Source organism: Nocardiopsis sp. ATB16-24 (assembly GCF_030271535.1).
In the GTDB taxonomy this organism is placed as follows: domain Bacteria; phylum Actinomycetota; class Actinomycetes; order Streptosporangiales; family Streptosporangiaceae; genus Nocardiopsis.
The window spans coordinates 1-57,671 of record NZ_JASCXJ010000016.1 but is presented as its reverse complement, the minus strand read 5'-3'; the positions used below and the strand labels follow the sequence as shown (position 1 = coordinate 57,671).

Sequence of the window (57,671 nt, the reverse complement as noted above, 5' to 3'; positions counted from 1 at the left end):
GGTCGTCGCACCGCCCTTGTCGGGGGCGGTGACACAGCAGAACAGCAGGGTGCCGGGGAAGTCGAGGGTGTAGCTGTTCTCGTTGTGCAGGCGGATCGGCTGGATCGCGGGCAGGTCGGTGGAGGAGAACACCCCGTCGCCGAAGTCGGTACGCGGGGTCGCCTTCTCCTTGTAGGCCGCGGGCCGGGGCAGCAGGACGTCGCGTACGCGGCCGAAGGCGGAGGCGTCTTCGACGGGCAGGCCCCTGACCAGGACGCTCCCGGCCTCGGTGAGCTCCTTGGTGATGGCGGCGCGTTCCTGCTCCAGGCGTCGCACGGCCTCGTCCATGTCCCGCACACCGGGGATCTCGATGATCGAAGGTTTGCCCGCCTCACGGCGTAGGGCGACCTTTTCGATGAGTGACATTTTCTTTCCCTTTCACGAACGGGATCCCCGCCCGTTTTCCGTGGACCTTCTCTTCTTGAGGAGTGCTCAGGAGACGTGCATTGTCGAGACTGAATCCGCTACCGAAGCGACGATCCGCATGAAGGCGTCCATGTTCTCTTCGCTCTCGTCGAAGTAGAAATGTCCGCCGGCCAGGGTCTCGATCCGGGCCTGTCCCGTGGTGACCTCGCGCCATTCCACGAGGTCGCCCACCGGGACGATGGGGTCGGACTCGCCTCCGACGATCGTCACGGGGCTGCTCAGACTTCCCTTGGCGTCCTGCCTCCGGTAGACGTCGTCGATCGCGAAGTCGGCTCTGATCGAGGGGAGGACGATCTCCCTCATCTCGGGCTCGTCGAGGATCTCGTGTTCGGTACCGCCGCGGGCCTTGATCGCCTCGACCAACTCCTCGTCCGTCAGCGACTCGGGCAGGACCGGACTGGGATTGGGCAGGAAGGGCGCCCGGCAGGCCGATCCGATGAGGGCCAGGGGCGGCCTGCCCGCCGCCGTGAGCCCTCGTGCGACCTCATAGGCCACGAGGGTGCCCATGCTGTGGCCGAGTACCACCAGGTCGCGCTGATCGGCGATGAGCAGCTCCACGATCGGCGCGACCAGGTCGTCGACGCTCTCGGGCAGGTCCTCGACGAAGCGCGAACCACGCCCCGGGTACTGGGCCACGAGAAGCCCCACGTCCGCCGGAAGGCGCCCCTCCCACTGGGCGTAGTAGTGGGCGTTGCCGCCGGCATGGGGCAGGATCAGCAGGGAGAGGCCGCCGGGAGCGGAACCGCGCCTCAGTTCCCAGAGGATCTCACTTCCTGCGAGGTCGTTTCCGGATACCATCATTCCATCCCGTTCCAAGTCGTCTTCGAGGCCGAAATGAATTTCCCGATGTATTTCTCTCTCGGGATCTTCCTGTGTTGCACCGATCTCATGGGAGAAATTACTCCGTTCTCCTCGGGGGGTCGGGCAGGAGATGACGGCAGAGATGCGGCAGTTCTCGGATTTCACGCGGTTCCTCCGCCGGCCGTACGGGTCCTGGAACACAGAAGCGGCCGACCCCCTCGTCAGGGGTCGGCCGCAAGGGAGGGGCGGGATCAGCCGCCGATCTCCACTCCTGCCCGGGTCCGGCGTCGCAGCGCCGGCCTGGCAACGGCGACGGGCGTCGTTTCGAGACGCTCGGCCAGGAAGGCCACCGTGGGAGCCCGGAAGACGTCCTCCAGGGTCATCTTCGCGTCCATGGCGGAGTGGACACGGGCGATGAGCTTGGTCGCCAACAGGGAATGCCCACCCAGATCGAAGAACGAGTCATCGATCCCCACCGACTCCAACCCCAACACCTCGGCGAACAACCCGCACAGGATCTCCTCCCGCGCATCCCGCGGACCACGCCCCGAGGACACCACCGAAAAATCAGGCTCGGGCAACGCACGCCGATCCAACTTGCCGTTGGCCGTCAACGGCAACTCCTCCAACACCACCACCGCCGACGGCACCATGTACTCCGGCAACGACGTGGCAAGACCCGCCCGCAACACGACGGCGTCCAACACCACACCCGCCTCCGGCACCACATAACCGACCAGGGACAGGACGTCGTCAGGGTCTCGGCGAGGCACCACCACGGCCTGGGCCACACCCGCGAGCCCCATCAGCGCGGCCTCGACCTCCCCCGGTTCCACCCGGAAACCACGCACCTTCACCTGGTCGTCGGCCCGGCCCAGGTACTCCAGCACCCCGCCGGAGGTCCACCGCACCAGGTCGCCCGTGCGGTACATCCGCCCGCCCGGCGTACCGAAGGGGTCGGGCACGAACCTCTCGGCCGTCAGATCGGGACGTCGAAGGTACCCCTGCGCCAGCGTGCACCCGGCGATGTACAGCTCACCCGGCACACCGGTGGGGACCGGGTCCAACCACCTGTCGAGCACGTACACACGTGATCCGCCGACAGGGCTTCCGACCGGTACCGATCTCTCTCCCCCGTCGATCGATCCGACCTCATGGGTGGTGGTGAAGCCCATGTTCTCCGCCGGGCCATAACCGTTGACCACCCGCACACCCGGATGCTCGGCCAACGCCTTGGCCACATGCGCCACCGACGCCGCCTCACCAGCGGTCATCGCCACACGCACCACATCGAACACCTCAGGACGCTCGTCCAACATCACGTTGAACAACCCCGCCGACATCTGAAGATCGGTCACCCCATGCCGCACCACCAGATCCGCGATCGCATCGAACCGCGGACGCTGCCCCGGCTGCAACACACACCGACCACCGAACAACAACGCACCGAACAACTCCAGAGCGAACGCGTCCCACGACACCGGCGAACACTGCAACCACACCTGATCAGCGTCGAAGTCCAGATAGTCCTGATCCACGAACGTCCCCACCAGGCCCCGGTGTGCCGTCACCACCCCCTTCGGAGTACCCGACGAACCCGACGTGAACATCACGCACGCCACGCTCTCCGGCGACACCTCCAGGCCGAGATCGCCCTCATCGTGGCCGGAGATACACCCGGCTTCGGAGTCGACCAACACCGTGTGCACCCCCGAGAGCGCGGGTGTGCCGTTCGAGCCGGATTCGGACACCACCACGCCGACGCCGGCGGAGGCGATCACCGACGCCACACGGGCCGCCGGGAACTCCACGTCCAGCAGGGTGTAACCGGCACCGGCCTTGAGCACCGCCAGTACCGCCACCACCATCTCCGGACCACGCGGCAGGTACACGCCCACCATCGCCCCCGGTTCCACACCGTGTTCGCGCAGGTGGCGGGCGAGCCGGTTGGCCCTGGCGTTCACCTCCCCGTAGGTGAGCCGCTCCTCCCCGAACACCAACGCCACCGCGTCAGGGGACTGCGCCACCCGCTCCTCGAACACCTCGTGCACGACCCCATCCACGTCGGACCGTTCGGCGGCGCCGCCGAACTCCTCCAGCACACGCCGACGCTCCCGCCGCGACAACACGTCGATCCGACCCACCGACACCCGCGGATCAGCCGCCACCGCCGCCAACACCCGCTCCCAGCGCTCCACCAACGCCCGCGCCGTCTCCCGATCGAACAGATCGGTGGCGAACTCCAGCAGCCCCGACACACCTTCCGCCCTCTCGCTCAGGGAGAAGGTGAGGTCGAACTTGGAGACCTTCCATGCGAAGGACTCCCGTTCCACCTCAAGCCCCGGAAGGGAGAGGTCGGCGGCCTCGTTGTTCTGGAGGACCAACATCACCTGGAACAGTGGATGGTGGCCCATCGAGCGGGCCGGGGCGACCGCCTCGACCACCCGCTCGAAGGGCACGTCCGCGTGCTCGAAGGCGGCCAGGTCGGCCTCGCGCACCCGCTCCAACAACTCCGCGAACGACGGATCCCCCGACACGTCCGTCCGCAGCACCAGGGTGTTGACGAAGAACCCGACCAGATCGTCCAACGCCGGATCCGTCCGCCCCGCCACCGGAGTCCCGATCGGCACGTCCTCCCCCGCACCGGAACGACTCAGCGCGACCGCCAACGCCGCCTGGAAGACCATGAACAGGGTGACACCGTGACCCCGCGCCACCTCGGACAGGGAACGATGCAGATCGGCGTCCAGGTCGAACGCCAGGCTCTCGCCTCGGTTGGAGGCCACCGCCGGGCGGGGCCGGTCGGTCGGCAGCTCCAACGCCTGGGGGGAGCCGTCCAGCGTCTCGCGCCAGAAGTCGAGCTGTCGGGCCGCGAGACCCTGGGGGTCCTCCTCGTCCATCAACCCGTTCTGCCACAGGGTGTAGTCGGTGTATTGGATCGGCAACGGTTCCCACCCGGGGATCCGTCCCTCGCACCGCGCACCGTAGGCCTCGGCCAGGTCACGCAACAGCACACCCTCGGACCACCCATCGGTCGCGATGTGATGCATCAGCACCACCAGCACCGACTCCTCCTCCGAGACACGCAGCAGGTCCGCGCGCACCGGCAGGTCCATCGTCAGATCGAAGGCCCGTTCCAGAAGGGCGTCGACGCGTCGCGGGGTCTGGCTCCGCGGACACGTGTGGACATCGAGGAGCGGGCGTTCGCGGGCCTCCTCCTCGGTGAACACCCTCTGGCGGGGCTCGTCCCCCGAGAAGGGGAACACCGTCCGCAGCACCTCGTGCCGGGCGACCACGTCGCCCAGGGCCGAACGCAGCGCGTCCTCGTCCACCCGGCCACGCAGACGCAGTACGAGTGGCACGTTGTAGGAGGTGCTCGCCCCCTTCAGGCGGTTGAGGAACCACAGTCGGCGTTGGGCGAAGGACAACGGAAGCACCTCGGGACGCTCCCCGGCCACCACGGGTGGACGCACCCGACCACCCCCGGCCGCGTCGACCGCCTCGGCCACCCCCACCACCGTCGGAGAGGCGAACAACGCACGCAACTCCACCTCCGCACCCAACACCGCACGAATACGGGCGATGAGCTTGGTCGCCAACAGGGAATGCCCACCCAGATCGAAGAACGAGTCATCGATCCCCACCGACTCCAACCCCAACACCTCGGCGAACAACCCGCACAGGATCTCCTCCCGCGCATCCCGCGGACCACGACCCGAGGACACCACCGAAAAATCAGGCTCGGGCAACGCACGCCGATCCAACTTGCCGTTGGCCGTCAACGGCAACTCCTCCAACACCACCACCGCCGACGGCACCATGTACTCCGGCAACGACGTGGCAAGACCCGCCCGCAACACGACGGCGTCCAGCACCACACCGTCCTTGTGCGCGGGCGTCGTGTAGGCCACCAGGCGCTTGTCCCCCGGACGGTCCTCACGGACCACCACCGCGCATCGGCCGACCCCGGGCAGGGCGGCCAGGGCGGCCTCGACCTCTCCCGGTTCCACCCGGAAACCACGGACCTTCACCTGGTCGTCGGCCCGGCCCAGGTACTCCAGCACCCCGTCGGAGGTCCACCGCACCAGGTCGCCCGTGCGGTACATCCGTCCGCCCGGCGTACCGAAGGGGTCGGGCACGAACCGCTCGGCCGTCAGATCGGGCCGGCCCACGTAACCCAGGGCCAGCCCCTCGCCGCCCACGTACAGCTCTCCCGTCACGCCCACGGGCACCGGACGCATACGCCCGTCCAGGACGTAGGTCCTCCCTCCGGGGATCGGCCGCCCGATCGGGATGGAGACCTGTCCCTCCTCCACCGCACGGACCTCGTGGAAGGTGGTGAAGCCCATGTTCTCCGCCGGGCCATAACCGTTGACCACTCGCACACCCGGATGCTCGGCCAACGCCTTGGCCACATGCGCCACCGACGCCGCCTCACCAGCGGTCATCGCCACACGCACCACATCGAACACCTCAGGACGCTCGTCCAACATCACGTTGAACAACCCCGCCGACATCTGAAGATCGGTCACCCCATGCCGCACCACCAGATCCGCGATCGCATCGAACCGCGGACGCTGCCCCGGCTGCAACACACACCGACCACCGAACAACAACGCACCGAACAACTCCAGAGCGAACGCGTCCCACGACACCGGCGAACACTGCAACCACACCTGATCAGCACCGAAATCGGCGTAGTCCTGGCCCAGGAACGTCCCCACCAGAGCCCGATGCGGCGCCATCACGCCCTTGGGCGTACCGGTCGACCCCGACGTGAACATCACACACGCGACATCGGCGGCGGACACCTCGATCCCCAGGTCGGCCGTGTCCAGAGCGGCGATCAGCGCACGATCCTCGTCGATCCGCACACTTTCCGCTCTTGAGGTGACGGGTCCCTCCTCCCCCTCGGAGATCACCTTCTCCACACCGGCCGCGTCCACCACCGACGCCAGCCGTTCGGCCGGGAACTCCACGTCCAGCAGGGTGTAACCGGCACCGGCCTTGAGCACCGCCAGTACCGCCACCACCATCTCCGGACCGCGCGGCAGGTACACGCCCGCGACGTCACCCCGTCGCAGGCCTCTGTTCCTGAGGTGGCGGGCGAGCCGGTTGGCCCTGGCGTTCACCTCCCCGTAGGTGAGCCGCTCCTCCCCGAACACCAACGCCACCGCGTCAGGGGACTGCGCCACCCGCTCCTCGAACACCTCGTGCACGGCCCGATCCGCGATGCCGCTACGCTCCCCCTCCCCGGGCAACTCCTCCAGCACACGTCGACGCTCCTGCCGCGACAACACGTCGATCCGACCCACCGACACCCGCGGGTCAGCCGCCACCGCCGCCAACACCCGCTCCCAGCGTTCCACCAACGCCCGCGCCGTCTCCCGGTCGAACAGATCGGTGGCGAATTCCAGGTCTCCCGTGATGCCGGCCGGTCCCGAGGCGTCGATCTCCTCGCTGAGGGAGAGGGTGAGGTCGAACTTGGACGCTCCCGTGGAGCACAGTTCCAGGGTGGTGTCCAGACCGGGCAGTTCCAGGGTCGCCTCCCTGTTGTTCTGGAGGACCAACATCACCTGGAACAGCGGGTGGTGTGCGGCTGAGCGTGCGGGGGCCAGGGCCTCCACCACCTTGTCGAAGGGCACGTCCTGGTGGTCGAAGGCGGCCAGGTCGGCCTCGCGCACCCGCTCCAACAACTCCGCGAACGACGGATCCCCCGACACGTCCGTGCGCAACACCAGGGTGTTGACGAAGAACCCCACCAGATCGTCCAACGCCGGATCCGTCCGCCCCGCCACCGGAGTCCCGATCGGCACGTCCTCCCCCGCACCGGAACGACTCAACGCGACCGCCAACGCCGCCTGGAAGACCATGAACAGGGTGACACCGTGACCCCGCGCCACCTCGGACAGGGAACGATGCAGATCGGCGTCCAGGGTGAGGGGCACCGTCTCCCCCCGGTGGTCGGCGACGGTCGGACGGGGCCGGTCCAGCGGCAGGTCGAGGACCTCCGGAGCACCGTCCAGCGCCTCACGCCAGAAGTCGAGCTGTCGGGCCGCGAGACCCTCGGGGTCCTCCTCGTCCATCAGCCCGTTCTGCCACAGGGTGTAGTCGGCGTACTGGATCGCGAGTTCCGGCCGTCCGTTCCATTCCGGCTCCCGGTTTCGGACCCGATCCGTGTAGGCGGACGCCAGATCGTCCATCAGCGGACCCATCGACCATCCGTCACCGGCGATGTGGTGCAGCAACACCACCAGCACCGACTCCTCCTCGGAGGTCCTCAGGAGCCACGCGCGGAACGGGATCCGTGCCTCGATGTCGAAGGCGTGGCGGACCACCTCGTGGACCAGCCGGTCCACCTCCGAGGTCGTGGTCTCCTCCACCTCCAGGACGGGCCCGCTCTCCTCGGGGTCCAGGATCCTCTGGTAGGGCTCGCCCTCCTCGGAGGGGAAGACCGTCCGCAACGCCTCGTGCCGGGCGACCACGTCGCCCAGGGCCGAACGCAGCGCGTCCTCCTCCACCCGGCCACGCAGACGCAGCACCACCGGGATGTTGTAGGTCGGGCTCGGCCCCTCCATCCGGTTGAGGAACCACAGGCGCCGCTGGGCGAAGGACAACGGCACCCGCCGGGGTCGCTCCACCGCCACCGGCGGCCTTCGGACCGCTCCGGGGAGCGCGGCTCCGACCATCGCGCCGATGGCCGCGACCGTGGGCGAGCGGAACAGGTCCCGAACGTTCAGCTCCACCCCCAGCAGCGCACGCACCCGGCCGATGAGACGGCTCAGAAGCAGGGAGTGTCCGCCCAGGTCGAAGAAGGAGTCGTCGATGCCGACGGCGTCCACACCGAGGAGTTCGCGGAAGACACCGCAGAGGATCTCCTCCTGCGGTGTGCGCGGTCCTCGTCCGGTGGCCGCGGCTCCGTAGTCGGGAGCGGGCAGGGCCCGTCGGTCCAGTTTGCCGTTGGCGTTGAGCGGTAGTGCGTCCAGCACGACCACGACCGAAGGCAGCATGTAGTCCGGCAGCGAGGTGGCGAGGGCCGCCCGCAACGCGACGGCGTCCAGCGTCGCACCGCTCTCGTTCGAGGGAGCCGTGTAGGCCACCAGGCGTTTGTCCCCCGGGCGGTCCTCACGGACCACCACCGCGCACTGGCCGACCCCGGGCAGGGCGGCCAGGGCGGCCTCGACCTCCCCCGGTTCGATCCGGAAACCACGGATCTTGACCTGGTCGTCCACCCGGCCCAGGAACTCCAGCACCCCGTCGGAGGTCCACCGGACCAGGTCCCCGGTCCGGTACATACGTTCCCCCCGACCGTGGAAGGGGTCCGTGACGAACCGCTCGGCCGTCAGATCGGGACGGCCCACGTAACCCAGGGCCAGCCCCTCGCCGCCCACGTACAACTCTCCCGGCACGCCCACGGGCACCGGACGCATACGCCCGTCCAGGACGTAGCATCTGCGGTTGACGAGGGGCGCCCCGACCGGAACCGTGCCGCCCTCGATACGGGTCACCCTGTGGGAGTTGGTGAAGACCATGCTCTCCACCGGCCCGTAGCCGTGCTGTAGCCGGACGTCGGGGAACGCCTCCAGGAAACGTCTCATGTGCTCCACCGAGGGGGCCTCGCCTCCGGTGGCCACCTGCCCCACCCCGGAGAACACCTCAGGGCACTCGTCGAGCAGGAGGTTGAACAGACCCGCCGACAACCACATCGTGGTCACCCCGTGCCGGGCGACCAGGTCGGCGATCCGGCTCGGCTCCGGCACCTGGCCGTCGTGGAGGACGCACACCGATCCGTGCAGCAGCGCCCCCCAGAACTCCAGCACGAACGCGTCCCAGGACACGGGAGCCGCCTGGAGCCACACCTGCTCGGGGCCGAAGTCCAGGTAGTCCTGCCCCAGTAGGGTGGACACCACCGCGCGGTGCGGTGCCGCCACGCCCTTGGGCGTGCCGGTCGACCCCGACGTGAACATCACGCACGCGACGTCCCCGGGGTCCACTCGCAGACCCAGGCCGTCGGAACGGTGTCCGGCGATCGTCTCCGCCTCGGTGTCGACCCGCACCCGCTCTCGCGTGCCCACCCTTCTGTCGGACATGTCCTCACGGGTCACGACCAGGTCGACGCCCGCCGCCGACATCATCGAGTCCAGGCGGTCGTCGGGGAAGGACGGGTCCAACGGCACGTACGCGGCACCGGCCTTGAGCACGGCGAGCAGCGCCACGGCGAACTCCACTCCGCGTTCCAGCAGGACACCCGCCGCCGCACCGGTGACCAGGCCCCTGCTCCTGAGGTGGCGGGCGAGCCGGTTGGCCCTGGCGTTCACCTCCCCGTAGGTGAGCCGCTCCTCCCCGAACACCAACGCCACCGCGTCAGGGGACCCCGCGGCCCGTTCCTCGAACACCTCGTGCACGACCCGGTCCGCGTCGGACCGTACGGCGGCGCCGCTGAACTCCTCCAGCACGCGCCCGCGCTCCTCCTCCGTCAACAGGTCCAGGTCCCCCACCGGCACACCGGGGTCCTCGCACAGCGCGTCGAGGAGACGGAGGAAGGAGTCGGCGTGGCGCTCCAGTTCCTCGGGGGAGAACACCGCGGGGTTGGCGTCGAAGTCGATGTGCAGTGGGCCTCCCCGGCTGCGTTGCAGAACGTCGATCCGCAGCTCTTCGATGGGGCCTTGGAAGATGTTGTGCGGTACGGAGGGCACGCCACCGAAGTCGAGGCCGTAGTCGAAGGACATGATGTTGACGAGCGGGCCGAACTCGCGGCGGCTCTGTGGGGTCTGTCCGAGCAGACGCCGGGTCGCCGCGGCCGGGTGCCTCTGGTGCGGCAGGCACGAACGCAGGGCCGTCGCCACGTCCCCGGCCAGATCGGCCAGGGACGTGGCGGGGGTCACGTCGAACCGTAGCGGAACGACGTTGGAGGACATCCCGGGTGTGCGACGTGACAGGTCGGTGGTCCGCGCCGCGACGGGGAGGCTGAGGAGGATGTCCCTCTCCCCCGTCCAACGGTGGGTGTAGGCGGCCACCGCGGCCATCAGCAGCTGTTTCCACCCGGTGCCGGCCCGTTGCGCGGCCCGCTCGATGCGGGACACGTCCTCCTCGTCCATGAGGCGGGTGGATCTCAGGTAGTGAGACCGCGGATCCTCACGGTGCGGGGTGAGCGCAGTGTGGTGCGGGGCGCCGGCCAGGTAGTCGGTCCAGTAGCGGGCGTCCTCCTCACGCTCCTCACCGGTCTCGTAGCGCTTCGCCTCGTCCAGAAGAGCGCTGAATGAGCCGTAGGGCCGCCCGGTGTCGGTACCGCCGAGCAGGGCCGTGTACACCTCGGCCACACGCCGTGCGAGCAGCATGAAGGTGTATCCGTCGACCAGGAGATGGTGCGCGCGCTGGTACCAGATGTGCCGGTCGTTCCCCAGACGGAACAGGGTGTGGGCGTAGAGCGTGTCCTCGACCATGTCCAGGGGCGTGGCCAGGTCCTCGTGCATGATCGCCAGGGCGGCGGCCTTGGGATCGGTGTCGGCACTGACGTCGACCACCGTGAGCGGGTGGGTGATCTCCTGGTCGGGGTACTGCCGTGGCCCGGACTCCGTGGACAGGAACCGCATCCTCAGGATGTCGTTCTCGGCCACCACCAGACCCACGGCCCGGTCCAGCACCTCCGCGTCCACCGGGCCGGGGATCTCGTAGTACTCGCCGTTGTTGAGCATGGGACTTCGCGGATCGGATTCCTGTGTGAACCAGATCCCGCTCTGGGACTCGTTGAGCGGCCATGTCACGTCGGGGGTGCGGAGCATCGCTACTCCCTTTCCTTTCTCGTTCGCCCTGTCGGGCCGAACCCGTGGGTGGTGAAGGCGGGGCGGGAAGAACGCACCGCCCGGAGTTCCGGAAGGTCCGGAGAGCGGCTCACGCCGATAGCGGCACACGGCCGCTGGGAGAGGTCGATTCAGGCGACGAACGCCGTCGCGGACCGGAGGGCCGTCTTCGTCGTCGGAGGCGCCGTCACGGCCTCTGTGTCCGGCACGCGGCGGGCGCTCGCCGGACACGCCGCCGGAAGGTCTCGCGCGTCCCGGAAGGGGAGGGGGTCGCGACCGGCTCCTCCGTCACAGGGGGTTCACGCCGACACCACCCCGGGGAGTCGGGGATAGGCGCTGACCCGCCACAGGGAGTCCAGTCCGGTCAGGTAGCGGGTGACACGTTCCAGCCCCATGCCGAATCCGGCGCTGGCGGGAATTCCTCGTGCGACCTCGTCCAGGTACCAGCGGTACTTCTCGGGGTCCTCACCGTTCTGGCGGATACCCGTGACGATCTCCTCGTACTCGAACCGCCGTTCGCTCCCACTGACCAGTTCCCCGAAACCGCCATGGGCCAGGAGGTCGAAATTGCGCAGAGTGCCGGGGCGGTCCGGATTCTCTCTGTCATAGAAACCGCGTGACCCCTGGGGATAGTCGGTGACGAAGAAGGGTTTGTCGGCCTTGTGGGAGATCCGCGTCTCGCCCTCCCAGTCGATCTCGGATTCGGGGTCCTGCTCGTGTCCCATGCCCGCGAGTTCCGCCACCACATCCGCGTGGGTGCGCTTTTCGAATCCGCCTTTGAGCAGTTCCTTGAAGAAGATCGGGTCACGGTTCAGGGCTTCGAGTTGTTCGGAGGCGTTCTCGACGACCCGTCGGACGATGTGGACGAGCAGTTCGGCGGCCACGTCCATCGCCTCGTCGCGGCCGGCTTCGGCGATCTCGACGTCGATCTGGTGGAACTCGAAGAGGTGGCGACCGGTACCGGCGGTCTCCGGATGCTCGGCCCGCACGTTCGGCGCCACGTAGAAGAGGCGGGGAAAGGCGTTCAGGGAGACCTGTTTGTAGAGGATCGCGCTGGTCATGAGTTTGTGGTCGTGACCGTAGAAGTCGATGTCGATCTGTTTGGCGCCACGACAACCGGGGTCGGTGACCGGTCCGGTCAGCGGCGGCAGGAGTTCGACGAACCCCCGCCCCCTCAGGTAGGAACGCGCGGCGGCCAGCACTTCCTGCTGTACGAGCATCGCGTTTCGGGTGGTCCTCGAAGTGAGGTGTTCGCCCAAGGAGGGGATCTCGGGGGCGTCGACCGGCGGGGCGGGCGTCTCGTGCGCGTCCATCGTGCCTCTTCTCTCTGTTGCTCGGGTGCGGTCGACCGGTCGGGGTCAGGCCGCGGTGTCGTAGTGCCGCTCGACGTGGTGCAGCATCCTCAGGAGGGCGTCGGCGGTGAGACCGCCCCGGGGCAGCCGGGTCGGACCGTTCGTGATCGGCAGATCTCCCGTGGTCGACCAACGCAGTCGTCCGTCACCGTCGATGTAGCTGCGTGTCCGCCCCCGGTTGTCGGGATGCAGGCAGAAGGGGACGTCGAGGAGTCCTCGGTCGAACGCCTCCGGAAGCGACCGTCCGACATCGCCGTCGAGATCGAGGACGGCCTCCACCAGGGCCTTGGCCTCGGCGTAGGTCTCACTGTCCGAGGAGGCCGTGTCGGACGGGGGTAGTGCCCTCTGACGTGCGGCGGCCCGCGCGGCGTTCTCCAGGGCCTCGACGTTCTCCTCCACCGTCGGGATGCGGAACGCCTCGGCCCTGGTCTTGACGATGAGGCGGGCCGCACCCGCCCGGACGGCCGTGCGCGCGGCCTGTTCCATGAGAAGCGACGCGCCGCGGGGTGTACGCGGATAGACGCCCATGTAGGCGTAGAGGACCACGTGCCACTGGGTGTCGGGGAGGTGTTCACGGGCCAGTCGACGCAGGGCGAGCACCGCTTCCTCGTCCTGGCGGGGGTGGGTCTGCTGCGCGTAACTGAGGGAGAGGCTGCGGACGCCGTGCTGCCTGAAGAAGATGCCCTCCAGGAGGCTGATGGCGACGAGCAGGCCGGGCGGGCAGAGCTGCCCGAGCATGCAACCCCCGAAGCTCTCCAGGTGGGGGTGCGTTCCGTCGGCACCGGACTCGGCGAGGATCTCGGTGCCCTCGACCCAGCAGTCCACGGCCTCCCTCAACGGAGTACGGCTGTAGGGAAGGCAGTAGGAGACCGGTCCTCCCTCGGTGGCCTCCAGGCCCAACCGGGTCAGGGTCCGGAAGATGTCCTGGGGGCGGGAGGAACCATGACGGACCTGTACGGGGAAGTCCTCGCTCCGGACTCCGTCCAGGAGTCGGACGGTGTCGTCGTCGGGCCGGGCCACGATCGGATAGCCGTTGAGCCCCACCCCCTCGGCCAGCGCCCGAGCGGCCGCCGCGTGATCGCCGATCCTGGTGTAGCTGTCCAGTGTCAGGGTGCCCACGGTGACCGCGTCGGCCTCTTTGGTCCGTGCCAGGCCGTGGCGCATCCGCTCGACGTCGCCGAAGCCCATACGAGGCTGGACGACGAGACGACCACTCCGTTCCGCGGCGGCGACGAAGTCGCCGAACGGGGCTCCGGTACGCACGACGCTCGTCATGACACCGCTCTCAGCCCACGCTCGGACACGAAGGAGCGGAATCCGACCAGGTCGTCCTCACCGAAGACGGCGTCGAACCCTTCCTGGAGGAGACGCCGGGTGAACCCGACGTCCCGCGTGCCCTCCACGCCCAGTTTTCCCCCCACCACCATGAGGAGGTCTCCGAGTCCGGGAACCCCGCGCACGTGCCGGGCGAGTTCCAGCGCGTCATTGAAACCGTGCCCGTTGACGCTGCTCACCACCACCAGGTCAGGGCGATGCTCCAGACATTTTCGGGAGAAGAGCTCCAGAGGAACACAGGAGCCGATGTTCACCACCTCGTGCCCCATTTCCTCCAAGAAAAGCTGCATGAAAATAAGGTTCCAGGTATGAGAGTCGGAAACGGTGCTGGAAACAAGTGATATCGGCCGGGGCCGCGTTATTTCATCATGGAACATTGACCCCACCTCGAGTGGAAGATCTTGTGGAACTTTCCCCATTTCGGAGCAGAGCGTACTTCTCGGGTGATGCTCCGACGGGAAGAGTGATCGGCAGATTCTGCGGCACCAGGACCGGTGGTCGCTCAGGCGGCGCGGACGGGCGCCCTCATGGCGGGGACGAGATCGGCGCGGGTCGACCGCAGGATCCGTACGAGGTTGAGCGGGTGGACGCGGGTCTCCCCGCCGTCGCGGTCGCGGCGCACCAGTCCACGGACGATCAGATCGTTCAGTGCCCTCCCGCAGTCGGCGAGCGCGAGTCCGCCGACCCGGGCCAAGGCGTCGGCCCGCTCTCCCTCGGGGGTGGTGCAGAGCAGGTCCAGAACGGTCTCCTCCGTCGGGGTGCAGGAGGACAACGCGCTCTGGAGCGTGCCGACCAGCCCCGACCCCCCGGTCAAGGGGGTGAGGAAGGGCAGGGGGTCCTCCCGCAGACACGTCACCAGGGTCGCGGGGTCGTAGAGGGTCAGCCAGGAGGCCGCGGAGACCAGGGCGCCGGGAAGACGGTCGAGCAGGAGGCAGATCTCCGCCAGGTAGGCGATGTCCCCGCCGCTCGAAGCCGGGGAGAGCCGGGTGTCCCCCATGTGCCACATGAGCACGTCGACCGCGGCCTCGGGGGAGAGCGGAGCCAGGGGGAAGACCTGCTCTCCGTGCTCCCCGTGAGGGCGGGGGCCGACCACGAGGACACGCAGTTCGGTGCACTCACCGAGCAGATGGGCGAGCGCCGTCCCGTTGAGGGCTCTGGGACGGGGGGCGTCCAGGACCAGCAGGGCGGGCCGGTCGCCCACGGCCCTGGCCAGGCCGTCCACCCCGCCGAGTTCCACGTCCGCCGTGACCAGAGAGCCGAACAGACAGTCCACCGCTCGCTCGACCAGGTCGGCCAGCCCCCCGCGCACGCCCACGCTCGGCATGCGAAGGTCGCCTCCGGACCCGGCGGCCCACAGGACCGGGCTTCCCGAACTCTGGTGATAGCTCCGGGCCACCTCGGCCGCGAAACGGCTCTTGCCCACGCCGGGGAGACCGGTCACCGTCACCAGGCGCCGCCCCGGAGCCGCGAGGGTCAGGGCCAGGGCGTCGGCCTCGTCTCGGCGGCCGAGGGTCGGCGTGCACGGAGTGGGCGGCGGTGAGGGAACGGCGTGCGGCCCGGACAGACCGTAGGCGTGGCCCCCCATCCGCCCCGCGACGGCCAGCAGCTCCATTCGGCCGCGTTCGTTGAGACGCAGTGCGTCCGCGAGCAGATGAACGGTGTCCTTGCGCGGCTGTCGTACCCTGTCGTGCTCCAGGTCCCGAATCGCCCGAACGCTGACGGTGGAGAAGTCCGCCAGTTCCTGCTGGGTCAGGTCGGCTCGCGAACGATGTACTCGAAGCAGCTGACCGAAGCTCTGTCCGTTGTCTGGGGTTTCCATGTTCGGCACCGACCTTTCGTGGCGGCTCTTCACCTGGCGACCCCATCGTCGGAGAGTCCGCTATCTCCGGTATGTCTTTCGCGCTACCCCGGGCCGGTACCCGGACAGAGCACGTGCCCGTGGAGAGGGCGGGACCTTCGACGATGCCTTTGACGTGGGAGGAAAAGGCGAAGAGGCACGGTCAGTACACCCCGACGGGAGGTGATAGGAGGCCTCCGCGGGTGGGATAGCGGGGTGATAGCGCAAGCGACGATCCCGCGATGCCACGTCTTCCTAACTTCGTGTTCATCAGCAAGAACGCAGCGAATGAGAAAAGGGAAGACACCATGCGCCTGGTCAAGAACATCGCTCTCGCCCTCGCCGCCACCGCCGCCTTCACCACGGCCGTTCTCACCGGAACCGCCGCCCACGCCGACGACACCGTTCCCTGCACGCAGCCTCCGACCGTGTGCGCCGACGGCGGCAACTGGGAGAAGTGACCGTGCCCCCGGCGGCGGCTTCGTCCGGCACGTTCCTCAGGACCGGGGCGAGGTCATGAGCCCCGTGGCCGCCTCGCGCTCGCGCTCCATACCGCGCTCCTCGAAGATCCTCGCCGCGCGCCCGGCCAGTTCGACGGCCTGCTCCGTCTCCCCCGAATCCAGGAGCAGCCGTGCCAGGTCCAGCCCCGTCTCGGCCTCGCCCTCACGGTCCAGTATCTGTTCCCGTACCGCCAGTGCGCGGCCCAGATAGCGGCGCGCCTCCTGTCTTCGGCCCAGGAGCATGTTGACCCGGCCGAGGTCGTGGAGGAGGTATCCCTCCCCGATGGGGTCCCCGAGGTCGCGTACCAGATCGAAGGCCTCCGACAGGATCCTCAGTGCCTCCTGGTACTCGCCCGCGCCCAGCGTGGACTGGCCGATCCGGCGGAGCACCTGGGCCCGGTCCCGTGGATCCCCCGTGGTCCGCGCGTACTCCAGCGCCCCTTGGAGGTCCCGCATCCCCCGCTCACCGTCTCCCAGGAGCGTGTACACGTGACCGCTCAGGTGCAGTGTGCGCCCCAGACCCGCGATGTCCCCGATCGAAGCGAAACCCGCGTGCGCCTGCTCGCATAGTTCCAGTGCCCGCTGATGGTCCCCGCGCAACTGCTCCAGGTACGCCAACTCCCGCCGGCACATGGCCCGGCCCAGTTCGTCCCCGAGTTCGGTGAACTCCTCCAAGGCGTCGGTCAGCGACCTCCCGGCCTTCTCATAGTGGCGCTGGTCGAGGTAGAGGGAGCCGAAGGAGAAGGTCAGGGCGGCGCTTCCGCGCTTGTTGCCGTGCGCGCGCACCACCTCCATCGCCCGGTGGTTGGTCGTCTCCCAGTCGTCCAGGTAGCCGCGCCTGTTGAACAGCGGGACCAGCGCGCTGGCGAGTTCCCAGCACAACTCGTCCAGGCCGATGTCGGCGGCCAGGGAGACGGCCGCGCACAGGTTGACCTGTTCGCTCTCCAGCCACGCCATCGGGGCGGAGAGCGCGGTGGCGACCACCTTCTGCGGGGGGTTCCAGCGTTCCCCTCGGCCGTGCAGGAAGAGGTAGTCGCCTCCTTGGAGCCGTTTGTTGGCCTCGTCCACCAGGAAGAGCCATCCCCCGACCAGTCTCGCCCCCACCCTTTTCCGCTCGACCTCTGTCTCCTGGTCGAAAAGGCGTTCCCTGGCGAAGAGGCGGATGATGTCGTGGAACCGGTAACGGGGGTCTCCGGAGGCGTCGATGCTCACGACGTCCAGCATCTGGGCGTCGACCAACGGCTCCATCAGGTCCAGGGCGTGGGGCCGGTGGTCGTCCAACAGCGCCCCGGCGATCCAGCCCGGCTGGCTGGGCCCCTCCGCCAGGGCCAGAAGGCGCAGGGTTCGACGGGTGCGCTCGTCCAGTCCGTCATAGGTCAGTGACAGGCTCGCCCGTACCGTCAGCTCCCCATGCGCCAATTCGTCCAGTCTGTGCCGTTCGTCGGACAGGCGGTTGACCATGGAGGCGAGTGACCAGTGGCTCCGGGCCGCCAGACGCGCGGCGACGATGCGCAACGCGAGGGGAAGCCTTCCGACCGCGCCCACCAAGGCGACGGCCGCGGCGGGTTCGGCGTCCACGCGCTCGGCTCCGACCACGCTCCGTAGCAGGTCGATGGACTGCTCCTGGGAGAGGACGTCGAGCTCGAACACCCGCGCCCCGGGGATGCCCGTGAGCCTGGCCCGGCTGGTGACGATCACGCCGCAGCCGGAGTGGCCCGGAAGCAGGGCGGTGACCTGGTTCTCGGAGGCCGCGTCGTCGAGGACGACGAGGATCCTGCGCTGGGAGAGCATGCTGCGGTACATCTCGGCGCGCTCGTCCCGTGAGTCGGGTATGGACCGGCCCGGTATGCCGAGGGCCCGCAGGAAACGCCCGAGGACGTCGGTGGTCTCCACCGGCTGTCTCTGACTGCCCCTCAGGTCGCAGTAGAGCTGGCCGTCCGGGAAGGAGTCCTCGCCCAGGCGGTGGGCCACGTGCGTGGCCAAGGCGCTCTTGCCGACCCCGGGTCTGCCGATGAGGACGGCCACGCCCACGGCCCGGCCGCGTTCCCCGTCCAACAGACAGGACTCCACCGCGTCGATCCATTCGGTGCGTCCGACGAAATCCGCGCTGTCGGCGGGAAGCTGGCGGGGACGGACGTCGGCCCCCACGGCTCTGGTCTCGGGCTCGGCGGTGGCCACGGGGGTGGAGGGCTCGGGTGCCGGTCGTGCGTCGGCGGGGCCCGCCGGTGTCTCCTGGGAGGACGGGGGGACGAGGGGTCCGGGTCCTTCCTGGAGTCTCAGCTGCGTGTCACCGGACAGGATCGAGGCCTCCAGGGAACGCAACTCCTCTCCCGGTTCCAGTCCGAGTTCGTCGATGAGCAGTTCACGTCCGCGTCGATAGGTCTCCAGGGCCTCGGCCCGGCGGCCGGAGCGGTACAGGGCGAGCATCAACTGTCCGCGCAGCCTCTCCCGGAGGGGGTGCTCCTGGACCAGGGCGGTGATCTCGCCGATGAGGAGGTGATGACGTCCAAGGCCCAGCTCGATATCGAGGTAGGTCTCGGTGAGGTTGGTACGACTCTCGTCCAGTCGGGCCGCCTTGGTGGCGAGCAGTCCGCTGGACACTCCGCTGAGCGCGGGCCCGCGCCACAGGGCGACCGCCTCCCTGAGCAACGCCGCGGAATCGGCCGCCCTCCCCTCACGGGCGACGACGTCGGCCTCCTCCGCGAGCCTGTGGGCCCGGTGCATGTCGATGAGACCGGTGTCGACACGGAGCACGTACCCGGGCGGCTGGGTGACCAGTTCGGCGCTGGTCTGGGCGAGGCTCTTGCGCAGACGGGAGACACAGATCTGCACCTGGGTACGCGCGGTCTCCGGAGGGTCCTCGTCCCAGATCGCGTCGACGAGATAGTCGGTGGAGACCACGTGCCCCGCTTCCAGAAGCAGAGCGCAGAGGATGACCTGTTGGCGACCAGGGGGGATCCGCACCGGACCTGTAGGGGAGTCGACCTGAAGGTGGCCAAGAATACGGAAGATCAGGAGAATCTCCTCCCCTGCCGACAGATTCAGCCCTGGTCAATCCCTACATCGACAGGCCGAAACGCGCAGATTGATCGTACACATAAGTGCCTTTACCATCTATCACTTTTCCTCTCAAAAATCGATGAAACACTGTGAGGAACAGTGACGCCACCGAGCGTGATAACGCCTTGATAGCGACGGAATAACGCCTTCCCGCATGATCTGGAGTGGACCCGCAGGACCTCGTCGTTTTATCGAAACGAAACATGAACGAGGAGCGGAAGGCCGAAAGGGAGGGGTTTTCCAGATGTCTGCCAGCGGAGACCACATCAGGTCCCCCGCGCCGAGTGCGGCCCTCACCGCAGCCGGAGTGGACCACGTCCGCCTGTCCTACCACTATCTGGATTCACGCGACGTCGAAGGCTATCTGTCCCTGCTCTCGGAGAGAGTGTGGATCAGGTACCCCGACGCCGATCCCGTCCACGGACACGCCCAGGCCGCGGAGTTCCACGGGACGCAGTCACGCCTTTCGGGGACGCACACCCTGTACCAGGTGTTCGGTCAGGCTTCGCACATCGTGGCGATCGGTCGTCTCATCAGGACCTCCTCCGCGCGCGGCACGACCGGAGCACCGGCCGACGTCGACTTCGCCGACGTCTTCGTCCTGGACTCCGACGGGCTCATCCTCGGACAGCGTCGTTTCCTCCATTGAGACCCCGCGTCCGTTCCCGGCCCCCGCGGCGACCGGCCGGTCCGCCTCCCGTCCGTCGCCTGCGGCCCGACCCCGAACGACGGAACTCGCCGCCCGGATTCGATAGAGTTCCGACGCGATCAGCGCTTTTCACGGCAGGGGTGGACGTATGGGACTGTTTCTGAGCACCGCCCTCGGCTTTCCGACGGTCGTCCTCACCCCGTTGCTGATCGTCGTCGCCGCCTACTGGATCTTCGTGGCCGTCGGCGCCGCCGACCTCGACCTGCTCGACGGTGTGGACACCGACGGCGACGCCGTGGGCCTGAGCGCCGTCATGAGTCGCGTGGGGTTGGGGCGGGTACCGGTCACGGTGGCGTTGAGCGTCCTCGTGTGCGTCGCCTGGTTCGTGAGCATGATGGGGAGCATCATGACCGGTCTGCTGGACACCACCTCCACGCCCCTGTTGCTCGCCCTGGGCGCGGTGGTCCTGCTGATCGCGATCGTGACCGCGTGGGCGGTCACCAGCGGACTGGTCATGGCCGTCCAACGGTTCCTTCCCGAACGCGGCGGCGACTCCAAGCACGAACTGGTCGGACGTACCTGTGTGATCCGCATCGGCGAGGCTCGTGAGGACTTCGGCCGGGCCGAGATCACCACCGCCGGCGGCGCCTCCATCTCCATTCCGGTGCGCACCATCGGCGGAGAGGTCCTGCCGCTGGGCAGCACCGCCCTGATCTTCGAACACCGCGACGAGGACGACGTCTTCCTCGTCACCCACCTCGATCCGGCTCTGGACCCCGGCCGGGACTGAGCGCCCCGTCTCTCTCCCTCTTCCAAGAGGGATCCCATATCCGAGTGGTACGCGGAACCATTCGCCTTCGGGCGGCGTCACAGTCCACGAGCGCCCTCCCCTGGACACGGTCCCCGGTCTCCGTCTCCTCCTCGCGGCGCGCTCGCCCCTCTCCCCCGCACGCCACTCGTCGAAGGAGACTTCCCACGTGTTGTTGAGCGCCACCACGAACGGGCAGGAGGCGGCCGGCGCGGCCTTCATGACCATCGGCGTCGCCCTGGCCGTCGCCGTCGTCGTCCTCCTCGCCCTGCTGCTGATGGTCACCCGCCTCTTCCGCAAGGTCGAGCAGGGCAAGGCCCTGATCATCTCCAAGGTCCGCGACGTCCATGTCACCTTCACCGGCGCGATCGTCCTCCCGGTCCTGCACAAGGCCGAGATCATGGACATCTCCCTCAAGACCCTGACCCTCGACCGACGCGGACGCGAGGGCCTGACCTGCAAGGACAACATCCGCGCGGACATCAAGGTCTACTTCTACGTCCGGGTGAACGAGACCGCCGAGGACGTCAAGAAGGTCGCCAAGTCCATAGGGACCGAGCGTGCCAGTGATCAGGACACCTTGCAGGAGTTGTTCAACTCCAAGTTCTCCGAGGCCCTCAAGACCGTCGGCAAGCAGTTCGACTTCGAGGAGCTGTTCACCCACCGCGAGCAGTTCCGCCAGGCGATCATCTCCCTGATCGGTACCGACCTCAACGGCTACAGCCTGGAGGACGTGGCCATCGACGAGCTGGAGCAGACCCCCCTGCACCAGCACGACGCCAACAACATCCTCGACGCGCAGGGCATCTCCAAGATCACCGAGCGCACCTCCATCGAGCACAAGCGCACCAACGAGTTCGAGAACGACCGCAAGAAGGAGATCGACCGGCAGGACACCGAGACCGCCGAGACCCTCGCCGAACTGGAGAAGCGTCGCGAGGAGGCCGCCGCCAAGGCCAAGCGCGAGATCGAGATCATCCGTGCCCGCGAGGAGGCCGAGACCGCCCGCGTGCGGGCCGAGGAGCGCCTCAAGGCCGAGGCCGCCGACATCCGCACCGCCGAGGCGCTGGGCGTGCAGCACCAGAACCAGCAGCGGGAGATCGCGGTCGCCGAGAAGAACCGTGAGCGCGTCATCGCCATCGAGAGCGAACGCATCGAGAAGGACCGCCTGCTGGAGGTCATCGGACGCGAGCGTGAGACCGAGCTGAGCCGCATCGCCAAGGACAAGGAGGTCGAGGCGGAGAAGCGCGAGGTCGCCGACGTCGTGCGCGAGCGGATCGCCGTGGACCGCACCGTGGCCGAGCAGGAGGAGGCCATCAAGCGCCTGCGCGCGGTCGAGGAGGCCGAGCGCACCCGCCAGGCCATCATCATCCAGGCCGAGGCCGAGGCCCAGGAGAACCTGGTCAAGGACATCAAGGCCGCCGAGGCCGCGGAGGCCGCCGCCAAGCACAGGGCCGCCGAGGAGCTCACCCTCGCCGAGGCCCGTCAGCAGGCCGCCGAGCTGGACACCCGTGCCAAGATCCGTCTGGCCGAGGGGCTTCAGGCCGAGGCCGCCGCCTCCGGTCTGGCCGAGGTCCAGGTCCGCGAACAGGACGCCGACGCCATCGAGAAGGTCGGCCGCGCCGAGGCCACCGTGGCCCGGGAGAAGGCACAGGTCGAGGCCGAGGCCGTCGAGCAGAAGCTGCGCGCCGAGGCCGCCGGTCTGACCGACAAGGCCGCGGCCATGGCCGCCCTGGACGAGGTCAGCCGCGAGCACGAGGAGTACCGTCTGCGTCTGGAGGCGGAGAAGGAGGTCCGTCTGGCCGGGATCGACGTGCACCGCCAGGTCGCCGAGGCCCAGGCCACCGTGTTGGCCACCGGACTGGAGAACGCCGACATCAACATCGTCGGCGGCGACGGCGCCTTCTTCGACCGTATGGTCAACTCCATCGGCATGGGCAAGGCCGTGGACGGTTTCGTCGGCAACTCCCGGACCGTGCAGGCGCTGGGCGGCGGTTGGCTCAACGGCGAGGGCGACTTCGCCGCGGACATGCGCAAGGTGCTGGAGTCGGTGGACACCGAGGACGTCAAGAACCTGACCGTCTCCGCGCTCCTGCTCAAGCTCATCGGGGCGGGCGGCCCCCAGGCCGACAAGTTGGACGGCCTGCTCGGAACCGCACGTTCCCTGGGCGTGGACCAGTTGCCCGCGACCGCCCTCGCCACCACCGAGCAGTGAGGTAGCCCTCCGTGACCGAGGCCCTGTCTCAGCAGAACGCCGGGCCGAACGCCGAAGACGCGCAGTCCCTGGACGCGGGCACCTACGAGGTGCTCCGCGCCAGGCTGCGTGAGCAGAGCGGCGAGCTGGCCCGGCGGACCGAGGAACTGAACAAGCGCCGGGTGGAGGTGTTCGGGGGCACCGAACTGACCCTGCTCGGCACCGAACGCATCCGCACCGAGCACAACTGCGTGCCGCGGGACATCGTGAGCGTGGGACGTTCCGTCGGAGGCGACGCCGACGGCTCCGTGATCCTGTTCGGCTACAACGTCTTCATCGGCATGCAGCGCCAGACCCGCGTCCGCGACGTGTTCTCCATGCACCGGTACGAGCACACGGACGACGGCTTCGCCTTCACCGACGCCTCCGAGGACACCATTCCCGGGCTGCTGTCCGACGAGCGGTTCCGGCAGGACTTCGCCCAGCTCTACCGTTACTACCGCGACGCGCGTCTGCTCCAGCTGCGCCGGGTCGAGGACCGGCTGCTGGCCGTGTTCCAGACCGGACCGAGCACCGACGACGTGCGGGTGCTGCGGTGGTCGGTCTCGCCCTCCGGCGAGACCGCCTACCTCGACGCCCGAGGTGAGCGCGACCACGTGTTCCCCCCGTCGCACGACTTCACGTGGGTGGAGACCACCCGCGAGGACCACGTCTCGGGTCGCCATCCGCACATCTCGATCCTCGACGAACTGTTCGTGGAGACGGTCGGCGGCGACCTGACCATCAAGATCGAGGACAACACCGAGGTCGGCGAGGGCGTCTACAGCGAACCCGTGGACGAGCCGTTGCAGAGTCTGGCCGACGCCGCCGTGCACTACGCGCGGGTGGGCGCGCTCATCCTCCTGCGCGTGCTTCCCTACAACGAGACCGAGTGGCGGCACCTGGTCTTCAACACCCGTACCAAGGAGGTGGAGCGGCTCGACGGCGTCGGCCAGTCCTGTCAGCGCCTCCCCGACGACCAGGGACTGATCTTCCCCGGCGGCTACTACCTGGCCACCGGGGTGTCGCGGACCTTCGACACCGACGTCACCGACCTGGAGTTCGAACGCGTGGTGCGTTCGCCCAACGGCGAGGACGTGCTGTACGTCTTCCACTCCCGGGAGGACGGTCGCAGTCTGCTGCTGCCGTACAACACCATCCGCAAGGAGGTCGCCAACCCGATCGTCTGCCACGGTTACTCGCTGTTCGACGACGGCACCATGACGGTGTTCCGTGAGGGCTCGGGCGAACCCACCCGTGTCCACCCCATGCAGGTGTGGCGGACCCCGTACGTGTCCGACGTGTACGCGGCGGCGCAGCCGGTGGGGACCGGCCCCCTGGAGCGGATCGGCAACGCCGAGCTGGTGCGGGGCGTGTCCGAGTGCCTGTCGGTGACGCGGATGGCCCAGGACATGCGGCCTTCCACCGAGGTCTTCGAGGCCCTCATCTCCGCCTGTCGTCGGGTGGCAGACCGGTTCCACTGGTTGGCCGAGGAGGAGCTGGGCGATCTGGCCGGGCCCCTGTCCGAGGTGCGGAGCACCGCCGAGCGGGTGCTGGAGGAGTTCGAGACCGTCCAGACCCTGACACGGCAGGCCGCCGACACCCTGGCCGAGACCGAGGAGAGGGCGGTCGCGCTCATCCGCACCGCCCGCGGGGAGGCACCGCGGTCGGCGGAGGGCTGGGTGGCTCGGCTGACCGAGCTGCGCCGCGCCCAGGGGCAGGCGGCCACGCTGCGCGAGACGCGCTATGTGGACACCGAGCGTCTGGACGACCTGGACGGCAGGCTCTCGGAGGAGATCGCCGCCACGGGCCGCCGCACGGTGGCCTTCCTCGAACAGGACGACGCCTTCAGCGGGTACCACGACGAGGTGGACCGGTTGGTCGCGGACGCCGAGGGCATCGACGCGGTCAGCGCCGCGGCGGCGGTCGGTGAGCGCATCGCCGAACAGACCGAGGGGCTCCAGGTGGTCACCGAGGTCATCGGGTCGCTGGACATCGGTGACGCCCAGGTGCGCACGCGCATCCTGGAGCGGGTCAGCGAGGTCCTGGCCGGGATCAACCGGGCTCGCGCGACTCTGGAGACACGGCGCAAGGAGCTGCTGGCCCTGGAGGGGCGTGCGGAGTTCGCGGCCGAGTTCTCGCTGCTGGGGCAGGCGATCACGGGCGCGCTGGCCGCGGCCGACACCCCGGAGCGGTGCGACGAACAGCTGGGGCGGATCATGCTCCAGCTGGAGAACCTGGAGTCGCGCTTCGCCGAGTTCGACGACTTCCTCGCGGAGCTGTCGGACAAGCGCGAGGACGTCTACGAGGCGTTCTCCACCCGTAAGCAGGCCCTGGTGGACGAGCGGGCGCGGCGGGCCGACCGCCTGGCGTCGTCGGCCGCACGCGTGTTGGAGGGCGTGCACCGGCGGGTCGCCGCGTTGGGGACGCTGGAGGACGTCAACACCTATTTCGCGTCGGACGCGATGGTGGCGCGGCTGCGCAGGACCGTCGAGGAGATGCGCGAACTCGGCGACACCGTACGGGCGGAGGAACTGGAGGGGCGGATCCTGGCCGCCCGTCAGGAGGCGGGGCGTGCGCTACGCGACCGTGCCGACCTGTTCGAGGGCGGTGCGGGCGGCGAGACGATCCGGCTGGGCAGACACCGGTTCGCGATCAACGACCAGCCGATCGACCTGACCCTCACCCCGCACGACGGTGAGATGTCGGTGGCGATCACGGGCACCGACTTCCGTGCTCCGGTCACCGACGAGGAGTTCCGACGGACGCGCCACCTGTGGGATCGGGTGCTGGTGTCGGAGAGTCCACAGGTGTACCGGGCCGAGTACCTGGCCGCGTCGATCCTGGCCGCCGCCGAGGAGGGCCGGGACGGGCTGTCGCTGGAACGGCTGCACGAGGCGGAGGTGCACGCGGAGAACGGGGCCTCGCTGTCGGCCCTGGTGCGCGAGGCGGCCGAGTCCCGCTACGACGAGGGCTACGAGCGGGGTGTGCACGACCATGACGCGACACTGATCCTCTCGGCGTTGTTGCGGCTGCGCGCCGGTGCCGGACTGCTGCGTTACCCGGGCGGGACGCGCGCCGCGGCACAGGTGTTCTGGGCCTTCGGCACCACCGAGGAGCAGAGGACGGCGTGGCGGACCCGCGCGGGTTCGTTGGCACGTGCCCGCCAGGTGTTCGGCGTACGGGGATCGACCTCCATCGACGGGTTGCGCGCGGAACTGGCGGCCGGTGTGGACGACTTCCTGGTCGAGAACGGGCTGGCCCAGGACACCGACCTCGACCTGGTGGGCGAGTACCTGTTCGAGGAGCTCGCCCTGGACACCCCCAACGAACGGGGTTTCGTGACCGGGGCGGGCGCCCGTCTGTTGCTGGACCGGTTCCGTCGGGCGTTGGGCAGTGCCCAGGAGACCACGCGCAGAGCCTTCGAGGAGGACCTGCGCAGGCTCGACGGGGACCTGGCGGCGCGGCACCAGCTGGTGACGGCCTGGCTGGAGGCCTTCGCGACCACCTTGGAGAGGGTGGATCCGAGTGATCTGCCCGAGGCCGCGGCGATCGAACTGACGGGCAACGGCCTGGACCGATACGAGTCCTCGGCGTCCGTACAGGAGTCCGTGCACGGGCTCCTCGGTTCGCATCCGCGCGTGCGTGAGCGGTCCCTGGACCTGCGGCTGGACGAGTTCCTGTCTCGTACCCGCCGGTTCCGTTCGCGGGAGGTGCCCGCCTACCGGGACTTCCAGAGGAGGCGCAACGCACTGGTGGCGGCCGAGCGTGAACGCCTGCGGCTGGAGGAGTACCGGCCCAAGGTGATGAGCGGGTTCGTCCGCAACAGGCTGTTGGACGAGTCGTACCTGCCGCTGATCGGTGACAACCTGGCCAAGCAGTTGGGCGCGGCGGGCGACGACAAGCGCACCGACCAGAGCGGACTGCTGCTGCTCATCTCCCCTCCCGGGTACGGCAAGACCACGCTCATGGAGTACGTGGCCAGCCGCCTGGGGCTGGTGTTCGTGAAGGTCAACGGCCCCGCCCTGGGGCACGCGGTGACGTCGCTGGACCCGGACGAGGCTCCGGACGCCACCTCCCGCCAGGAGGTCGAGAAGATCTCCTTCGCGTTGGAGATGGGCGGCAACACGATGCTGTACCTGGACGACATCCAGCACACGAACCCCGAACTGCTACAGAAGTTCATCTCCCTGTGCGACGGACAGCGCCGCATGGAGGGTGTGTGGAACGGGCGGACCCGGACCTATGACCTGCGTGGCAAGCGGTTCGCGGTGTGCATGGCCGGTAACCCCTACACCGAACAGGGCAAGCGGTTCCGGATTCCGGACATGCTGGCCAACCGGGCCGACGTGTACAACCTGGGTGACGTGCTGTCGGGCAAGGAGGAGCTGTTCGCGCTGAGCTACATCGAGAACGCGCTCACCTCGAACCCGACCCTGGCGCCCCTGTCCACCCGGGACCGTGAGGACGTGTACCGGTTCGTGCGGATGGCCCGGGGGGAGGAGTCGGTGGGCACCGACCGGCTCGACCACCCGTACTCGGCGGCCGAGGTGGAGCGGATCGTGTCGGTCATGCGCAAACTGCTGCGGGTGCAGGAGGTGGTGCTGGCCAACAACCAGGCCTACATCGCCTCGGCGGCGCAGTCGGAGGACGCGCGCACCGAACCCCCCTTCCAACTCCAGGGGTCGTATCGGAACATGAACCGGCTGGCCGAGAAGATCGTGCCGGTCATGAACGACGCCGAGGTGGAGGCGGTCATCGACGACCACTATCTCGGTGAGGCTCAGACCCTGACCTCGGGCGCGGAGGCGAACCTGCTCAAGCTCGCGGAGCTGCGCGGGGTGATGACCCCCGAGCAGAAGGCCCGTTGGACCGAGGTCAAGGAGGCCTTCCGTCGAAGCCGTGCGCTGGGCGGAGCCGAGGACGACCCGTTGACCAGGGCCATCGGGGCGATGGGGCTGCTCGCCGACCGTGTGGGAGAGATCGGTACCGCGATCGAGCGCAACAGGGGATGAGAGCCCCCGTGGGGCCGCCGTCCGGGAACGGGCGGCGGCCTCCGCCATGTCCTGATGTCGGAATCGAGCACTTTTAGGGGTATTGCCCGCTCTCAGTGGGAGATGTAAGTTTCCTACGTGATTGTCTTCATCAGTGGAGACAACTGCCTCCATCCCGCTCGAAGTGAGGTACACACGGTGCGAAGACATCTCCCCCGAACCCCCGGCCGGGCCGGACGGCTCCTCGCCGCACTGGCCTCCGCCGCCCTCCTGTTCTGTTCACCGCAGGCCGTCCACGCGGACGAGGTCTCCGAGGAGCAGCTCGCACTGGAGGCCAAACTGGCCAACGCCACGATCCCGCCGGGACAGCTGACCTTCGGCGCCCAGGCCCTGGCCGCGGCGGAGGGCGTCGCGGCCGACGCCGCGGCGAACGCCTCCTGCCACGTCACTCCACAGCAGGCGACCGCGCTCGCCCTGGCCCCCGTCTGGCCCGAGGTCATCGCCGGGACCATGGCCACGCCCTCCCCCATGACGCTCTCGCGCTACGACAACCAGGACGGCCTCTACGACCCGGCCCGGCGCGCGGGGCTGTTCTTCAACCCCGGCGTGGGTCTGTGGCAGATGGATTCGGCCGGGCTGGGTACCCACAACACCGCAGGCGAGGCGATCGACTCCCACTGGGTGTCGGCCGTGGTCGTGCCCTACATCGTCGACAAGTACTGCACCGCCCTCAACGGCGGGTCGGACGCGCCCACGGCGCGCGCCACCGCCTGGCGCGACTGGAACGCCTGCGCCAGGGGCGCCTGCGACACCGCCTTCTGGCGCGCGATGAACAACGGGATCAGCGCCGACCCCTCCGTGGACCGTTACGGCGGGGCCAAGCCGCGCACCTGCGAGTACCAGGGAGTGGCCCACGACTGTCTCTTCGTGGACGTCGCCGACGCGCAGGGCGCCACCTGGTGGACCAACCCGGCCAGCGGCAGGTCACCGGTACCGCGCCCCTTCTACGTCCTGCGCACCGAGACCGGCGGATATCCACAGGAGGTCCGGGTGTGGCTCGCCGAGGACTCCGGCCACGGCGTCCACGTGGCCGTCACCCGTCCCTTCGGCGGCAACGCCCGGACGTCCTTGACCTGGACCGACGGGGTGGGTCTTTGCGACACCACCCTGCGACGCGGAGCCTGCTGACCCCTGACACGGCGAAGACCGGGGCCGCCGCCCCTCCACGGGCGGCGGCCCCGGCGTCTCCTCGTGCCCATTACCCCCGAAAAAAGGGACCCCGTTTCTTTCGGGACCTTGGCCCGTGTTTCCGAAAAGAAACACCCCGGTTACTGTGAGTACAAATTCAGATCACACTTAAGGATGCACAGTAAAACCTCTATCGACTTCTCTGATTGCGTGTTATTTTTCTTCCGCCCGGGGACTCGGCATGAAACGAACTAGCGAAGAGGCGCGTATGTCCTATTCGACGACACTGGACATCGATCTGCCAGATCTGGACTTCGACGACATGGAGGTGATGAGCGTCCGCGAGGCCGTCGCGGTCCCCGAAACCGGCGCGACGAGCGCCTCCAGCAGCTGCACCTCCACCTCGTGCTGCGGCTCCAGCAGCTGCTGCTCGGCCGGCTCCTGCGGCTGAGCCGGACACGACTGTATTCCCGAAAGAACAACCCCGAAACCTGAATTAAAAGTCACGCAGAGACAAAAAACCAAAGCGTGAATTAATTTCGTGTGCCTGCTGTAAGGCGCACACATCCCCTGACCTCAGAAGAAGGTGTTCGATGGCCATGGCCGACTCCCTCACGATCGATCTGCCGGACCTGGACTTCGACGACATGGAGGTGATGAGCGTCCGCGAGGCCGTCGCGGTCCCCGAAACCGGCGCGACGAGCGGCTCCAGCAGCTGCACCTCCACCTCGTGCTGCGGCTCCAGCAGCTGCTGTTCCTCCGGTTCCTGCGGCTAGACACGCTCAAGGGCGGCCCTTCCCCCCGGCACGGGCCGCCCCCTCACGTTCCACCCCCGACGAGCCACGAGGGCCCCACGTGTACGCCATCCAAGCCACCGACATCACCAAGGACTACGGAAAGGGGAACGTCCTTCACGGCGTCTCCTACCGGGTCCCCACCGGCCAGATCGCCGCCCTGCTCGGCCCCAACGGGGCCGGTAAGACGACGCTGATAGAGATCCTGGAAGGCCACCGGGGACGCACCTCGGGCCGGCTGTCCGTCCTCGGACTCGATCCGGGCGACCGCCGGGACTTCGCGCGCCTACGCAGGCGTATGAGCGTCGTCCTGCAACAGACGATGCTGGAGCCGGGCATGTCGGTGCGTGACATCCTGCGCCGTCACGCCTCCTATTACCCCGACCCTCTGGACATCGACGACGTCCTCGCGCAGGTCGATCTCGTCGACAAGCGCTCCGCCCTGGTCAAGTCCCTCTCCGACGGCATGCGCCGCCGTCTGGACCTGGCGCTGGCGCTGACCGGCCGGCCCGAACTGCTCTTCCTGGACGAACCCACCACGGGTCTGGACCCGGTGTCGCGCCGCCGTATCCGCGCCCTCGTCGCCGAGCTGCGTGACAGCGGCACCACCGTGGTCCTGACCTCCCACGACCTCGCCGAGGTCCAGGAGCTCGCCGACCGGGTGGACGTCATCCGCGGTGGTGAGTTCATCGCCTCGGGTACGCCCGACGAGTTGGTCCGGGGCTCCGCGGCCTTCACCGTGGTGGAGTTCGCCGACCCCGGTGTCGCCGCCGAGAGGCTGCCCGAGGGCGCCGCGCTCGTCAACGGCAGGGTGCGCATACAGACCAAGGAGCAGGACGCCGTCGTACGCCGACTCCAGGAGTGGGCGGAGCGGGAGAAGACCGAGATCAACGGTCTGACCGTGGTTCCGCCCAGCCTCGACGACGCCTACATCGCGATGCTGGAGACGGAGAAGGCCGAATGAGCACTGTCGAGACCGTACGCGCCGGACGCCGGCCCAGCAGCTTCCTCCTCCATGTGGACGGGGAGCTGAAGGAGTTCTGGCGCTCCCCCATCACCCTGGCCTTCATCGTCCTGATGCCGGTGATGTTCTACGTGGGCTTCGGGGTCGCGTTCCGCTCCCAGGCCGACGTGGTCCGTGTGGTCGGCGAACACCAGATCACCCAGGCCAACCTGAGCTTCGGAGGCATCCTCGGCTTCGCCCTGATGTCGGTGGCCTTCGCCAACGTGGCCATCGGCCTGGCCCTGCGCCGCCACCACGGCCTGTTCAAACGCTTCCGCACCACCCCGGTCAGCCCGGCCACCGTGATGGGCGCCTACCTGGTCAACACCCTGCTCACCGCGGTGATCGTGCTCGTCGTGGTCACGGCGATCGGCCTGCTCGGCATGGGGGTGACCCTGGACCCGGCACGGCTGCCGCAGTTGCTCGCCGCGCTCCTGCTCGGCTTCGTGTGCATGGCACCGTTGGGCGCCGCCGCGTCCCTGTTGCCGCCCAACGCCGACGCCACCGTGCCCATGATCAACGGCATCTTCTTCCCCGCGGCCTTCCTGGCCGGCGGCTTCATCATCCTGCCGTTGGGCGACACCGTCGGAGCGGTGGTGGACCTGCTACCGGGTCGCCCCCTGACCATCCTCATCCAGGGCGCCCTGGCCGAGTCCGGTCCCGTCTGGGACTGGCCGTCGGTGTGGCTGCTGCTCGCCTGGTCCCTGCTGGGCACCGTGGTGGCTCTGCGCTGGTTCCGCTGGGCCTCCGAACGTGAACCGCGCGGCTTCGGCGCGTCCAGGCGCAAGGGGTCGGAGGACGAGGGTTGAACCTGACGTCCTTCGACTGCGTGGAGGGCCCCTACCTCGTCTCCCGCGTGAACCTGTACCCCTACCTGCCGCTGCGCGGCACGGACGTGGAGGCGCACGACGAACTGCTGCGCGTCCTCGCCGAGGAGGAGTCGCGTCGGGAAGGGCTCCGCGAGAGGCTGCTCGAAGCCCTGCACGCGGTCGCCCCCGAGCTGGACGACGAGGAGCACCGGCGCACCGCTCTGAAGACCAAACGCGACGTGTACAACCGCCGTCCGCCCCGAATCCCGCTCACGGGTCATCCGATCACGTGGCGGATCGGCGCCCTCGCCGAGTGGGCGGAGAGCTGGGAGCGCACACGCGCCGCCGCCGAGGTCCTCGACTCCGCCCACGAGGCCGTCCTGTCCGAGGAGCGCGCCGCGCTGACCGCGTGGGCACGCGACCCGCACACCGAGCGCAGCATCGCGATGTCCAGTCCGGACCTGCACCGGGCGGTCGCGGCGCGGGCCGCCTCCGACGGACCTCCGGACAAACGGATGCGCAAGGCCGAACCCTCCCTGGTCCACTACCACTCGCGTTCCACGGTGAAGGTCAGCCCCTACTCGCTCTACACGGGCGTGTACTTCGACGACATGGAACGACCGTCCTCCGTGGAGCACGACGGCGAGCCGCTGCGGTTCGACGTCGACACCGCTCTGCGTCGACTGCTGGTCCGGCAGGCGGGGCGGGCGCTGGCCACCGACCCCGAAGCCCGTCTGGGCCTGGAGTGGGTGTTGACCGGCGGAGCCCGCCGCGCGGGCGACCGGCTGCTCGTACGCCGCCGCCGGTGGGCGCCGCCCTCCTCGGGGCTGCGCGCGGAGGCCTTCAGCGAGGAAGAGGTGCGCGTTCCGCTGACCGGGGCGTGGAAGCACCTGGTGGCCGCCCTCGAACACCGCGCCGCCCGCCCGGTGCGGTTGGACGAGCTGCGCGACGACCTGGCCTCCGACCTCGGACAGGAACCCGCCGCGGCCCTGGCCGTGTTGGACAAACTGATCGGGGCGGGGGTGCTCGTGCCATGGGCCCCTGCCGCCGAGCAGTCCCCGGACTTCGTTCGACGCTGGCACGACCTCGCGCGCGGCCTTCCCGGTCCCAGGGCGTCCCGGGTGGCCGCGGCCTTCGAGGCGACCCGGGAGGCACTCACGGGGTTCGCGACGGCCTCGGGGGCGGAGCGGGCGCGTTCGATCCTGCACCTCCAGCGTCTGTGGTCGGAGGCCCTGGACCCGGAGTACGGGAACGGCGACGCGCACGACGGGGGCGGGGAGGCGCCCTCCGGCTCCCACGGGACCCCGCCGTCCGTCCGACCCCCCGCCGCGGACCTGGTCTCCTCCCCCCTGGTGGAGGACTGCCACCTCTCGCACGGAGCGCCCGTCCCGCGTGAGTGGACCCGTAAGTGGACCGCCGACCTGCGCGGCCTCATGCCGCTGCTGTTCGCCCTGGACGACCAGAGGGTGCTGGCCGGGGCGTTGGAGAACGTCTTCGTGGCCCGCTACGGCCGAGGAGGACGCTGCACCGACCTGGACGAGTTCGCCGCACACGCCCGAGAGGCCTTTCCCCTGACGCAGCGCCTGATGGCGGGCGGCACCGGGGAGGCGGAAGGGGATCTGGCCCGGCTGTTGGCCGCCCGAAGGCGCGCGGTCGACCACCTCAACGAGCTGGCCAGGGAGGACGCCGAGGCGGTGGAGGTCGATCCGGCCGTGGTGGAGGAGGTCGCCGCGCTCCTGCCCGAGCGGGAGTTCGCGGCACGGCGCTCCTTCGCCGTGTTCGGTCAGCCGGACCGGGGCAGGCTCGTCCTCAACCACCTGTACGGCGGTCGGGCACGCTACTTCAGCCGGTTCCTGCCCGCTCTTCCGGAGGAGGTGCGGGACAGGATCGCCGCGCACGTGCGCAGGTTGAGCCCGCCCGGGGCCGACCTCGTGCACATGCGGTCCGCACTGGGGTTCAACGCCAACCTGTCGCCCCTGCTGGCCGACGAGGAGCTGGCCCTGCGCGACGAACCGGTCATGGCCGCGGGCCCCTCCACCGCGGAGCTGCATCTCGTGCACACGCCCCGGGGCCTGAGGCTGGTACGCGGCTCGCGGGAGATCGATCCCGTGTACACGGGCTTCCTCGTCCCGCACGCGCTTCCCTACGACGAGATGCTCGTGGCGATGGTCGCCGAATCCCCGTTCTTCTCCTTCGGCGACACCGTCATCGACCTGCACGAGCGTTGGGAGGAGGGGCGGTCCGCGCACCGTGTGCCGGGCGGGACTCCGCGGATCTCCTTCGGCGATGTGCTGCTCTTCCGCCGTCGCTGGCCCCTGGACTCCGCCATGTTGACCGCCCGCCCCGGGGAGGGGCCGGACCGGCTGTACCGCCGGATCAACGTGGAGCGGACCCTGCGGGGCATGCCCGACCAGGTGTTCGTCCGGCCGCTCCAGGGGTCCCGGATGGGGCCGATGGAACGTGCGATGGCGCCCAAACCCCAACACGTGGACTTCCTGAGCAGGCTGCACACGATGACCGCCGCGAAACGGTTGGCCCATCTGGGCCCGACCCTGTTCGCGGAGGAGTTCCTGCCCTCTCCGGAGCTGTCCGGTCTGGGCGGGCCGCGTGGCTCGCACGCCACGGAGGTGTTCCTCGAACTCTCCACCGTCCCCTCCCCCGTCCCTTCGGTGCCCGTTCCCCCAGGCGAAGTGAGGCTGGTTCCTTGACCGTCGGACTCCGAGTGACCTATTACGACAGCGACAAGAGCGCTCTCCTGGGAGAGTGCCTCGTACCGGCGGCCCAGGAGACCGCCCGGAAGGAGGGGATCACCGCCGCGTGGCTCCACCTGCACTGGCGGCTCGGCCCGCATTGCGTCCTGTACGCGGACGGCGAGGCCGAGGCCGTGGACGAGGCCGTGCGCGGTGTGGACGCCCGTGTACGGGACTTCCTGGCGCGCAGGCCGTCCACCCGCCCGATCGACCCCGACCAGTACGCGGTGTTCTCCGAGCGCATGGGCCGTCTGGAACTGGTGGAGCCTCCCTACGCGCCGCTTGAGCCGGACAACTCGATCCTCCGCGTGGAAGGCGACCCGGTGGACACGTTCCTCCGTGGACGCGAGGCCGCCGCGCTCAAGGGTCGGGTCCTGACCGACGGGATCTCGCGCGTGGCCGACCAGGTCGGCGGTACGGCGGTGACCGCCAACGTGTTCGCCGGGATGGGCGCGATCGCCTCCCAGTACCCCGAGTGGGGGCTTCGCTCCGGCTACCAGGCCTTCCTGTCCCACTGGAAGGAGTACTTCCACTGGTCGGATCCCGACGGGCGGGTGCAGGAGCGCCTGGCCGAGGCGTACCGGGCGCAGCGCGAGGAGCTGGTGGAGACGCTGCGCGCGCTCCACGAGGGCACCACGTCCGACCGGTTCGCCCTGTCATGGCTGGAGTGGACGCGGCGATGGCTGCCCGAGGCGGTGGCGCTGGCTCGCGAGGAGCACATCCTGCCCTTCCCCCACCCGGACCGGCTGGACACCGCGGCCCGCTTCGGCGAGGACATCCGGATCCGCTGGAGCGGGTCGGACGAGCGCTCCTACAGCGACTTCCACCGGGAGTTCCGCAAGCTGGACTTCACCCGTCTGGGCGACGGGTACGGTTTCGCCGCGTTCCGGTTCCTCATCAACTGCTTCTTCGACCTTCTGCCGCTGATGGGAGTGACACCGATCCAGCGTTACTCGATCGCGTACCTGTTCACCTCCGCCGCACAGGAGGTGGTGGGCGAGACCTGGGAGGAGACCGTGCGCCGCGTGGTGGACCACCAGCGCAACGACCCCGAGCTCAGGCCGACGCTGCCGTGGGTGGGCGATGTCTGACCACAGCATGCGGTTGAAGACCGCCGTCCGCGCCCGTTCCCTCGCCGAGGAGGGGATCGCCCTGAGCATGGGGACCACCGCCGTGGTGGTCCGGGGCGCACGGGCCGAGGCCCTGTGGCACGCCCTGGAACCCACGTTGCGCTCGGGGTTCACCCGCCGGACGTTGACCGAGCGGTTCCCGGCCAAGGGCAGAGCGTTCCTGGAGGGCGTGCTGGACCAACTGGAGGAGCACGCCTTCCTGCGCGAGGTCGAGGAGGAGCATGAGCTCTCGGGCTCCGAACTCGTCGCCTATCCGCACCTGGAGTCCTTGACCGCGCGGCCGTACGCGGCGCTGCGCGCGCTCGCGGAGAGCACGGTACGGGTCCGGTCCTCCTGTGCGCTGCTCGAAGCCGAGGTGCGCCGGGCGCTGGGACGCGCCGGTTTCCGCGAGGTGCACGCCGACACCGAGTCGGGCCCCGGTGCGTTGCTGACCACGCGACTCTGCGTCCCCGGACACAAGGAGGCGCTGCACCTGGTCGCCTCCGGCCGGGGGATCTGGGTGTCGGGGCCGCGCAACACCTCCGCCGACCCCGAGTTGTCACAGCGCGTCCGGACCTGGTTCGAGGGTCTCGACGACACCGGATCCGACGGGACCGTGGAGGAGGCCGGGCTGTCGCTCACCCGCTCCCTGGTGGCGGCCCAGCTGTCCCTGGCCCTGGTGGCACAGGTGGCCCGGAGCGTGGAGGAGACGGACCCTCCGCGGGATCCGGAGTTCATGGTGACCACGGACGAACTGGTCAGCGAGCCGCACCCGTTCGTGGTCCTGCCCGCTCTGGACCCCCGTGTCCCCGAGCCCCTTCCCCGGGAGGCCGCACCGCCGGAGGAGGTGACCGAGCGGTTGGACTCCGTGGCCCCTCTGTGGGACCGGGTCTTCGGCCCGGTGGGTGAACCGCGACCGGACGACCTGGAGCAGTTGCCCGTGGGGGCGGCCCGCGTGGACCGTTCCTCCCTGTTCGGCGCCGGCGCCACCACCGCGACGGCCCGGGTGGACGCGCTGCTCACCGCCCTGCACGCCGTCGCCCGCTCGGCCGGGTCGGAGTCCGAAGCCCTGGGGCTGGGGTTGACCCCCTCCGCGGCCGTCGGCGAGGCGGTCGGCAACCTGGTGACGGAAGACCACGACCGTTGGAGGGACACCGACCCCTCGGAGCCGATGTCGGCGTCCGCCCGCAGACTGTGGGCGGCGCTGACACTGCGTTTCGGTGTGGACGCGCGACTGCTCCACCAGAAGTCGGACGACCTCGGTCTGTGGCGGGTCACCGTCCTCGGACCGGACGGGGCGCCCATGGGCGCCAGCGCGGCCCCCGAGACCGACGCCGCCGCGCACGAGGCCCTGCTCCGCGCGGTCGCACGCGTCCAACTCGGCCGGGGGACGGACCCTCCTTCCTTCGTGGACACCGTTTCGCTGCCGGTGACGACGACGAGAACCGGTCCCGTGACCGCGTCCCTGGAGCGCTGGGCGCACGAGACCGGCCTGGTGCGGGTGTACGCGCCCGGCGGGGCCGGCTCATGGGCGGCGCGTGGCGTGTACGCGGTGGTGGCCTCATGGACCTGACGACGTGGACGGACGCGCCGGTGACCGCGCGTCCCTCCCCCCACGAACGCAAGAGCGACAAGAGTAAGGAGGTGGGCCGTTGACCACCGTGTCCTCCCGGGCACTGCGGCTCCTCTCCCCGGGCACCACCCTGGCCGAACCCCGCACCGTCCCGGCTGGCGGGGGACTGCTCCACGTGGCGATGAGCGGCGCGCTCGCGATCGTCGGCCCGTGGACCCCGCGTGGTTCCACCGGCTGTGCCCGGTGCGCCGCGCTCTGGCGTCGGGACGTGGAGGGCGACACCTTTCCCGAGGAGGACGTCCCCGACGTCCTCCCGTTGTGGACGGACGTCCTCGACCCCCTGATCGACTCCGCCGTACACGACCCCGACGGGTTGCGGTCGGCCATGCTCGCCCTGGACTGCCGCACCGGCGAGGTCACACGGCACAGTCTCGTCCCGCATCCGGGTTGCGCTCACTGTTTCCCCGACGGCGTGGGGCTCGCCGTGTCCGGCGGTCTGGATCTGCGGACCCCCCAGCCGATCCGGGGTGACGCCCTGCGTACCCGATCCATGTCCCGCTCGGGGCTGCGCGCGCGACTGCTGGACTTCCGGTTCGGCCCCGCCGCCCACGTCTACCGGGACGAGGAGTCACCCCTGTCCCTCATGACGTGCGAGACCGTCGCCCCCGGTCACACCAGGAGAGAGGGGGGCTACGGACGTTCCCTGCGCTTCTCCGACAGCGAGGTCCCGGCCTTCCTCGAAGGCGTCGAGCGTGTCACCGGTGGCCACCGGCACAACGGCGCCCCCCGGATCTTCGGCAGCTACGCCGAGCTGGCCGAGGACGCGCTGGATCCCGAACGGCTCGGCCTGCACGAACCCGAGTGGTACGGACATCCGGCCTTCGACCTGGTCCCCTACGCGCCTGACGTCCCCACGTGGTGGGTGTGGGGGTGGTCCACGCTGGAACGCCGCCGGATCCTGGTGCCCGAACACGTGGCGTACTGGCACGCGGGCACCGAGGGCACCCGCTTCCTGTACGAGTCGTCCAACGGCTGCGCGGTCGGCGGAACCCTGGAGGAGGCCGTCCTCTACGGATTGTTCGAGGTGGTGGAGCGCGACGCGTTCCTGCTCGCCTGGTACTCGCGCACGCGGCTGCGTGAGATCGAGGTGGACGACGGTGACCACGCCCTCGTCCACCTGACCGACCTGGTGGAGGAACGCGGGCTTCGGCTGCGACTGCTCGATCTGACCTCCGACCTGGGGATCCCCACCGCGCTGGCGGTGGTGACCGCTCCCCGGGAAGCGGTCCGTTCGGGGGTCGCGCCCGCGTTGAGCCTGGCCACCGGTACCCATCTGGATCCCCGGCGCGCGATCATGGCGGCGGTGGAGGAGACCGCCACCAACGCGCTGATGTACCCCAAGTGGGTGCGCATGCGCGCGTCGGTCGACGTCGAGCGCTGCCGCCCCATGCTCGATGACTTCACCCTGGTCAGGACCCTGGAGGACCACACCGGTATGCACGGGCTGTGGGAGGCGCGCCCGCACTGGGAGTTCCTGGAGTCCCCCTCCTCCACGATCTCGGCACGGGAGTTCGTCGCGGGCCGCCCCTCCTCCTTCGCCGGGGCCGACCTCACGGCCCTTCTCCGCGAGCGTCTGGAGGCCGTGCACGCCCTCGGCTTGGACGTGGTCGTGGTGGACCAGAGCAGTGCCCCGTACACGGAGGCGGCCGGCGTCCGCTCCGTGAAGGTGATCGTCCCCGGTGCCCTGCCGATGACCTTCGGCCACACCCACCGCCGTACCCGCTCGCTGGAGCGACTGACCCGCGCGTCGACGCTGTTCGAGGGAGGAGTGCCATGGGAGCGACACGGCCGGATCCACCCGGTACCGCACCCGTTCCCGTGACCGGATCGAAGGTCACGGCCGCCGACTCCGTCCGTGCCCTGGCGGACTTCCACGGCCAGTCACACGACAAGGACGTCTCCCAGGTGGAGACCCTGTTCTTCGGCCCGCGTCCGTCCAACGGTCTGGCCGGGGTCGTGCCCGGACAGTTCCGTCCGTCCCTGCCGGCGCTCTCGCCGCTGCGTGGACTGGACGCCGGCGGACCCCCGCTCGACGGCTCCTGGACACGCGCGCAGCGCCTGCTCGCCGCGTGCGTGGAGGCGGTGCGGGTACGCCGCATCTCCGCCGCCGACCGCTATCCGGTGCACCGGGCCTACCCGTCTCCCCGCGGGCTCTTCGGTGCCGACCTGTTCCTGGTCTCGGCAGGCACCGATCCCTGGTGTCTGCGCGTGGACCCGCAGTCCCACGCCCTCCAACCATGGGGCGGCGCGTCCGCCCCCACGGACACGGAGGAACTCGCCGGCGCCCGTCTCGTCGTGGCGGTGGACCACCGCCGTTATCCCCCCGAGTACGGACGGCTGCGCCCCTCCCTGGCGCTCCTGGAGGGCGGGCACCTGCTGGCGACGCTCGGGCTCGCCCTGGAACGGGCGGGGCTTCGTCCCCGCACGCACTTCGGTCCGACCGACGTCCCCGTGCCCGACGGTTTCGCCCCCTGCGGCGCGGTCACCCTGGCACCGGAACACCCGGAGGACCCGGAGGGCACCGTCCCGGTGGTGGAGGCGGAGGCGCTGGCCCGGGTGGTCGCCGCCTGCGCCCCCACGGGCGTGCCGCTGCGCCGCTGGCTGGACGAGCGCACCAGCGGCGTGTCCACCGCCAACCTGGTCACCAGCGCCCACGTCTCCCCCGAGGAGGGGGAGCGGATCACCGCCTCGCTGGTGGCCGCCCTCGCCGCGGCCCGGACGGCCTGCCCCGCGTCACCGCGCCTGTACCGCAAGGTCCTCGTCGACGACCGGGTGGACGACCGCGCCGTGTGCGAGGTCACCGCCGAGGGCACCGCGCTTCCGGCCCGTGGCGTGCCCCGCACCGGGGAGACCAACTTCTCCTCCGCCCTCGGCTACACGCTCGCCGTGGACTTCCACCCGTGGGCGCGCGCCCACGGGGAGCGGGCCCAGACCGTTCTGCACACCCTCCTGGGCTGGATCGCGCAGTGGGGCTGCCTCGGTGCCGCCGCCACCGGCCTGTGCGCCCGCCCCATGCGCAACTACCAGGAGGCCGAGTGGGCGACGGTCCTCGGGCTCGATCCGTCCTCGACCCCCGCCTACCAGCTCTGGGTACGCGCCGAACGCGGTTCCTACATGGACCTGCCCGTCGACGCCGCCCGCTGAAGAGGACCCGAAGCGACCGCGCGCCCGATCCCGTTCCCGCGCACGACCGCGATCCCCCACACACCAAGGAGGCCCCATGACCCGTCACTGGTCGGCCGTGTACGTCTACCTCCACCGCGAACGCGACCGCATCGACGCCTTCCTGTTGGACCATCTGGCCCCACGCGCGGAGGAGCTGGTGTCCCGAGGACGGGCCAAGGCATGGTTCTTCCTGCGTTACTGGGACGGCGGCCCCCACCTGCGGGTACGTTTCCTGGACGCCGACCCCGAAGCGATCCGGGAGTTCTCCCAGAGCATGCGCGAAGCCGCGGAGAAGACCTCCGGCGAGGCGGTCGCCTTGGACAGCGCCGCCTACTACGCGGATCTGCCCCAGGCCGACACCGAGCGCTGGCACGGCGACGGCGACGTCGTCGAGGCCGTCTACGAGCCGGAGACCGAACGCTACGGGGGTCCTCGGGCGTTGGAGGTGTGCGAGGACTTCTTCTGTACCAGTTCGGCCATCGCCCTGGCGGTGCTGCGCTCCGCGCCACGGACGGACCAGCGCCAGGTCGTGGCCGCCGACCTGACATCGCTCGCCTTCGGGATACTCGGCCTCTCCGACGTGGAGGCCGTACGTCAGGCCCGCGGCTACCACGCGGCCTGGGACTACTCCGCCGAGGTCGCCAGGGGCGTCAGCCGTGCCAGGGAGGAGGCCGAGGCGCTCTTCCACTCCTCACCCTCGCGTTGGCTCCAACGACGGACGCGCGTGGAGCGTCTGGTCGCCGGCGCGGGTTCCTCCACCCATCACCTGTGGCACCGGGCGCTCGGCGAGACCGTGGCGAGACTACGCCGACTGCACCAGGAGAGACCGCTCACCAATGACCTCACACGTATCGTGTGGTCCCTCCTGCACATGAACAACAACCGGCTCGGTCTAGACATCGAGGACGAACGCCGTATCGCGTGGCTGTTGTCACTGTCCTACCCCCGGTGGGAACCGGCCGGCGACTTCTTCGGCTCCGAGGTGGCCTCGCCCGACCGGGCGTACGCGGAGGCGAGCAAGTACCGCACGGCGACCATCGGCGGCGAGCACCTGCCCCGACCGGTACCGGCCGAGCGGCCCCCCGTTCATGGGACGGGGGGGTTCGGTCCGGTGGATCTTCCCGAACCCGCCCCGTTGTCCCTTCCGATCGGCGACGTGTTGGCCCGGCGTCACAGCGCCCACGGGGACTACGGCTCCCACCTTTCCCTGACGGACCTGTCGTCCCTTCTGGGACACGCGGCGGGTGTCAGTCACGTTCGCGCGGGCGAGCCGCTCCGCCGGAAGCCGCCCCGCAACCACCCGAGCCCGGGGGCGGCCTACGCCACGCAGGTGTGGCTGATCGCCCGGCACGTGTCGGGCCTGGACAGGGGCACCTACCGCTACCTCGCCGAGGAGCACCGTCTCCTCCGGGCCGATCACGCCACCGCGGCGGACCGGCTCTCGGAGCTGTCCCCGTTCCTGCGGGGATCGCCGGACGGCCGTCCGGGAGCCGTCGCGGACACGATCGGCGCGCTGGTGGTGCTGGTGGGTGATCTGGGGAGGCTGCGTGAAGGCTACGGCCAGCGCGCGCTGCGCCTGCTCCTCCAGGAGGCCGGACACGTGGCACAGAATCTGTCCCTGTGCGCGACGGCCCTGGGTCTGCGGAGTCTGGTCGTGTCGGGGTTCGCCGACGACGCGGTGAACGAGCGACTGCATCTGGACGGGGTGGACCGGACCGCGCTGACGTTGTTGCCGGTGGGTTCGCCACCGAAGACGAATCCGCACCGGCGCTGACCGGGGCGCGGACGCCGAACCGCCCTGTGGAGGGCGTCCCACCACAGCGCGGAGGTCTCACCCCCGTACACACAGAACGTCACCACATGCCCGAATTTCGGCTTTTGTGTGCGTCTTATGTCCTCTGCGACACACCTCCCTATCCCTACTGGCGCACATGTCTACTGGGTAGTAACATTGACTTGTTACTAGTCGGTAGATCCGCGTGTACAGACACCGCGGCCGGGACACAGCGGAGCTGTCCATGACGCATTACAAGAGCAACCTGCGCGACATCGAGTTCAACCTCTTCGAGGTCTTCAAGCGCCAGGACATCCTGGGCCAGGCCCCCTTCGAGGAGCTCGACGAGGAGACCGCCCGCACGATCCTGGACGAGGTCAACCGCCTCGCCACCGGTGTCATCGCCGAGTCCTTCGAGGACGCCGACCGCAACCCGCCGGTCTTCGACCCGAAGACCAACAGCGTCACCATGCCCGAGAGCCTGAAGAAGTCGTACCAGGCCTACATGGACGCCGGCTGGTACAACCTCGACCTCGGCCAGGAGCTCGACGGCCTCGGTGCCCCCCGTTCCCTCGTCTGGTCCGCCGCCGAGCTGATCCTCGGTTCCAACCCCGCCGTGCACATGTACTCGGCCGGCCCCGGATTCGCGAGCATCCTCTACTCCGAGGGCAACGAGAAGCAGAAGGAGTTCGCCAAGCTCGCCATCGAGCGCGGCTGGGGCGCCACCATGGTCCTGACCGAGCCCGACGCCGGCTCCGACGTCGGTGCCGGCCGCACCAAGGCCATCGACCAGGGCGACGGCACCTGGCACATCGAGGGCGTGAAGCGCTTCATCACCTCGGCCGAGCACGACATGAGCGAGAACATCTTCCACCTGGTGCTCGCGCGCCCCGAGGGCGCGGGCCCCGGCACCAAGGGTCTGTCCCTCTTCCTCGTCCCCAAGTACCTCGTCAACGAGGACGGCTCGCTCGGTGAGCGCAACGGCGCCTACGTGACCAACGTCGAGGACAAGATGGGGCTGAAGGCCTCCACCACCTGTGAGCTGACCTTCGGCGACAAGCACCCCGCCATCGGCTACCTCGTGGGCGACAAGCACGACGGCATCCGCCAGATGTTCCTCATCATCGAGTACGCGCGCATGATGGTCGGCACGAAGGCGATCGCCACCCTCTCCACCGGTTACCTCAACGCGCTGGAGTACGCCAAGGAGCGCGTCCAGGGCAACGACCTGGCCGCGGGCAAGGACTCCCCCAAGGTCACCATCACCCACCACCCGGACGTGCGCCGCAGCCTCATGACGCAGAAGTCCTACGTGGAGGCCATGCGCGCCCTGGTCCTGTACACCGCGACCCAGCAGGACGCGATCCAGATCGCGCAGGCCCAGGGGCGGGACACCGCGGAACTGGAGGCGATGAACGACCTCCTGCTGCCGATCGTCAAGGGCGTGGGCTCCGAGCGCTCCTACGCCCTGCTCGCCGAGTCCCTCCAGACCCTGGGCGGCTCCGGGTTCCTCCAGGAGTACCCGATCGAGCAGTACATCCGCGACGCCAAGATCGACACCCTCTACGAGGGCACCACCGCCATCCAGGCCCAGGACTTCTTCTTCCGCAAGATCGTCAGGAACGGCGGTCAGGCGGTGGGCAAGCTGGCCGCCGAGATCAAGGCCTTCGCCCAGAGCGACGCCGGCAACGGCCGCCTCAAGGAGGAGCGCGCCCTGCTCCTGGAGGCCACCGAGCACGTGGAGAAGATCGTCGAGCTCATGGTCGGCCACGCGATGGGCTCCGCCGAGAACCCGCGCGAGCTGTACAAGGTGGGCCTGAACGCCACCCGCCTGCTCATGGCCTTCGGTGACGTCGTCCTGGGATGGCTGCTGCTGCGCCAGGCCGAGGTGGCGCTCAACAGCGTCGACGACGCCACCGGCGAGGACAAGGACTTCTACACCGGCAAGATCGCCGCCGCGCGCTTCTTCGCCGACCAGGTCCTGCCGCGCGTCGCCGCCGAGCGTCGCATCGCCGAGAACGTGAACCTGGACCTGATGGAGGTCCCCGAGTCCGCCTTCTAGGACGACTCCGCACCCCGAGAACGGGCGGGGCGGTCTTCGGACCGCCCCGCCCGTTCCCTTCCGTGCACACCCCACCAGGGCCGAGGAGGTGCCCGGAAGGCGACGGCGAGGTCCGTCGGGTCGGTCCCGGAGGGCACCACGGCGTCGGTCGCCCCTTCCGTACCGGGTGTGCCGGGGGTGACCCTGGGTAGCCGCACACCCGAGTGCGCGTCACCGGAACGCGCGGAAGGGGGACACGAGAATGGCACAGGCCGGCGATGACCGTGTCGAGGGTGCGCACGCGTTCGACGACTACGACCGGGTCGCGCTGGTGACCGGCGCGGACAGCGGGATCGGCAGGGCGACCGCGATCCGCCTCGCTCAGCAGGGCTTCGACATCGGGGTGACCTTCCATCAGGACGAGGAGGGCGTGCACCGGACCGAGGCCGAGATCCGTCAGACCGGCCGACGGGTGGCGATCCGCCGGCACGACCTCACCGACCCCGTCGGGGGTTCCGAGGCCGTCTCCGAGCTCATCGAGGACCTCGGGGGCGTGGGCGTCCTGGTCAACAACGCGGGCACTGGTTCCGAGGAGCCCCTGTTGGAGACCGGATACGAGCGCTGGCGTGAGGTGCTGTCCGTGGACCTGGACGGGGTCTTCCTCTGCTCGAAGATCGCGGCCACCCACATGCGCGACGCGGGGCGCGGAGGTCGCATCGTCAACATCACCAGCGTGCACGAGGACTACCCACGGGTGAACGCGGGCGCCTACTGCGTCGCCAAGGGCGGAGCCAAGCTGCTCACGCGTGTCCTCGCCCTGGAGTTGGGGTTGTACGGCATCACCGTGAACGCGGTGGCGCCGGGAGAGATCGCCACCCCCATGACCGGACAGCACGAGGAGCAGCCGGCCCTGGACTCGCGTGCCGGTTATCCGCTGCCCCGCCCCGGTCACGCCTACGAGGTCGCCGAGGCCGTGGCCTTCCTCGCGCGCCCCGAGGCGTCCTATGTCACCGGAGCCTCGTTGTTCGTGGACGGGGGACTGTCCCTGATGGGTCCGCAGGCCGGTGGCGCCCTCCAGGACGCCACCTGGCGCGCCGGCTGACCGGCGCGGCGGATCGGCCCGGGAAGGCCACGGTCACTCTGTGGGAGGACCGTGTCCGGTCAGCGCCACCCGGTCGCGTCCTGAGAGGACCATCCCGACCATCGGTGGACCCGGACCAGGATGATCGCCTCCTCGGGAGGGTCGTCACGGTACTGGCCGTACCGTGCCGCGAGGCGTTCCCGGGCCTCGTGCCAGGCGGGCCCCGCGTGTTCCACCAGCGCCTCCCCGTCCGCCCTGGCCCACCACAACCGGTCCCAGTCGTCGCTGTACTCGTCGGCGAGCAGCGAGACCCGGGGGTCGCCCTCGATGTTGCGTATCCGCTTGAGGCGGTAGGTGCTCTTCGGCTTGTGGTCCACGGGGATCGCCACCGTGTCACCGTAGGCCGCGAACACCACGGGCACCAGGTGGGGCCGTCCGGCCCCGTCCACGGTGGCCAGTCTGGCGACACGGCTCGCCGAGAACCTCTCCCTCGACCGCTGCGGGCTCCACTCCATGGGGAAAAGGTCCCATCCGCCCCTCGACGGCACAAGGGGGGACGACGTGTGTCGCCCGCATCCACGCACGGCCGCCGAGGTCTCCCCGCCCTCGGCCGCTACCCGCGGGGTCGGCGCAGGATGAGGAGGTACAGCACCGCGGTGGCGCACGCCGTGGTCACGCACATCGGCACGAAGGCCACCTGATAGGCCTCCGGTCCCTCCGGCAACGCCTGGAGGATGGCGCCGGCCGCCACGGTGCACACCACCGCCGTGGTGAAACCGCTCATGTTCACCAGGCCGGAGGCGACCCCGGTCCGACTCGCCGGGATACCGTCGCGCGCGAAGTCGAAGGAGACCGTCGGCGCCAGGGTCTGCCCGATCGCGCTCACCGCCATCACCGTGAGTCCCAGGGCCACGGGCACGGCGCCGGGCCAGAGCACCAACAGCAGCCAGCCCACGGTCAGGGCCGTTCCGAGGAAGAGGGCGAGCCAACGTCGCACGTCGGGTCTGCGTCCGACCACCGCTCCCGCGAACGGGGCCATCCACAACCCGCCCGCGGCCAACACCGTGAGGGCGAGGGCGGCCGTGCCCTCGGACAGGCCCAGACCCGCCACGAGGAACGGATAACCCCACAGCACCATCATCATCGTGAACGGCGCCATGACGGCGGCGTGGTGGGCCATGCCGATCAACGGTCCGGTCGCGTGCAGGGCCTCCTTGAGCGCGGCCCACACCGGAATCGGGTCGGCCACCGTGGACCGTCCCGCCGCACCGGCCGGGCGATCGCGCACGACCATCAGCACCAGCAGCGCCATCAGCACGCTCAGGGCCGTGGTGACCAGGAACGCGGCCACCCAGCCGATCCCGCCCAGGGCCCAGGCCAACGGTGCGGCGCTGGCCACCTGTCCGGTCCCGCCGACCACACCGGTGAGCCCGCTGACGAGGGCGTAGCGCGCACGGGGGAACCACAGGGCGGCCAGACGGATGACGTTGAGGAACACCAGGGCGTCGCCGAGCCCGATGAGGAACCGTCCCGCCACCGCCGCCTCGATGCCGGGGGCCAGCGCGAACAGCAACGAGCCGGCCGCCATCGCCACCATGCCCATCACCAGCGTGTAGCGCGGTCCGAGCCGGTCGGCGAGCAGCCCTGCGGGCACCTGGAGGACGACGTAGACGAGCAGCTGCAACATCGGCAGCACGGAGAGCAGTGCCGGGCCGACGTCGAAACGCGCCTGCGCCTCCAGGGCCGCCACCCCGAGACCGTTGCGGTGCAGCATCGCGAGGAAGTAACCGCCCACGGCGACGGCCCACACGAGCCAGGCGCGAGCGCCGCCCGTGGGTTCCACGGGAACGGTAGTCCGGTCACCGGACGTTTGGGGCTGTGCCACTGGGCGACTTCTCTCCGTTTCGTACGAACTTCCTCCAGTGTCCTGCACGAAGGAGACCGGCCCTGCCATCGGGGCGAAGAGAACCACGGAACCGAGCGGAACCTCCGCCCTACACCACCCTTCGGGGAAGGCAAAGCCCGCGTCGGGTTGTTCCAAGGGAGTGCAATTCGCACGAAATTACACTAAGTCATCGAACAAGAGCTAGAAGTGGCCAAAATGAGTGAGGCCCATGACATCCCACGCGTGTTCGGGGACACTTTTTCCTCACCAAAGCCATCGAACATATCTGCGGAATACATGCTCCGACCTTGATGTTCTCAGTAGAACCAAGTTGAGATGATTTTGTTAAATGTGACATTGGTCACACTCAGAAGGCTCGACTACCCCGGGTCAGTTGCTGCTAGCATCCGGAGCGCAAAGAATAACTACGAGGTAACGACACCGTTCGGGCCTCGCCAACTTTGTGGAGGGAACCCGCCAAGGCCATCCGGTGAGGCGGTGCCCCTCGAACCGCGGTGATGTGCAGGGCACAGCTGTCGCCGCGGCCGCCTAGACCACTGGAGACGACCTTGAGTCACTGGCGCCTGAACAACCCCCGGGCCTCCCGGGCGAAGTCGGCTCTCGCCAGACGAGTCAAGCACAAGCCCCGTCACGCGTTCTGCGCCGAACGCGCGGTCACCGCACTGCTGGGTGAGCTCGCCTCCCTGACCCCCCGCCAGTTCTACTGGTCGGGCACCCCCGAGATGGCCGTCGTCTCGGTCCACAACGACGTCAACGTCTGGTGTCGCGACGGCCGTTTCTTCTGGAACGACCTCTTCCACGGCGGGACCGTCTCCCATCCCGCGAACGACCCCGTCGGCGCGGCCGAACTCCTCAACCCCTTCGCGCGGGGGCCCGAGCCGGTGTACAGCCACGGCACGGTCGTCGACCACACGGTCGCCGCCTGAGAACACCCCCGCGTTCACCGGCTCCCGTCCACGATCCCCTTCCCGCCGTCCACGGCACGGTCCTCCACCCGAGACCCTGCGCACCGTCCCGGGCATGAGGCGTGCCCCGAGGCGACGGAGGGCGCGACGAGCGCGGGGGGCGCTCCCCTTGCGCGGACCGGCGTCATACCGCACCTCGAATCTTCGGACCTCAAGCCACAAAACCTCACATACGGGCATGCAATCCCTCTGAACGGTTCAGAACCACGTGCAGCGGGCACCATTCACGGGTTACGGTGACTCCTGACACACCTCCGGGTACACGCACCGGCGCGAACCCCGGCGGGCCGTCCTCGATGTCACCCCCCTGCAACGCCCCAGAGGACCCATGCGCCCCCTCAACCCCGACGAACCCGCCCGTCTCGGGGACCCCCGCATCCTCCGTACCTTCCGCCCTCTCCCGCTACCCGATCCTCAAGGCACGAATCATGCTCATGCGGACGAGGGTGTCCGTACCCTGCCCCGCGTCCTGGCTCTGATCACCGTCACGGTCCTCCTCCTCGGCATGGGCCTGTACTCCTTCGCCGCCGCGTCCTGGAGCCCCGCGGGCACCGCGGACACCGGCACCGGTGACTGCTCCGTCTCGGAACGGATCCTTCCCGGTCGCCTCGCCCCGCCGAACGACCCCCAGGTCGCCTTCCCCGACGACGTCCCGCTCGAACTCTCCTTCTCCCCGGACGGCTCCATCCTGGCCGTCTCCCAGATCGACACGGTGACCCTGTGGGACTGGGAACGATCGAGGGTCCTGGCCCAGATCGACCACGACGCCTCCGCCCTGCCCCCGACACCCGCCTCCTTCAGCCCCGACGGTTGCATGGTCGCCTACGGCACCGGCCACGGCGCCGTCGTCGTCGACCTGGGCTCCGGGAAGCGGTGGACCGTCGGCTCGGACCGGCCCGTGCGGGCCGTCGCCTTCAGCCCCGACGGCTCCTCGCTGGCGGTCGGTGTGCGAAGCGACCCCGACGGCCGAATGCTGCACCTGCACGACACCGCGACATGGGAGGTGGAGTCCCGACTGGCCGGTTCCACGTCCCTGGGGGCCATCAGGTACTCCCTCGACGGCAGTGTGGTGGCGGGTGGTGAGAACGGTGGCGGGGTCACCGTCTGGAACGTCGACGACCCCCGACCGACCGGACTGATCCGCGACCGCGCCGGGGTGGGAGCCGACGCCTTCGACCTCCTTCCCGACGGCTCGGGCGTTCTGATCATCCGTTCGGGCACCGTGCTCCTGGTGGATCCCACGACCGAGGAGGTCGTACGCGAGTACGTCCCCGGCGCCGACACGGGCGTCCTGGTCGACGTCGCCTACAGTGCCGCGAGCGGCCGGGTGTTCGCGGCACGTCTGGATCCCGTCGCCGACACCGGCGGCATGGTGGCCTGGGAGTACGGCGCGGCCACCGAGGTGGCGCTGGGACCGGACCTGCCACGTGTGTTCCCCATGGCCCTGTCCGAGGACGGTTCGCGGGTGGCGGGCCTGCGCACGGGGAGGGGCGACATCGCGGTCCACAACACCGAGCTGTCCCTGCTCGGCGTCCTCGCCCGCTGAAACACGGACGCCCCCTGGCTCCGTCGGAGCGCGGACCGACGCCCGCGAAGACGCCGGGTGTCCTCCCCCGCGTCCGCCCCGTCCCGCTATAGCGTGAAACCTCGTACCCGTCTCCGAAGGGATCTCGCCATGCCAGGGCCCGCCCGCGGTACCAGCCCCGCCCTGTCCACGCTGACCAGGCTGATCGAGAACACGAGGGCCTCGGCCCGGACCACGTCGGTGTTCGGGGACCCCGTGCTCTCCGGCGACACCACGATCGTCCCGGTCGCCCGGATCACGGCGCTGACCGTCATGGGCGGGGGCACGGGCCACCTGATCCTCCGGTCCGGCGGAGAGGGTGCCGGCGGCACGGGTCTCGTCCGGGCCCGGCCCGCGGGCTTCCTCGTGCTCGACGGGGAAGGGGTCCGGTTCCGCCCCATCCGGCAGCCGGCGACCGCGCTCGCCCTCCCGCTGGCCGTGATCGCGGCGGTGACGGCCACGCGCATCCTGGGCGTCTCGCTGCGCGAGGCCCGCCGCCGTCGTCGTTCGGCCTCGGGGAAGGAGCGCGGGGCACGGCGGTCCGGCTGAACCTCGTGCGGAGGCGTCCGGCATCGTCGGAAAAGACCCGACCGCGCGGATCCGACGTCGTTACGCGGTCATCGTCCGCACGAAATCGAACAGACCCATTCCCCAGGCGAACACCGCGCACATCGCGATGATCACCACGATCTCCGTCCAGTTGAGGAAACGGCGCAGGGAGGCCCTGGGCACGTCGGTCAACCGCACCCAGCTCAGAACACCGAGCGTGATCCCGCCCAGCAGCACGATCAGCGGCAGCCATGGTGCCAGGAACGGGTACTCGCCGACGACCGCGACCCCGGTCGCGCCCACGCCGAGCACCCCGGCCAGTCGCAGTGGCAGCACGTGCCGGATCCGGTCGAACAGGCGCGAGCGCAGTACCAGGAGCACCGAGAGCAGCCCGCACAGCAGAAGGTCGGGAAGCCCCGTGGCGAGGAGGCTCAGCAGCACGGCGACGGCACCACCGCTGACCGCGGTGCCCAGCACGATGCCCAGCAGGAGCCGGTCGGTGTTGTGGTAGGTGTCCTCGAACCGCTCCGTGGCGACCTGCCCCGAACGTCCCACCTCGTAGTCGAGCCCGGACAGCCCGCCCATCACCATCGCCACACGCGGCAGCGCCCCCACGCACAGCACCAGGGCCAGCCCCATGGAGCGGACACCCTGTACCGGCTCCACGAAGATCCCCACCACCACGAGGATCCCCGCGGTCACGGCCACCACCCCGAACCCGGCGATGTAGGCCAGCCCCGTCTCGTGCAACGCCCAGCCGACCACCGCCACCAGCAGGGCCCCGGACAGCGCGAAGGCGGTCATCACCAGGGGATCGGCACTGGTCACCAGGCCGGCGGCGAGCACGGCCGTGACCGCGCCCCACGCACACGCCGTCGCGAACAGCACGTGCGCGACGGCGACCAGGGGTCTGCGTGCGGCGAGCAGCATCACCGCGATGGTGAAGAGCGTCCCCAACGAAGCGACCCCGAGGTGGCCGGCGGAGGGACGCCACCACATCATCAGTCCCAGTAGCGCCAGGGGGGCGATCGCCGCGACAAGGAGTCCGAAGGACAGCGTCGTGGTCGGGTTCCAGATACGCGCGGTCTCGTCGACGCGGTCCTCGACGGCGCCACGGACGTCGTCCACGTGAGCGGGTCTGCTCCGCGCGGTCCGCCGGTCCAACACCAGCACGTCGCCGTCGTGGACGCCCGCGTTCTCCAGAGGTTCGTCGGGATGGACCGGGGCCCCGTCCAGTGTGCTCAACGCCCAGCCCGCGGGTTCGACGCCCTCCTCCTCGGGAGCACAGACCTCGATGATGCGGGGCATCAGCGTTGCCACGGGAACCGTTCCAGGAAGCGCCAGATCGGCCCAACGTTCCGGCCCGGTGACGGTGACCCGGCAGTATCCACTCACACCAATGGTTCCTTTGTCGTCGTCATGGGCGGTTGTCGCCTTTGGGGGTGAGACGAACGCGAATTAGGTGATTCGCGAGGATCGCGAGATCATCCTTAGCGTAGCCATCCAGACGCCATCCCCCGTAAGCGGACCGAAAGAGACCTCCTGTGGCGACGAGACCAGTCCCCCGCCCGGCTCGAAGCGTCCCGGCTGCCCCCGGGAACTCTCCCCTCGTCATCGCTACTCCCCCGCAGATGCCGGAGAACCCGCCGGCGTCGAGTTCCGGTGCCATGATCATCATGCCGATCATCACCGGCTCCGGTTCCCTGTTGATGTCCATCACCATGGGCCACCGTCCGCTGATGGCCGTCGCCGGCGTGATGATCATGATGGCCAGCGTGGTCGTCGGCATCATCATGTTCGTCGCCCAGCACAACGGTCCGCGCAAACGCATCCGCGAACAACGTGAACGCTACGTCGACTACCTGGACCAACTGCGTGAGATCGTGCGCGACGTGGCCGCAAGCCAGCGCGCCGACAACGCGTTCCGCCACCCCGACCCACGACTGCTCATCGACCCGGCCCGCTCCCGGGCCCGCCGATGGGAGCGACGGGCCTCCGACCCGGACTTCCTCGACCTGCGCGCGGGCGTGGGGACGCGCCCCCTCGCCCGACGACTCAAACTCAAGGTCGACACCTCCTCTCCCCTGATCGTCTACGACCCCGTCTGCCAGGGCGCCGCCGACCAGCTCATCGAGCTGTACGCGAACGTGCCGGAGATGCCCTTGGTCCTCCCCCTGCGCGAGCACGGCGTGGTGTCGGTCGTCGGCGACCGTGAGGCCGCCCGGGGTCTGGCCCGTGCCCTCATCGCGCAGATGGCCACCTTCCACTCCCCGCACGACCTGCGAATCGGCGTGGTGCGCGACAACAAACTGCGCTCCCACTGGGAATGGCTGAAATGGCTTCCGCACAACACCTTCGACGACGCCAAGGACGGGCCGATGCCCGCACGGTTCGTGTCGGTGAACACCGTGCAGGTCGCCGAACTGCTCGCGGACGAGATCGAGCGGCGCACCGTGGACCTCCAGCGACGCCGCGGCGCCCCGCCGGGGCCGGGCACCCAACGACTGGTCGTCGTCCTGGACGGCGAGTACCAGTCGACCCTGTCCGGTCTGCGGGCCGAACCGCCCGTGACCTCCCTGGCCGACCTGGGCGTCCACGTGATCGCGTTGGTGTCGGATCGACGTGAGGAACCGGAGGCGGTGGACCTTCGGCTGAGGATCGACGCCGACGGCACACTGGTCGAGGAACCCGAGAATCCCGACGAGGAGACCGACTCCCCGCCGCTCGAAGGCAGGGCGGACCGGTCCAGCGTCGCCCATCTGACCTCCCTGGCCCGCATCCTGGCCCCGTACGGCATCGCGGTCACCGACGGCGACGACGCCATGCACTCCACCGTCGGGCTCCCGGAGATCCTGGGAGTGCCCGACGTCGCCCAACTGGACACCCGGCGCACCTGGCGTCGACGCAGCACCGGCGACTACCTACGGGTGCCGATCGGCGTCGGCCCCAGTGGGAACACGGTTCTGCTGGACCTGAAGGAGTCGGCGTTCGGGGGCATGGGCCCGCACGGCCTGGTGGTGGGCGCCACGGGTTCGGGCAAGTCGGAGATGCTGCGCACCATGGTGGCGTCGCTGGTCATCAACCACTCGCCCGAGTCGCTGGCCCTGCTGCTGGTGGACTTCAAGGGCGGCGCCACCTTCGCCGACACCGACCGCCTGCCGCACAGCGCGGGACTGATCACCAACCTGGCCGACGACGACTCCCTGGTCCTGCGGTTCCGCGAGGCGACCTTCGGCGAACTGGTGCGCCGCCAGCAGATCCTCAAGGACGCGGGCAACCTGCCCAACCTGCACGCCTACGAGGCGGCCCGGGAGGACGACCCGAGCCTGGCGCCCCTGCCCCACCTGCTGATCATCATCGACGAGTTCTCCGAACTGCTCACCGCGCACCCCGACTTCGCCGAGCTGTTCGTGGCCATCGGCCGTATCGGGCGTTCGATCGGTGTGCACCTGCTGCTGGCGACCCAGCGCCTGGAGTCGGGCAAGCTCAAGGGCCTGGAGTCCCACCTGTCCTACCGCGTGGGCCTGCGGACGTTCTCCGAGGCGGAGAGCCGCGAGGCGATCGGGGTGGGGGACGCCTACCACCTGCCCCCCGAACCGGGATCGGGCTACCTGAAGGTGGACACCTCGGTCTTCGAGCGGTTCAAGGCCGCGATGGTCTCGCAGCCCTACGAGCCCCCCGTCCAGGAGGAGAAGGAGGAGCACGCGCCGGTGCTCCCGCTGCTGTCCTACAACGGCCTGGACAAGGTCACCGGGGCGGGATCGCTGGTGGAGTCGCTCGTGGACTCGATCCGCGCCAAGAGCGAGGAGCCCAAGAAGGAGGACAAGCGCACCACCCTCCAGGTCACGGTCGACCGTCTGGTCGCCTCCGGCGCGGACAAGGTGCGACCGATCTGGCTGGAGCCTCTGCCGGAGACGCTCACCCTCGACCGGGTGTTGACCGACCTGGGCGAGGGCGAGGACCTGGAGGGGGCCGGCACCGAGCCCGAACCCTCGGACATGCGCGCCGTCATCGGCCTGACCGACATCCCCCGAGAACAGAAGGTCGTCCCGACCGAGCTGGACTTCACCGGCGCCGAGGGCAACGTCATCGTCCTGGGCGGCCCCCAGTCCGGCAAGTCGACCATGCTGCGCACGGTGATCGCCTCCCTGGCCTGGCGCTACCCGCCCGGACGGGTGAGCGTGTACGCGATCGACTTCGGTGGCGGCGCCCTCCAGGCGATGGAGGACCTGCCGCACGTGGCGGGTGTGGCCGGACGGGCCGACCCCGAGAAGGTCCAGCGGGTGCTGGTGGACGTGCGCGCCCAACTGGACCGGCGCCAGCGCGTGTTCCGCAAGTACAAGCTGGACTCCCCCGCCGCCCTGCGCCAGGCCCGAGCGGACGGCAGGGTTCCCGCGAACGTGGTGGGCGACCTGTTCCTGATGATCGACGGCTGGTCGTCGGTGCGCGACACCTTCGACGAGGCGGACGAGATCCTCATGGACGTGGCCACGCGGGGCCCGTCCCTCGGGGTGCACACGATCCTGACCGGTGCCGCGAGCTCGCAGGTCCGGTCCCGGTTGCAGGCCCTGTTCGGCGGACGGTTCGAGCTGCGACTGAGCGACCCCATGGACTCGGGGATCGGTCGCAAGGCGGCCGAGGCCCTGCCCAAGGACACCCCCGGGCGCGGTCTGACGGCGGAGGAGCACCACACGCACGTGGCCCTGCCCCGTGTGGACGGTTCGGCCGACGGCGAGGACGTCACCGCGGGCATCCGCGACCTGATCAAGCGGGTCGGTGAACGATGGCCCCAAAAGGCCGTCCAAGGCGTCAAGACGCTGCCGGCCAGGGTGGAGCTGGAGGACCTGCTCAAGGGCCGCCGGGCCCCCAAGCGCGGCCGGGACCTCGAACTGGTGCTGGGCATGGCCGAGAGCACGCTCACCCCGGTCACCACGAACCTGGCACGGGACCCGCACCTGATGGTGTTCGGCGACCCTCAGACGGGCAAGAGCGCGCTGCTGCGCGGACTGGTCAAGCAGATCGTGCGCCGTCCGTCCACCGAGATCGGCGTGGTCATGGTGGACTTCCGGCGCAGCCACCTGGAACTGGTCCCCGAGGAGTACCTGCTGGCGTACTGCACGAGCGCGGAGCAGACCAAGGCCGTCGCGGCCAACCTCGCCGGGTCGTTGAAGGAGCGTCTGCCGGGCCCGGACGTGACACCGAAGCAGTTGCGCGAGCGCAGCTGGTGGAAGGGTCTGGACCTGTACATCGTGGTGGACGACATGGACATGCTGGGGGCGCGGTCGAACCCGCTCGCGCCGTTGGCGCCGTTCATCCCGCAAGGCTCCGACCTGGGCCTGCACATCATCGCGGCGCGCCGCACGGGCGGTGCGGCGCGGGCCATGTTCGAGCCGGTGCTACAGGCGCTGGGCGACATGGCCACCCCGGGCATGCTGTTCTCCGGTGACCGGATGGAGGGGCGCCTGGCCAACGGCGTGGCGTCCCGCCAGCTGCCCGCCGGACGCGCACAGCTGGCCCGCCGCGGAGAGCGTCCGGATCTGGTCCAGGTGGGCTGGAGCGAGCCTCCCGCCTGAGCGGTCGTACCGCTCTCCGATGTTCCCCGACCGGGCCGAGAACGTCGGCTCGGCGCCCACCCGACCTCGCCTTGGCGAGGTCGGGGATCGGATAATGGACACCTCACCCCGAGCGAACCATGACACGCTTGGGGGGATCTCACCCCCTGTGTCCCCGTCGTCCCCCGAAAGGCGGCTCCATGCGGCGTCCCCTCGCCCTGGCCTCGGCCGTGTTGTGCCTGCTCGCTCCCACAGCCTGCGCCGACACGTCCAACGGCTCGGACGGCCCCGCCGAGACCGTGGAGGAGTTGGCGGAGGAGGGGCTGTCCGGGCTGGCGCTGCTGCACCGCGGTTTCGAGGGAGGCGACCCCGAGACCGACCAGGTCCTGGTCTTCCACGACCACGAGACCGGACAGCCCGTGCACCGCGTCGCCCTGCCCGAGGGCGCGGTGGACCCGATGGCCCCGGCGCTGCCCGTGCACTCCCAGTTCTCCGAGGACTGGACCTTCTTCGCCTACGCGACCTCCGAGCCCAACGCCGTGCACGTCGCCGTCCTCACCGATCCGGAGGAGACCGGAGAGGAGGAGGTCTCCTATCAACCGGTCGAGTCCATCACTCCGGCGGCGAACGAGGTCCTGTCCCAGCCCGTCGTCCACGGTGAACGGCTCTGGTTCGTCTCCGACAACGTCCAGGACGGCGCTCCTCCCCAGGTCCTGTCCGTACCGCTGGAGGCTCCGACCGGCACCCCGAACCAGGAGGGAAGCCTTCCGCTGGGGGAGAACCAGCGTCCCAGCGACTGGGCGCTGACCCCCGACGGGGCGCTGCACATCCGCAACAGCGTGCCGACCCAGCAGAAGAACTCCTCCGATGGGGGGAGTCTGGTGGTCCGGGAGACCGCGGGAAGCGTCGTCAACGCCACCCTCAACATCGGCGGCGGCCAGTGGCAGACCTTCGACGGCTCTCTGGTGTGGGGCGAGGGCACCGCCGTGCTCCGGCCCGACACCGTCGGAGGTGGAGAGCCGCCGGCGGGCGCGTACCTGGTGAGGGTGGAGGGAGAGGGCCACACAGCCACCCGTCTCCTCGAAGAGGCCGACGGGCCGGTGGTCCAGTACGCGCCGGCACCCGAGCGTGACGCGGTCCTGCTCCAGACCGCCGACTCCTGGTTCCGGGTGGACCTGGAGGACGGCGAGGTGACGGAGACGGAGGAGGCCTTCCCGCGCTTCCACGACGCGTCCATGGACGGTTGGCCCCTGGTCGTGCGCTGGGTCCGGGAACCGGTGACGTCCGATCCGAGCGCGAGCCCCGACACGGACTCGGACGGCTGAGGGCTTCACATGGGGCAGGCGTCGACGCACCGTGGGAGCACCCCGGTGATAGGGCACGCGGGAATCCGCTTCCTGCATTCGCCTCACCGGAAGCCGCGCATTCGCGGGATGGAAGATACAGAGAAGAGAAGGAGGTCGTGAATGACCGAGTCAGGCGGCAATCCGATCGAAGGGATGCAGGGCGGCGAGTACGCCGAGACCCTGGCCTCGGCCATGGCCGGAATCGCCGACATGTTCGACCTGATCATGGAGGACGCCAAGACCGCCTCGGGGCATCCCGACGTCGCTTTGGGCTTCGGGCTGTTCAAGAACGACATGCATCCCCTCTTCCTGGAGGTCCAGGACCACGGGCTGCAACTGGCCGAGAACATCCAGGCGGGTGCGGGAGAGATCGCGCTCAACGACCTGGAGTCCGCCGAGGAGTACGACACCCCCTGGGAGTTCCATCGAGACATCAACTCCGACTGACCCCCGCACCCTTACCAGCACCCCCAAGGAAGATCATGGCCTCCTTCCAACTCTTCTTCTCCCCCCGCTCCATCGAGTCCTTCGTCAGCATCATCCGCCCCGTCAGCGAGGAACTCACCATCCTGGAGGCCCGCCTGCTCGGCAGGGCCGGCGACCTTGAG

Annotated in this window: 35 protein-coding genes (1 of these 35 running past the window's edge); 24 read left to right on the top strand and 11 right to left on the bottom strand. The window is 69.5% G+C overall.

Going from position 1 to position 57,671, the window contains the following annotated elements; all coding sequences use genetic code 11:
* The 7 genes from PFX91_RS17100 to PFX91_RS17070 all read right to left on the bottom strand — a co-directional run.
* Positions 1–405 carry the beginning of a TauD/TfdA family dioxygenase gene (locus PFX91_RS17100; RefSeq protein ID WP_285733087.1) on the bottom strand. 624 nt of this gene lie to the left of the window's left edge, so 405 of the gene's 1,029 nt are visible here — the first part of the coding sequence; it begins with the start codon at positions 403–405; the stop codon falls past the left edge of the window.
* Between the two features lie 66 nt (positions 406–471).
* Positions 472–1,266 (bottom strand): thioesterase II family protein, encoded by a 795-nt coding sequence (locus PFX91_RS17095; protein ID WP_285733086.1) that lies wholly within the window; start codon positions 1,264–1,266, stop codon positions 472–474.
* Positions 1,267–1,517: 251 nt separating this feature from the next.
* Complete coding sequence (locus PFX91_RS17090; protein WP_285733084.1) at positions 1,518–11,048, bottom strand: non-ribosomal peptide synthetase; 9,531 nt, start codon at positions 11,046–11,048, stop codon at positions 1,518–1,520.
* 317 nt (positions 11,049–11,365) lie between these two features.
* Entirely contained in the window at positions 11,366–12,379 is a 1,014-nt protein-coding gene (locus tag PFX91_RS17085) for an asparagine synthetase A (protein ID WP_285733082.1), read from the bottom strand.
* 45 nt (positions 12,380–12,424) lie between these two features.
* A complete protein-coding gene (locus tag PFX91_RS17080; RefSeq protein WP_285733080.1) occupies positions 12,425–13,693 on the bottom strand; it encodes a methylaspartate mutase in 1,269 nt (422 codons plus the stop codon).
* Positions 13,690–14,043: a cobalamin B12-binding domain-containing protein gene (locus tag PFX91_RS17075; protein ID WP_285733078.1), complete on the bottom strand. Its 354-nt coding sequence runs from the start codon at positions 14,041–14,043 to the stop codon at positions 13,690–13,692. The genes PFX91_RS17080 and PFX91_RS17075 overlap by 4 nt, the downstream gene beginning before the upstream one ends.
* A 212-nt stretch (positions 14,044–14,255) precedes the next feature.
* Positions 14,256–15,572 carry a helix-turn-helix domain-containing protein gene (locus PFX91_RS17070; protein WP_285733076.1) on the bottom strand — a complete coding sequence of 439 codons (1,317 nt, stop codon included), beginning with the start codon at positions 15,570–15,572 and terminating at the stop codon, positions 14,256–14,258.
* 326 nt (positions 15,573–15,898) lie between these two features.
* On the opposite strand from PFX91_RS17070, the gene PFX91_RS17065 reads away from it, so the two are divergent.
* Positions 15,899–16,051 (top strand): hypothetical protein, encoded by a 153-nt coding sequence (locus PFX91_RS17065; RefSeq protein ID WP_285733074.1) that lies wholly within the window; start codon positions 15,899–15,901, stop codon positions 16,049–16,051.
* Positions 16,052–16,087: 36 nt separating this feature from the next.
* On the opposite strand, the gene PFX91_RS17060 is transcribed toward PFX91_RS17065, so the two are convergent.
* Positions 16,088–19,054, bottom strand: a complete 2,967-nt coding sequence (locus PFX91_RS17060) for an AfsR/SARP family transcriptional regulator (RefSeq protein ID WP_285733073.1) — start codon at positions 19,052–19,054, stop codon at positions 16,088–16,090.
* A 340-nt stretch (positions 19,055–19,394) separates the two neighbouring features.
* Here PFX91_RS17060 and PFX91_RS17055 point away from each other — a divergent pair, with 340 nt between their 5' ends.
* The 17 genes from PFX91_RS17055 (at position 19,395) to PFX91_RS16975 (ending at position 45,202) form a co-directional block, all read left to right on the top strand.
* On the top strand, positions 19,395–19,799 hold the full coding sequence (locus PFX91_RS17055; protein ID WP_285733071.1) for a nuclear transport factor 2 family protein: 405 nt from the start codon (positions 19,395–19,397) through the stop codon (positions 19,797–19,799).
* Positions 19,800–19,947: 148 nt separating this feature from the next.
* Positions 19,948–20,589: an OB-fold-containig protein gene (locus PFX91_RS17050; protein WP_285733069.1), complete on the top strand. Its 642-nt coding sequence runs from the start codon at positions 19,948–19,950 to the stop codon at positions 20,587–20,589.
* A 187-nt stretch (positions 20,590–20,776) separates the two neighbouring features.
* Positions 20,777–22,822, top strand: coding sequence for an SPFH domain-containing protein (locus tag PFX91_RS17045; RefSeq protein WP_285733067.1), 2,046 nt, complete (start codon positions 20,777–20,779; stop codon positions 22,820–22,822).
* 11 nt (positions 22,823–22,833) lie between these two features.
* Positions 22,834–27,855, top strand: coding sequence for a DNA repair ATPase (locus PFX91_RS17040; RefSeq protein WP_285733065.1), 5,022 nt, complete (start codon positions 22,834–22,836; stop codon positions 27,853–27,855).
* Between the two features lie 177 nt (positions 27,856–28,032).
* Entirely contained in the window at positions 28,033–29,022 is a 990-nt protein-coding gene (locus tag PFX91_RS17035; RefSeq protein WP_285733064.1) for a hypothetical protein, read from the top strand.
* A 241-nt stretch (positions 29,023–29,263) separates the two neighbouring features.
* Complete coding sequence (locus PFX91_RS17030) at positions 29,264–29,473, top strand: thiazolylpeptide-type bacteriocin (protein WP_285733062.1); 210 nt, start codon at positions 29,264–29,266, stop codon at positions 29,471–29,473.
* A gap of 148 nt (positions 29,474–29,621) precedes the next feature.
* Positions 29,622–29,798: a thiazolylpeptide-type bacteriocin gene (locus tag PFX91_RS17025; RefSeq protein WP_285733060.1), complete on the top strand. Its 177-nt coding sequence runs from the start codon at positions 29,622–29,624 to the stop codon at positions 29,796–29,798.
* Positions 29,799–29,877: 79 nt separating this feature from the next.
* Positions 29,878–30,780 carry an ABC transporter ATP-binding protein gene (locus tag PFX91_RS17020; RefSeq protein WP_285733058.1) on the top strand — a complete coding sequence of 301 codons (903 nt, stop codon included), beginning with the start codon at positions 29,878–29,880 and terminating at the stop codon, positions 30,778–30,780.
* The gene (locus PFX91_RS17015) at positions 30,777–31,628 is read left to right on the top strand and encodes an ABC transporter permease (protein ID WP_285733056.1); all 852 of its coding nucleotides are present in this window, start codon (positions 30,777–30,779) and stop codon (positions 31,626–31,628) included. Before PFX91_RS17020 ends, PFX91_RS17015 begins: the two co-directional genes overlap by 4 nt.
* Positions 31,625–34,336 carry a lantibiotic dehydratase gene (locus PFX91_RS17010; RefSeq protein WP_285733054.1) on the top strand — a complete coding sequence of 904 codons (2,712 nt, stop codon included), beginning with the start codon at positions 31,625–31,627 and terminating at the stop codon, positions 34,334–34,336. The genes PFX91_RS17015 and PFX91_RS17010 overlap by 4 nt, the downstream gene beginning before the upstream one ends.
* 14 nt (positions 34,337–34,350) lie before the next feature.
* A complete protein-coding gene (locus tag PFX91_RS17005; RefSeq protein ID WP_285733052.1) occupies positions 34,351–35,469 on the top strand; it encodes a lantibiotic dehydratase C-terminal domain-containing protein in 1,119 nt (372 codons plus the stop codon).
* A complete protein-coding gene (locus tag PFX91_RS17000) occupies positions 35,462–37,060 on the top strand; it encodes a hypothetical protein (protein WP_285733050.1) in 1,599 nt (532 codons plus the stop codon). Before PFX91_RS17005 ends, PFX91_RS17000 begins: the two co-directional genes overlap by 8 nt.
* Positions 37,061–37,148: 88 nt before the next feature.
* Positions 37,149–38,942, top strand: coding sequence for a TOMM precursor leader peptide-binding protein (locus PFX91_RS16995; protein ID WP_502888329.1), 1,794 nt, complete (start codon positions 37,149–37,151; stop codon positions 38,940–38,942).
* Positions 38,894–40,264 carry a hypothetical protein gene (locus PFX91_RS16990; RefSeq protein ID WP_285733048.1) on the top strand — a complete coding sequence of 457 codons (1,371 nt, stop codon included), beginning with the start codon at positions 38,894–38,896 and terminating at the stop codon, positions 40,262–40,264. The genes PFX91_RS16995 and PFX91_RS16990 overlap by 49 nt, the downstream gene beginning before the upstream one ends.
* 76 nt (positions 40,265–40,340) lie before the next feature.
* On the top strand, positions 40,341–42,059 hold the full coding sequence (locus PFX91_RS16985; RefSeq protein WP_285733046.1) for a thiopeptide-type bacteriocin biosynthesis protein: 1,719 nt from the start codon (positions 40,341–40,343) through the stop codon (positions 42,057–42,059).
* 244 nt (positions 42,060–42,303) lie between these two features.
* The gene (locus tag PFX91_RS16980) at positions 42,304–44,121 is read left to right on the top strand and encodes an acyl-CoA dehydrogenase (protein ID WP_285733044.1); all 1,818 of its coding nucleotides are present in this window, start codon (positions 42,304–42,306) and stop codon (positions 44,119–44,121) included.
* Positions 44,122–44,362: 241 nt separating this feature from the next.
* Positions 44,363–45,202, top strand: a complete 840-nt coding sequence (locus tag PFX91_RS16975) for an SDR family oxidoreductase (RefSeq protein ID WP_285733042.1) — start codon at positions 44,363–44,365, stop codon at positions 45,200–45,202.
* Positions 45,203–45,261: 59 nt separating this feature from the next.
* On the opposite strand, the gene PFX91_RS16970 is transcribed toward PFX91_RS16975, so the two are convergent.
* On the bottom strand, positions 45,262–45,696 hold the full coding sequence (locus tag PFX91_RS16970; protein ID WP_285733040.1) for a TIGR03668 family PPOX class F420-dependent oxidoreductase: 435 nt from the start codon (positions 45,694–45,696) through the stop codon (positions 45,262–45,264).
* A gap of 98 nt (positions 45,697–45,794) precedes the next feature.
* Entirely contained in the window at positions 45,795–47,066 is a 1,272-nt protein-coding gene (locus tag PFX91_RS16965) for an MFS transporter (RefSeq protein WP_285733037.1), read from the bottom strand.
* Positions 47,067–47,635: 569 nt separating this feature from the next.
* Here PFX91_RS16965 and PFX91_RS16960 point away from each other — a divergent pair.
* The 3 genes from PFX91_RS16960 to PFX91_RS16950 all read left to right on the top strand — a co-directional run bounded on the left by PFX91_RS16960 (position 47,636) and on the right by PFX91_RS16950 (position 50,165).
* Entirely contained in the window at positions 47,636–48,013 is a 378-nt protein-coding gene (locus tag PFX91_RS16960; protein ID WP_285733035.1) for a hypothetical protein, read from the top strand.
* Positions 48,014–48,380: 367 nt separating this feature from the next.
* The gene (locus tag PFX91_RS16955) at positions 48,381–49,598 is read left to right on the top strand and encodes a WD40 repeat domain-containing protein (RefSeq protein WP_285733034.1); all 1,218 of its coding nucleotides are present in this window, start codon (positions 48,381–48,383) and stop codon (positions 49,596–49,598) included.
* A 129-nt stretch (positions 49,599–49,727) separates the two neighbouring features.
* Positions 49,728–50,165 carry a GerW family sporulation protein gene (locus PFX91_RS16950; protein WP_285733032.1) on the top strand — a complete coding sequence of 146 codons (438 nt, stop codon included), beginning with the start codon at positions 49,728–49,730 and terminating at the stop codon, positions 50,163–50,165.
* 60 nt (positions 50,166–50,225) lie between these two features.
* Here PFX91_RS16950 and eccD read toward each other — a convergent pair whose 3' ends face one another.
* On the bottom strand, positions 50,226–51,560 hold the full coding sequence (eccD, locus tag PFX91_RS16945; protein ID WP_285733031.1) for a type VII secretion integral membrane protein EccD: 1,335 nt from the start codon (positions 51,558–51,560) through the stop codon (positions 50,226–50,228).
* A 218-nt stretch (positions 51,561–51,778) separates the two neighbouring features.
* Between eccD and eccCa the strand changes: the two genes are divergently transcribed.
* The 3 genes from eccCa (at position 51,779) to PFX91_RS16930 (ending at position 57,510) form a co-directional block, all read left to right on the top strand.
* The gene (gene eccCa / locus PFX91_RS16940; RefSeq protein WP_502888328.1) at positions 51,779–55,738 is read left to right on the top strand and encodes a type VII secretion protein EccCa; all 3,960 of its coding nucleotides are present in this window, start codon (positions 51,779–51,781) and stop codon (positions 55,736–55,738) included.
* Positions 55,739–55,917: 179 nt separating this feature from the next.
* The gene (locus tag PFX91_RS16935; protein ID WP_285733028.1) at positions 55,918–57,042 is read left to right on the top strand and encodes a hypothetical protein; all 1,125 of its coding nucleotides are present in this window, start codon (positions 55,918–55,920) and stop codon (positions 57,040–57,042) included.
* Positions 57,043–57,183: 141 nt separating this feature from the next.
* Positions 57,184–57,510, top strand: a complete 327-nt coding sequence (locus PFX91_RS16930; protein ID WP_285733026.1) for a hypothetical protein — start codon at positions 57,184–57,186, stop codon at positions 57,508–57,510.
* Positions 57,511–57,671: the final 161 nt, after the last annotated feature.

What these genes read in the sequence shown, in the direction of transcription:
- PFX91_RS17015 (WP_285733056.1), top strand. Translation starts at nt 30,777, where the DNA reads ATGAGCACTGTCGAGACCGTACGCGCCGGACGCCGGCCCAGCAGCTTC.
- PFX91_RS17085 (WP_285733082.1), bottom strand. Translation starts at nt 12,379, where the DNA reads ATGGACGCGCACGAGACGCCCGCCCCGCCGGTCGACGCCCCCGAGATC.
- PFX91_RS17075 (WP_285733078.1), bottom strand. Translation starts at nt 14,043, where the DNA reads ATGCAGCTTTTCTTGGAGGAAATGGGGCACGAGGTGGTGAACATCGGC.
- PFX91_RS17030 (WP_285733062.1), top strand. Translation starts at nt 29,264, where the DNA reads ATGAAACGAACTAGCGAAGAGGCGCGTATGTCCTATTCGACGACACTG.
- PFX91_RS16970 (WP_285733040.1), bottom strand. Translation starts at nt 45,696, where the DNA reads ATGGAGTGGAGCCCGCAGCGGTCGAGGGAGAGGTTCTCGGCGAGCCGT.
- PFX91_RS17095 (WP_285733086.1), bottom strand. Translation starts at nt 1,266, where the DNA reads ATGATGGTATCCGGAAACGACCTCGCAGGAAGTGAGATCCTCTGGGAA.
- PFX91_RS16930 (WP_285733026.1), top strand. Translation starts at nt 57,184, where the DNA reads ATGACCGAGTCAGGCGGCAATCCGATCGAAGGGATGCAGGGCGGCGAG.
- PFX91_RS17090 (WP_285733084.1), bottom strand. Translation starts at nt 11,048, where the DNA reads ATGCTCCGCACCCCCGACGTGACATGGCCGCTCAACGAGTCCCAGAGC.
- PFX91_RS16975 (WP_285733042.1), top strand. Translation starts at nt 44,363, where the DNA reads ATGGCACAGGCCGGCGATGACCGTGTCGAGGGTGCGCACGCGTTCGAC.
- PFX91_RS16935 (WP_285733028.1), top strand. Translation starts at nt 55,918, where the DNA reads ATGCGGCGTCCCCTCGCCCTGGCCTCGGCCGTGTTGTGCCTGCTCGCT.
- PFX91_RS17065 (WP_285733074.1), top strand. Translation starts at nt 15,899, where the DNA reads ATGCGCCTGGTCAAGAACATCGCTCTCGCCCTCGCCGCCACCGCCGCC.
- PFX91_RS16955 (WP_285733034.1), top strand. Translation starts at nt 48,381, where the DNA reads ATGCGCCCCCTCAACCCCGACGAACCCGCCCGTCTCGGGGACCCCCGC.
- PFX91_RS16980 (WP_285733044.1), top strand. Translation starts at nt 42,304, where the DNA reads ATGACGCATTACAAGAGCAACCTGCGCGACATCGAGTTCAACCTCTTC.
- PFX91_RS16950 (WP_285733032.1), top strand. Translation starts at nt 49,728, where the DNA reads ATGCCAGGGCCCGCCCGCGGTACCAGCCCCGCCCTGTCCACGCTGACC.
- PFX91_RS16985 (WP_285733046.1), top strand. Translation starts at nt 40,341, where the DNA reads ATGACCCGTCACTGGTCGGCCGTGTACGTCTACCTCCACCGCGAACGC.
- PFX91_RS16990 (WP_285733048.1), top strand. Translation starts at nt 38,894, where the DNA reads ATGGGAGCGACACGGCCGGATCCACCCGGTACCGCACCCGTTCCCGTG.
- PFX91_RS17080 (WP_285733080.1), bottom strand. Translation starts at nt 13,693, where the DNA reads ATGACGAGCGTCGTGCGTACCGGAGCCCCGTTCGGCGACTTCGTCGCC.
- PFX91_RS17000 (WP_285733050.1), top strand. Translation starts at nt 35,462, where the DNA reads ATGTCTGACCACAGCATGCGGTTGAAGACCGCCGTCCGCGCCCGTTCC.
- PFX91_RS17050 (WP_285733069.1), top strand. Translation starts at nt 19,948, where the DNA reads ATGGGACTGTTTCTGAGCACCGCCCTCGGCTTTCCGACGGTCGTCCTC.
- PFX91_RS17070 (WP_285733076.1), bottom strand. Translation starts at nt 15,572, where the DNA reads ATGGAAACCCCAGACAACGGACAGAGCTTCGGTCAGCTGCTTCGAGTA.
- PFX91_RS17055 (WP_285733071.1), top strand. Translation starts at nt 19,395, where the DNA reads ATGTCTGCCAGCGGAGACCACATCAGGTCCCCCGCGCCGAGTGCGGCC.
- PFX91_RS17025 (WP_285733060.1), top strand. Translation starts at nt 29,622, where the DNA reads ATGGCCGACTCCCTCACGATCGATCTGCCGGACCTGGACTTCGACGAC.